The sequence below is a fragment of the Mycobacterium sp. IS-1496 genome (assembly GCF_001499995.1).
Lineage (GTDB): Bacteria > Actinomycetota > Actinomycetes > Mycobacteriales > Mycobacteriaceae > Mycobacterium.
The window spans coordinates 114,016-170,562 of the sequence record NZ_LQIU01000034.1 but is presented as its reverse complement, the minus strand read 5'-3'; the positions used below and the strand labels follow the sequence as shown (position 1 = coordinate 170,562).

General features: G+C 69.7%; 56 protein-coding genes (2 of these 56 cut by a window edge). 21 read left to right on the top strand and 35 right to left on the bottom strand.

Annotated features, from left to right (window positions below; translation table 11 throughout):
• From AU195_RS17880 to AU195_RS17855, 6 genes are all read right to left on the bottom strand, one after another.
• A protein-coding gene (locus AU195_RS17880) for a flavin-containing monooxygenase (RefSeq protein ID WP_059160384.1) crosses the window boundary here: on the bottom strand, positions 1-1,447 show its 5' portion. It extends 68 nt beyond the left edge of the window; only the first 1,447 of its 1,515 coding nucleotides appear in the window; it begins with the start codon at positions 1,445-1,447; the stop codon falls past the left edge of the window.
• Positions 1,444-2,166, bottom strand: coding sequence for an SDR family NAD(P)-dependent oxidoreductase (locus tag AU195_RS17875; RefSeq protein WP_059160383.1), 723 nt, complete (start codon positions 2,164-2,166; stop codon positions 1,444-1,446). Before AU195_RS17875 ends, AU195_RS17880 begins: the two co-directional genes overlap by 4 nt.
• A complete protein-coding gene (locus tag AU195_RS17870) occupies positions 2,163-2,954 on the bottom strand; it encodes an HpcH/HpaI aldolase family protein (protein ID WP_059160382.1) in 792 nt (263 codons plus the stop codon). Before AU195_RS17870 ends, AU195_RS17875 begins: the two co-directional genes overlap by 4 nt.
• Positions 2,951-3,919 (bottom strand): zinc-binding dehydrogenase, encoded by a 969-nt coding sequence (locus tag AU195_RS17865; protein WP_059160381.1) that lies wholly within the window; start codon positions 3,917-3,919, stop codon positions 2,951-2,953. The genes AU195_RS17870 and AU195_RS17865 overlap by 4 nt, the downstream gene beginning before the upstream one ends.
• Before the next feature lies 1 nt (position 3,920).
• Positions 3,921-5,111 carry a cytochrome P450 gene (locus tag AU195_RS17860; protein ID WP_502687357.1) on the bottom strand — a complete coding sequence of 397 codons (1,191 nt, stop codon included), beginning with the start codon at positions 5,109-5,111 and terminating at the stop codon, positions 3,921-3,923.
• 62 nt (positions 5,112-5,173) lie between these two features.
• The gene (locus tag AU195_RS17855) at positions 5,174-5,878 is read right to left on the bottom strand and encodes an NIPSNAP family protein (RefSeq protein WP_157531172.1); all 705 of its coding nucleotides are present in this window, start codon (positions 5,876-5,878) and stop codon (positions 5,174-5,176) included.
• Positions 5,879-5,956: 78 nt separating this feature from the next.
• Here AU195_RS17855 and AU195_RS17850 point away from each other — a divergent pair, with 78 nt between their 5' ends.
• The 3 genes from AU195_RS17850 to AU195_RS17840 are packed head-to-tail and all read left to right on the top strand — an operon-like array spanning position 5,957 to position 8,011.
• Positions 5,957-6,808 (top strand): SMP-30/gluconolactonase/LRE family protein, encoded by an 852-nt coding sequence (locus AU195_RS17850; RefSeq protein ID WP_059160379.1) that lies wholly within the window; start codon positions 5,957-5,959, stop codon positions 6,806-6,808.
• Positions 6,808-7,620: a thioesterase family protein gene (locus AU195_RS17845; RefSeq protein WP_059160378.1), complete on the top strand. Its 813-nt coding sequence runs from the start codon at positions 6,808-6,810 to the stop codon at positions 7,618-7,620. The genes AU195_RS17850 and AU195_RS17845 overlap by 1 nt, the downstream gene beginning before the upstream one ends.
• 16 nt (positions 7,621-7,636) lie before the next feature.
• Complete coding sequence (locus AU195_RS17840) at positions 7,637-8,011, top strand: NYN domain-containing protein (RefSeq protein ID WP_082703105.1); 375 nt, start codon at positions 7,637-7,639, stop codon at positions 8,009-8,011.
• Positions 8,012-8,018: 7 nt separating this feature from the next.
• Here the strand turns inward: AU195_RS17840 and AU195_RS17835 are convergent, their stop codons facing one another.
• Together AU195_RS17835 and AU195_RS17830 are read right to left on the bottom strand one after the other, a co-directional pair.
• Positions 8,019-8,210 (bottom strand): ferredoxin, encoded by a 192-nt coding sequence (locus AU195_RS17835; RefSeq protein ID WP_059160376.1) that lies wholly within the window; start codon positions 8,208-8,210, stop codon positions 8,019-8,021.
• Positions 8,211-8,224: 14 nt separating this feature from the next.
• Entirely contained in the window at positions 8,225-9,478 is a 1,254-nt protein-coding gene (locus AU195_RS17830) for a cytochrome P450 (RefSeq protein ID WP_059160375.1), read from the bottom strand.
• 45 nt (positions 9,479-9,523) lie between these two features.
• Here AU195_RS17830 and AU195_RS17825 point away from each other — a divergent pair, with 45 nt between their 5' ends.
• Positions 9,524-10,045, top strand: coding sequence for a TetR/AcrR family transcriptional regulator (locus AU195_RS17825; protein WP_059160374.1), 522 nt, complete (start codon positions 9,524-9,526; stop codon positions 10,043-10,045).
• 5 nt (positions 10,046-10,050) lie between these two features.
• Here the strand turns inward: AU195_RS17825 and AU195_RS17820 are convergent, their stop codons facing one another.
• A complete protein-coding gene (locus AU195_RS17820; RefSeq protein ID WP_059160373.1) occupies positions 10,051-11,220 on the bottom strand; it encodes a CaiB/BaiF CoA transferase family protein in 1,170 nt (389 codons plus the stop codon).
• A 99-nt stretch (positions 11,221-11,319) separates the two neighbouring features.
• Here AU195_RS17820 and AU195_RS17815 point away from each other — a divergent pair, with 99 nt between their 5' ends.
• A complete protein-coding gene (locus AU195_RS17815) occupies positions 11,320-12,450 on the top strand; it encodes a phosphotransferase (RefSeq protein WP_172800625.1) in 1,131 nt (376 codons plus the stop codon).
• Between the two features lie 86 nt (positions 12,451-12,536).
• A complete protein-coding gene (locus AU195_RS17810) occupies positions 12,537-13,091 on the top strand; it encodes a TetR/AcrR family transcriptional regulator (RefSeq protein ID WP_059160371.1) in 555 nt (184 codons plus the stop codon).
• 34 nt (positions 13,092-13,125) lie between these two features.
• On the opposite strand, the gene AU195_RS17805 is transcribed toward AU195_RS17810, so the two are convergent.
• On the bottom strand, positions 13,126-15,330 hold the full coding sequence (locus AU195_RS17805) for a molybdopterin-containing oxidoreductase family protein (RefSeq protein ID WP_059160370.1): 2,205 nt from the start codon (positions 15,328-15,330) through the stop codon (positions 13,126-13,128).
• A gap of 169 nt (positions 15,331-15,499) precedes the next feature.
• On the opposite strand from AU195_RS17805, the gene AU195_RS17800 reads away from it, so the two are divergent.
• Complete coding sequence (locus AU195_RS17800) at positions 15,500-16,984, top strand: aldehyde dehydrogenase family protein (protein WP_059160369.1); 1,485 nt, start codon at positions 15,500-15,502, stop codon at positions 16,982-16,984.
• Between the two features lie 87 nt (positions 16,985-17,071).
• Entirely contained in the window at positions 17,072-17,491 is a 420-nt protein-coding gene (locus AU195_RS17795) for a nuclear transport factor 2 family protein (protein ID WP_059160368.1), read from the top strand.
• Between the two features lie 84 nt (positions 17,492-17,575).
• Here AU195_RS17795 and rlmN read toward each other — a convergent pair whose 3' ends face one another.
• The 5 genes from rlmN to AU195_RS17770 all read right to left on the bottom strand — a co-directional run bounded on the left by rlmN (position 17,576) and on the right by AU195_RS17770 (position 21,804).
• Positions 17,576-18,727 carry a dual-specificity RNA methyltransferase RlmN gene (rlmN, locus tag AU195_RS17790; protein WP_059160367.1) on the bottom strand — a complete coding sequence of 384 codons (1,152 nt, stop codon included), beginning with the start codon at positions 18,725-18,727 and terminating at the stop codon, positions 17,576-17,578.
• Positions 18,728-18,762: 35 nt separating this feature from the next.
• Positions 18,763-19,617, bottom strand: coding sequence for a phosphatidate cytidylyltransferase (locus tag AU195_RS17785; RefSeq protein ID WP_059160446.1), 855 nt, complete (start codon positions 19,615-19,617; stop codon positions 18,763-18,765).
• 26 nt (positions 19,618-19,643) lie between these two features.
• Complete coding sequence (gene frr, locus AU195_RS17780) at positions 19,644-20,201, bottom strand: ribosome recycling factor (RefSeq protein WP_059093706.1); 558 nt, start codon at positions 20,199-20,201, stop codon at positions 19,644-19,646.
• A 45-nt stretch (positions 20,202-20,246) separates the two neighbouring features.
• Entirely contained in the window at positions 20,247-21,005 is a 759-nt protein-coding gene (gene pyrH, locus AU195_RS17775; protein ID WP_059160366.1) for a UMP kinase, read from the bottom strand.
• Positions 21,006-21,123: 118 nt separating this feature from the next.
• Positions 21,124-21,804 carry a class I SAM-dependent methyltransferase gene (locus tag AU195_RS17770; protein ID WP_059160365.1) on the bottom strand — a complete coding sequence of 227 codons (681 nt, stop codon included), beginning with the start codon at positions 21,802-21,804 and terminating at the stop codon, positions 21,124-21,126.
• A 45-nt stretch (positions 21,805-21,849) separates the two neighbouring features.
• Here AU195_RS17770 and AU195_RS17765 point away from each other — a divergent pair, with 45 nt between their 5' ends.
• The 3 genes from AU195_RS17765 to AU195_RS17755 are packed head-to-tail and all read left to right on the top strand — an operon-like array spanning position 21,850 to position 24,367.
• Complete coding sequence (locus AU195_RS17765; protein WP_059160364.1) at positions 21,850-22,275, top strand: MarR family winged helix-turn-helix transcriptional regulator; 426 nt, start codon at positions 21,850-21,852, stop codon at positions 22,273-22,275.
• Between the two features lie 11 nt (positions 22,276-22,286).
• Positions 22,287-23,249, top strand: coding sequence for a 2-hydroxyacid dehydrogenase (locus AU195_RS17760; protein ID WP_059160363.1), 963 nt, complete (start codon positions 22,287-22,289; stop codon positions 23,247-23,249).
• The gene (locus AU195_RS17755) at positions 23,249-24,367 is read left to right on the top strand and encodes a glycerate kinase (RefSeq protein ID WP_059160362.1); all 1,119 of its coding nucleotides are present in this window, start codon (positions 23,249-23,251) and stop codon (positions 24,365-24,367) included. Before AU195_RS17760 ends, AU195_RS17755 begins: the two co-directional genes overlap by 1 nt.
• Before the next feature lie 41 nt (positions 24,368-24,408).
• Here the strand turns inward: AU195_RS17755 and AU195_RS17750 are convergent, their stop codons facing one another.
• The 6 genes from AU195_RS17750 to AU195_RS25965 form a co-directional block, all read right to left on the bottom strand.
• Positions 24,409-26,424, bottom strand: a complete 2,016-nt coding sequence (locus AU195_RS17750) for a primary-amine oxidase (protein ID WP_059160361.1) — start codon at positions 26,422-26,424, stop codon at positions 24,409-24,411.
• A gap of 4 nt (positions 26,425-26,428) precedes the next feature.
• Positions 26,429-27,943 carry an APC family permease gene (locus AU195_RS17745; protein WP_059160360.1) on the bottom strand — a complete coding sequence of 505 codons (1,515 nt, stop codon included), beginning with the start codon at positions 27,941-27,943 and terminating at the stop codon, positions 26,429-26,431.
• A 34-nt stretch (positions 27,944-27,977) separates the two neighbouring features.
• On the bottom strand, positions 27,978-28,700 hold the full coding sequence (locus AU195_RS17740) for an ABC transporter ATP-binding protein (protein WP_059160359.1): 723 nt from the start codon (positions 28,698-28,700) through the stop codon (positions 27,978-27,980).
• Position 28,701: 1 nt separating this feature from the next.
• Positions 28,702-29,268 (bottom strand): FtsX-like permease family protein, encoded by a 567-nt coding sequence (locus AU195_RS17735; protein WP_059160358.1) that lies wholly within the window; start codon positions 29,266-29,268, stop codon positions 28,702-28,704.
• Positions 29,268-30,443, bottom strand: a complete 1,176-nt coding sequence (locus tag AU195_RS17730; protein WP_059160357.1) for an FtsX-like permease family protein — start codon at positions 30,441-30,443, stop codon at positions 29,268-29,270. The genes AU195_RS17735 and AU195_RS17730 overlap by 1 nt, the downstream gene beginning before the upstream one ends.
• A gap of 78 nt (positions 30,444-30,521) precedes the next feature.
• A complete protein-coding gene (locus AU195_RS25965) occupies positions 30,522-31,361 on the bottom strand; it encodes a YhjD/YihY/BrkB family envelope integrity protein (protein WP_172800620.1) in 840 nt (279 codons plus the stop codon).
• A 39-nt stretch (positions 31,362-31,400) separates the two neighbouring features.
• On the opposite strand from AU195_RS25965, the gene AU195_RS17720 reads away from it, so the two are divergent.
• Entirely contained in the window at positions 31,401-32,078 is a 678-nt protein-coding gene (locus AU195_RS17720) for a CDP-alcohol phosphatidyltransferase family protein (protein ID WP_216636393.1), read from the top strand.
• Here AU195_RS17720 and AU195_RS17715 read toward each other — a convergent pair.
• Together AU195_RS17715 and AU195_RS17710 are read right to left on the bottom strand one after the other, a co-directional pair.
• Positions 31,987-33,531 (bottom strand): phytoene desaturase family protein, encoded by a 1,545-nt coding sequence (locus tag AU195_RS17715; protein ID WP_082703103.1) that lies wholly within the window; start codon positions 33,529-33,531, stop codon positions 31,987-31,989. The two genes, AU195_RS17720 and AU195_RS17715, sit on opposite strands and share 92 nt — an antisense overlap.
• A complete protein-coding gene (locus AU195_RS17710; RefSeq protein ID WP_059160355.1) occupies positions 33,528-34,646 on the bottom strand; it encodes a glycosyltransferase family 2 protein in 1,119 nt (372 codons plus the stop codon). Before AU195_RS17710 ends, AU195_RS17715 begins: the two co-directional genes overlap by 4 nt.
• A 62-nt stretch (positions 34,647-34,708) precedes the next feature.
• Between AU195_RS17710 and AU195_RS17705 the strand changes: the two genes are divergently transcribed.
• Together AU195_RS17705 and AU195_RS17700 are read left to right on the top strand one after the other, a co-directional pair.
• Positions 34,709-35,518 carry a carotenoid biosynthesis protein gene (locus tag AU195_RS17705; protein WP_286149319.1) on the top strand — a complete coding sequence of 270 codons (810 nt, stop codon included), beginning with the start codon at positions 34,709-34,711 and terminating at the stop codon, positions 35,516-35,518.
• Entirely contained in the window at positions 35,515-37,065 is a 1,551-nt protein-coding gene (locus AU195_RS17700) for an FAD-dependent oxidoreductase (RefSeq protein ID WP_286149317.1), read from the top strand. Before AU195_RS17705 ends, AU195_RS17700 begins: the two co-directional genes overlap by 4 nt.
• Positions 37,066-37,073: 8 nt before the next feature.
• On the opposite strand, the gene AU195_RS17695 is transcribed toward AU195_RS17700, so the two are convergent.
• The 3 genes from AU195_RS17695 to rpsB all read right to left on the bottom strand — a co-directional run bounded on the left by AU195_RS17695 (position 37,074) and on the right by rpsB (position 40,273).
• On the bottom strand, positions 37,074-38,480 hold the full coding sequence (locus tag AU195_RS17695; RefSeq protein WP_059160353.1) for an amidase: 1,407 nt from the start codon (positions 38,478-38,480) through the stop codon (positions 37,074-37,076).
• A 99-nt stretch (positions 38,481-38,579) separates the two neighbouring features.
• On the bottom strand, positions 38,580-39,395 hold the full coding sequence (gene tsf / locus AU195_RS17690; RefSeq protein WP_059160352.1) for a translation elongation factor Ts: 816 nt from the start codon (positions 39,393-39,395) through the stop codon (positions 38,580-38,582).
• Positions 39,396-39,406: 11 nt separating this feature from the next.
• Positions 39,407-40,273, bottom strand: a complete 867-nt coding sequence (rpsB, locus tag AU195_RS17685) for a 30S ribosomal protein S2 (RefSeq protein ID WP_059160443.1) — start codon at positions 40,271-40,273, stop codon at positions 39,407-39,409.
• 276 nt (positions 40,274-40,549) lie between these two features.
• Here rpsB and AU195_RS17680 point away from each other — a divergent pair, with 276 nt between their 5' ends.
• Together AU195_RS17680 and AU195_RS26240 are read left to right on the top strand one after the other, a co-directional pair.
• Positions 40,550-41,056, top strand: a complete 507-nt coding sequence (locus AU195_RS17680; RefSeq protein ID WP_059160351.1) for a M23 family metallopeptidase — start codon at positions 40,550-40,552, stop codon at positions 41,054-41,056.
• 67 nt (positions 41,057-41,123) lie between these two features.
• Positions 41,124-41,444 carry a hypothetical protein gene (locus AU195_RS26240; RefSeq protein ID WP_059160350.1) on the top strand — a complete coding sequence of 107 codons (321 nt, stop codon included), beginning with the start codon at positions 41,124-41,126 and terminating at the stop codon, positions 41,442-41,444.
• Between the two features lie 106 nt (positions 41,445-41,550).
• Here the strand turns inward: AU195_RS26240 and AU195_RS17670 are convergent, their stop codons facing one another.
• From AU195_RS17670 to AU195_RS17640, 7 genes are all read right to left on the bottom strand, one after another.
• Positions 41,551-41,898, bottom strand: a complete 348-nt coding sequence (locus AU195_RS17670) for a hypothetical protein (RefSeq protein ID WP_157531171.1) — start codon at positions 41,896-41,898, stop codon at positions 41,551-41,553.
• Between the two features lie 200 nt (positions 41,899-42,098).
• A complete protein-coding gene (locus AU195_RS17665) occupies positions 42,099-43,001 on the bottom strand; it encodes a tyrosine recombinase XerC (protein ID WP_059160348.1) in 903 nt (300 codons plus the stop codon).
• 31 nt (positions 43,002-43,032) lie between these two features.
• On the bottom strand, positions 43,033-44,193 hold the full coding sequence (locus AU195_RS17660; protein ID WP_059160347.1) for a lactate 2-monooxygenase: 1,161 nt from the start codon (positions 44,191-44,193) through the stop codon (positions 43,033-43,035).
• A 51-nt stretch (positions 44,194-44,244) separates the two neighbouring features.
• Positions 44,245-45,105 carry a siderophore-interacting protein gene (locus AU195_RS17655; RefSeq protein WP_059160346.1) on the bottom strand — a complete coding sequence of 287 codons (861 nt, stop codon included), beginning with the start codon at positions 45,103-45,105 and terminating at the stop codon, positions 44,245-44,247.
• Positions 45,106-45,166: 61 nt separating this feature from the next.
• Positions 45,167-46,297 carry a DNA-processing protein DprA gene (dprA, locus tag AU195_RS17650; protein WP_059160345.1) on the bottom strand — a complete coding sequence of 377 codons (1,131 nt, stop codon included), beginning with the start codon at positions 46,295-46,297 and terminating at the stop codon, positions 45,167-45,169.
• Positions 46,294-47,805: a YifB family Mg chelatase-like AAA ATPase gene (locus AU195_RS17645; protein WP_059160344.1), complete on the bottom strand. Its 1,512-nt coding sequence runs from the start codon at positions 47,803-47,805 to the stop codon at positions 46,294-46,296. Before AU195_RS17645 ends, dprA begins: the two co-directional genes overlap by 4 nt.
• On the bottom strand, positions 47,805-48,173 hold the full coding sequence (locus AU195_RS17640; protein WP_059160343.1) for a YraN family protein: 369 nt from the start codon (positions 48,171-48,173) through the stop codon (positions 47,805-47,807). The genes AU195_RS17645 and AU195_RS17640 overlap by 1 nt, the downstream gene beginning before the upstream one ends.
• Positions 48,174-48,441: 268 nt before the next feature.
• Between AU195_RS17640 and AU195_RS17635 the strand changes: the two genes are divergently transcribed.
• The gene (locus tag AU195_RS17635) at positions 48,442-49,284 is read left to right on the top strand and encodes a DUF1206 domain-containing protein (RefSeq protein ID WP_059160342.1); all 843 of its coding nucleotides are present in this window, start codon (positions 48,442-48,444) and stop codon (positions 49,282-49,284) included.
• A 62-nt stretch (positions 49,285-49,346) separates the two neighbouring features.
• Here the strand turns inward: AU195_RS17635 and AU195_RS17630 are convergent, their stop codons facing one another.
• A complete protein-coding gene (locus AU195_RS17630) occupies positions 49,347-49,745 on the bottom strand; it encodes a hemophore-related protein (RefSeq protein WP_059160341.1) in 399 nt (132 codons plus the stop codon).
• 383 nt (positions 49,746-50,128) lie between these two features.
• Between AU195_RS17630 and AU195_RS17625 the strand changes: the two genes are divergently transcribed.
• The 4 genes from AU195_RS17625 to AU195_RS17610 are packed head-to-tail and all read left to right on the top strand — an operon-like array spanning position 50,129 to position 56,270.
• Positions 50,129-51,157 (top strand): iron ABC transporter substrate-binding protein, encoded by a 1,029-nt coding sequence (locus AU195_RS17625; RefSeq protein ID WP_059160442.1) that lies wholly within the window; start codon positions 50,129-50,131, stop codon positions 51,155-51,157.
• Positions 51,158-52,738 (top strand): ABC transporter permease, encoded by a 1,581-nt coding sequence (locus AU195_RS17620; RefSeq protein ID WP_059160340.1) that lies wholly within the window; start codon positions 51,158-51,160, stop codon positions 52,736-52,738.
• Positions 52,735-53,784 carry an ABC transporter ATP-binding protein gene (locus tag AU195_RS17615; protein ID WP_059160339.1) on the top strand — a complete coding sequence of 350 codons (1,050 nt, stop codon included), beginning with the start codon at positions 52,735-52,737 and terminating at the stop codon, positions 53,782-53,784. Before AU195_RS17620 ends, AU195_RS17615 begins: the two co-directional genes overlap by 4 nt.
• Complete coding sequence (locus tag AU195_RS17610; RefSeq protein ID WP_059160338.1) at positions 53,781-56,270, top strand: non-ribosomal peptide synthetase; 2,490 nt, start codon at positions 53,781-53,783, stop codon at positions 56,268-56,270. Before AU195_RS17615 ends, AU195_RS17610 begins: the two co-directional genes overlap by 4 nt.
• On the opposite strand, the gene AU195_RS17605 is transcribed toward AU195_RS17610, so the two are convergent.
• Positions 56,239-56,547, bottom strand: the 3' portion of a protein-coding gene (locus AU195_RS17605; RefSeq protein ID WP_059160337.1) for an acyl-CoA thioesterase. It continues 507 nt past the right edge of the window; 309 of the gene's 816 nt are visible here — the last part of the coding sequence; the start codon falls outside the window, past its right edge; the stop codon is at positions 56,239-56,241. The genes AU195_RS17610 and AU195_RS17605 overlap by 32 nt on opposite strands.

Sequence of the window (56,547 nt, the reverse complement as noted above, 5' to 3'; positions counted from 1 at the left end):
AGTCGCCGGGGCGGAACCGCCGTGTCATCGTCCAGAACGCGCGGGCGCTGCGTGGCCACTGGGTGACCACACGTCCGTTGGCGGCACGGAAGTAGTTGCTGCACCGCGTCGTCCACACGGTGCCCACCATCCAAGAGTCGATCTTGTCGATGAACTCGACCATCGTCCGGGGCCGCACGGCGAGATACGACCGCCGGCGGCGGCGCATGTGTTCGAGCGCGCGCACGATGTAGCGGGCCTGGGCCTCGAGGATGAAGATGACGCTGTTGGACCCGACGTTCGTGTTGGGCCCGTAGAGCATGAAGAAGTTCGGGAAGCCCGGCACCGCCATCCCCAGATACGCGTAGGCGCCGTCCCGCCACGTGTCGCGCAGTGTCCCGTCCTCGCCGGTGATCTCGATCTGGCCCAGGTAGTCGGCCGCGGCGTAGCCGGTGGCGCATAGCACCACGTCGACGTCGAGTTCGGTGCCGTCCTCGGTCACCAGAGACCGTTGTCGCAGCGCCCGGGCCGCGCTGGACACCACCTCGACGTTCGGTCGGGTCAGCGCCTCGAGGTAATCGGTGGCGAACACCAACCGCTTGCAGCCCAACGGGTGTGTGGGGGTCAGCTTGCGCCGCAACTCCTCGTCCGGCACGGTCGCCTCGAGGACGCGGGTGGCGATGCCCGTGAACTCCTGCGTCTTGTCGCTGCCGTTCTCGATCACGGAGATGTTGCGCTCGCTGCGCAACCACAGCCTCGTCCGGTACACCCGCTTGGCGAACGGGACATGGGCGAAGAGCCATTTCTCGCGGTCGGTGTACGGGCGGTCGGGTTTGGGCAGGATCCAGGTCGGCGACCGCTGCACCGAGTACACCTTGGCGGCGACCTTGGCGACTTCGGGAATCAGCTGCGCGGCGGTGGAACCGGTGCCGAGCACGGCCACCCGAACCCCAGCCAGATCCACCGAATGGTCCCACCGGGCGGTGTGCATCACCACGCCGGTGAACGGTTCCTCCTCCACCAGGTCCGGCATCACCGGCCGGGTGAACATGCCCACCGCGGAGACCATCACATCGAAGCGGTACTGCCGCCCGTCGGCGGTGTGCAGTTCCCACGTCCTCGACGCGGGATCCCACCCGGCGGAGACGATCTCGGTCCGCAGTTCCAGGTGCGGCCCCAGTTCGTGGCGGCGGGCGCAGGTCTCGAAGTACTCGAGGATCTCCGGTTGCGCCGACCACAGCCGCGACCAGTTGGCGTTGAGGTCGAAGGAGTACGAGTACAGGTGAGACTTGACGTCGCACGCCAGGCCCGGATAGGTGTTGATGCGCCAGGTGCCGCCGACGCCGTCCTCGCGGTCGAAGATCGTGAAGTCGTCGAAACCCGCCTTCTTGAGGAAGATCCCGAGTGCGAGCCCGCCCGGGCCTGCCCCGATGATGCCCACGGACAACGATTTCGCCAATGCACTCATCCGATCTGCAGGGTCTGGCCGCCGTCGACGACGAGTTCGGATCCGGTGATGAACGAGGCCTGGTCCGAGACCAGGAACGCGACGGCATCGGCGATCTCGACCGGTCTGCCGATTCGGCCGAGTACCGCCCTGGCCGCCAGGCGGGTCTGGGTGACCTGGTCGAGCATCGGCGTCTCGACCGGTCCGGGGAACACGGCGTTGACCCGGATGCCGGAGGGCGCGAGTTCGGCGGCGACGATCTGGGTGAGCCCGCGCAGCGCCCATTTCGAGGAGCCGTACGCGGCGTGGTGCGGGAACGGCCGCATCGCCCCCGTGCTGCACGTGTTGACGATCGCGGCGCCGTCGGCGGCCTTCAGATGCTCCACCGCCGCCTGGATGCCGAGGAACGGGCCGAGGCAGTTGACCCGCCAACTGTTCTCGAAGCCGGCCGGGGTCTCGTCGGCGATCGCCGCGCGGTGCAGGACGCCGGCGTTGTTCACCAGCGCGGTGAGTGCGCCGAACCGATCGACGGTGGCGGCCACGGCGGCCGACCACTGCTGCGGCGAGGTGACGTCGAGTTCGAGCGCGAGCACGTCGTCGCCGAGATCCGCGACAGCCGAACGCAGTTCGTCGACGCGGACGTCGCAGGCGGCCACGCGGAAGCCGTCGGCGTGGAGGCGGGCCACGATCGCCGCGCCCTGCCCGCGCGCGGCGCCCGTCACCAGGGCCACCCGGGTCACTGGTAGCCCCCGCTCGTCGGGGAAGCCTGCGGTGCGGTGGACCTCGCCTCCGCGAGGTGCGCCGCGGCGCCGCGCCGCAGCGCCTGCGATTCCGAGGCGAGCGTGATCATCCGAAATCCCATATCGACCGCGTCCTTTCCGACCGCGCCGCTGCCCGCGTGCACACCGGGGACGACGCCTGCGGCGGCCGCGGCGGCGGCGATGTGCGTCATCGCATTCCGCACCTCCGGCTCGCGCCACGCCGATGTCGGCCCGTAGCCCATCGAGATGGCCAGATCGGCCGGCCCGACGTACAGGCCGCCCAAGCCGGGCACCGCACAGATGTCGCCCACGGCCGAGAGCCCCTGCGTGGTCTCGATCATCGCGAACACGTCCGCCCTGTTCTGGAGGTCGGCCGTGTTGTGGCCGAGGCTGGGGCGCAGTGGCCCGTAACTGCGGACCCCCGACGGCGGGTAGCGGGTGGCGGCGACCGCGGCCGCCGCCTCGTCCGCCGACTCCACCATGGCGATGACGACCGCGTCGGCACCGGCGTCCAGTACCCGTCCGATCGGTGCGGCGTCGGCGGTGGGCAGCCGCACGACGGTGGCGATCGGCAGGTGCTCGAGCCCGCGCAGCATCGCCGCGGCGCCGGCGTCGCCGAGATAGCCGTGCTGGCAGTCGATCCCGAGGTAGTCATAGCCGGCGGCGGCGAACGCTTCGGGTCCGGTCGCGGTCGGGCCGACGACCCAGCCGCCGAACACGGGCGCCTTCTCGTCGAGGGCGTCCCGCAGTCTGCCGCGGGGGTTCATCCGGTGATCGCGATCTTGACCCGGTCGGGGGTCGGTCGGCAGGCCAGTTCGAAGGCGGCCTGGACGTCGTCGACCCCGAAGGTGTGGGTGACGTAGGTGGGCAGCAGGTCGGGATGCTCGCGGACGAAGTCGCCTGCCGCGGTGAGCATCCGGCGCCGTTCCAGCGTCACACCGGATTTCAGCGTGAGGTTGTTGCGCAGCATCATTCGCATACTGATCGGGTAGGCGTCGTCGTCGGCGACACCGAAATAGAACACGGTCCCGCCGAAGGCGACCGCCTCGATCGCGTGGTTGAGGGTGGCCACCTGATGGCCGACGGCTTCGATCACCACATCGGGCCTGTCCGCGGCGTCGAGGTGGCCGACCCAGCGGTCACTGGTCGCGCGGACGACGGTGTCGACACCGAACGCGGGCCCCACCGCGGCGCGATCGACCGGGTCGACACCCGTGACGCGTTCGGCACCTCGAGCTTTCGCCAGATAGGAGAACAGCAGCCCGATCGACCCCTGGCCGATCACCGCGACGTGCCTGCCGCGCAGGTCGGGAAGTTGTTCGACCGCGTAGAGCACGCAGGCCAGCGGTTGCAGCGCGACGGCGTGATGCGGCGGCAGCGCGGGGTCGTACGCGGCGAGTCCGTCGCCGTCGGCCACGACGAACTCCATCAGGCCGTCGAACCCCGACGCCCACCCGACCACAAGGTCACCCCGGTGGTGTGCGGGGTGCCTGCTCCCCGTCACCTCTCCGACGACCTCGTGGATCGGGAAGCCGTTCATCTCCGCGGCGCTCATTCCGGTGTCGCCCGGCAGCCGTCCCTTGGCGCCGCGGAAGCCGGGCAGGTCGCTACCGCAGATGCCGGCGCACAGGAACCGCAGGAGCACCTGTCCGTCGCCGAGGCCTTCCGCGGCCGGTGCGGGCAGATCCAGCCTCTCGAAGGTGTACGGCGCAACCAGTCGATACGCCCACATGTCAGACGCCCCCCGCCTGAACCTCGACGGGGAGACTGTTCCAACCCCACTGAAAGCTCGACGGGGGCCGCGCGGCGTTTTCGGTGTCGACCGCGAAATCGGCGACCCGCCTGAGCCATTCGGTCACCATGATGCCGATCTCCAGACGCGCCAGGTGCACCCCGAGGCAGAAATGCTGCCCGCGTCCGAAAGCCAGCAGACGGTCGATCCGCCGGTTCCACACGAATTCGTCGGGGTCCGGGTACTCCCGCTCGTCGCGGTTGGCCGACGCCAGCAGGGTGATGATGCGCTGGCCGGGTTCGATCGTGGTGTCGTGGATCGTGAACGGCTTACGCAGCGTGCGCGCGAACCACTGCGCGGGTGCGCAGTACCGGATCATCTCCTCGCGCGCCACCGGCACGTGGGCCGCCGGATCGGCGCGCACCTGTGCCAGTTGGTCGGGGCGCCGCCCGAGTTCCCACAGCCCGTGCGCGACGATCTTCGGTACGGTCTCGGTTCCGCCGATGAAGACCCCGAGCATCTGCACCGCGGCCTCCATGTCGGTCAGCGGGGTGCCGTCGGGTTTGTGGTAGTCGAGCAGCGAGTCGACGATCGGCATGTCGTCACCGGAGCGGTCGGCACGCCTGCGCTCGACGAGCGGGGTCAGGTACTCGAGATAGCCGGGCCTGGCGTTGGCGACCTCGACGCCGCTGCCGGGCTGGGCCAGGCTGCCTGCGTTGACGGTGGCCAGCACGTCGGCGGCGAGTTCGGTTGGCAGTCCGATCAATTCGCAGACCATGGATGCGGCGACGATCCCGCCGTAGTCCTGGGTGAGGTCGAACCGCCCCCGCGGTAGCAGTTCGTCGAGCCGCTCGTTGGCCAACTCGCGGATCCGGTCGGCCAGCCGGCTCACCGACCTGGGACGGAACTGGCCCGAGGTGCACCGCCGCACGTCGGTGTAGACCGGGGCGTCGAAGTTGGCGTGGAACGGCATGGGCGACAGGGGCGGATCCGGCACCGGCCCCGTGTTGTGGGTGGCCAGCACCGCGGTCGACGGCAGGGTGCCCTCCGACGCGACGAACGTCCCGTCGTTGACCTCGAGAACCCGCCAGATGTCCTCGAACCGCGAGAGCGCGTAGGTGTCCCACTTCTCGACGTAGTAGAGCGGGTGCTCGTCGCGCAGTGTGCGATAGAACGGCAGAGGGTCGGCCATCACGGCAGCATCGAACGGATCGTACGAGAACTGGTGCATCACTGGTGTCCTCCAGCCGGCGTTCACTGCAGCGGGGACGGCGGTAGCGCTTGCAGGATCGAGTCCTCCCAGCCGTCGCGCAGCGCCGGGGCGACGCTCATCCAGGTGACGATCTCGGCGGGCGGGCTGTCCTTCCACGACGGATAGTGGTTCTCGAAGCAGTCCCAGTCCCCGTCGAGCGCCCAGTAGTGGATGACCTCGTTGAACCGGAACGTGGTGATGAACGATCCGAGCCAGCGCTTACCGGTGCGCTCCGACCACGGCACGTAGAGGCGTTCCAGCTCACGGATGTAATCGTCCTGGCGGCCGGGTTTGGTCTGCATGATCTCCTGGATCACCAGTCCCGCACCGACATTCGCCTCGCGGAGTTCGGCGAGCGTGCGGTTGCTGCGGCCGGCGTACATGATCCGACCCTCCCCCGAGGCACCGGTCCCGGACAGGTATCGCGACCATGTGGCGGCGGCGTCGGCATGGCTCCCGCCCGCCCGTTGCGCCTTGCCGATGCGGGCATAGTCGGCGAATGCGTCGATCTCCCAGATGACCGTAACCTGCGGCCAGTGCCCGTTGTAGGGCGTGGCCTCCCAGATCGCGAACAACCGCGCCCCGAGGTCGGCCATCATCGGGTGGTAGACAGCGTCGAACACCTCGAGAAACTGTTCACGTCGCCCCGAACCCAGTGCGATCGTCTCGTGGAGATACAGCAGCGTATGGCTGTAGTACTTCTTCATGGCGCGCCAACGCCGCAGGTGGTTGACAGTGGCACCTAGGGAGCGTGACACTTGTCGCGTGTTTTGTAAAGGCGCGATGTGACGGCCCGGGAAATCGCCGAGAGCGGGCGCTCGGCGCCCACCCTCCTCACGGGCGAGTTCTGCTTCGGGGAGGGTCCGCGCTGGTTCGAAGGGCTGCTGTGGTTCTCCGACATGTTCGGCGAGGCGGTGCACACCGTGGACCTCAGCGGCTCCGTGACCACCCTTGCGCTACCGGGCCATGCACCGTCGGGCCTCGGCTTCCGCCCGGACGGTTCGCTGCTCATCACCTCGGTCGAACGCAGGCAGGTGCTGCGCTATGACGGCGACGCCGTCACCGTCCTCGCCGATCTGAGCGACATGGTGCCCGCCGATCTCGGCGACATGGTCGTCGACGATGCGGGCCGCGCCTACATCGGGTCTCAGCAACGCGAGCACGGGGTGATCGTGCGCCTCGACCCCGACGGTGCCGCAACGGTGGTCGCCGACGGACTCGACTTCCCGAACGGGATGGCGATCACCGAGGACCGCGCGACGCTGATCGTCGCCGAGTCGACCGGGCGGCGCCTGACGGCCTTCGCCATCGAGGCAGACGGCGGTCTGCGTGACCGCCGGACCTTCGCCGAGGGACTCGACGGGCCGCCGGACGGGATCGCCGTCGACGCCGAAGGTGCCGTCTGGACCGCGATGACGCTGGCGCAGCAGTTCCAGCGGGTGACCGACGGCGGCGTGGTCACCGATCGCATCGACATCGGCGACCGCATGGCGATCGCGTGCGCGCTGGGCGGACCCGAACGGCGCATGCTGTTCCTGGTCTCGGCCACCGACGCCTATCCGGAGCGGCTCATCGGCACGAGGAACTCGCGCGTCGACATGACGATCGTCGACGTCCCCGGCGCGGGGCTGCCCTGATGTCGGATTCGTATTACGAACTGTTGGGCGAGGATTCGCACGGCGAGAGGTTCCTGGCCACCGATCTGGTGCGCAGCACGTGGTCGGCGGCCATCCAGCACGCCGCGCCGGTGTCCGCGCTGTTGGTCCGGGCGCTGGAACGCTGCGAGCAGCGCGACGACACCCGACTGAGTCGGGTGATGGTCGATCTGCTGGGCCCGGTGCCTGCCGAAGGCGACCTGTGGGTGAGCGCACGGCGCGAACGCGCGGGTAAGCAGATCGAACTGGTCAGCGCGCAGATGTCGGCGCCGGGACCCGACGGCGCACCGCGACCGGTGGCCCGTGCGAGCGGGTGGCGGCTGCAGATGCTGGACACCACCGCCGTGGCGCACGCGGGTGCTGCGCCGCTGCGCCCGTTGTCGGAGGCGCGCGGCCGGGACATGGCCAAGGACTGGGACCGCAACTACGTGCACAGCCTCGACTGGCGCTGGCTGACCACGCCCCTCGGGGACGGCCCGGGGGAATCGTGGATCACCCCCACCGTCGACCTCGTCAAGGGTGAGACGATGACACCGCTGGAGCGGTTGTTCGCCGTCGCCGACGACGCCAACGGCATCGGCGCGAAACTCGACATCCGCAGATGGACGTTCCTCAACACCGACCTGGTGGTGCACATCCACCGGATCCCGAACGGCCGGTGGATCGGGATCCGCGCCGACACCAGTTACGGCCCGGACGGTATCGGCACCAGCAGCGGCACACTGTTCGACGAGGCCGGGCCCGTCGGGGTGATCCAGCAGTCGGTGCTGGTGCGGCCGCGCCCGCCGCGCTAGCGCCTACCCTGGTCGGGTGCGGTGGATCGTCGACGGGATGAACGTCATCGGCTGCCGTCCGGACGGGTGGTGGCGGGACCGCCGCGGTGCGATGGCCGGTCTGGTGCAGGCGCTGGAACGCTGGGCGGTCGCCGAGGGTGTCGAGGTGACGGTGGTCTTCGAGAAGCCGCCGGCCCCACCGCTTCTCTCCGATGCGGTGACCGTCGCCCATGCGCCGGCCGCGGCGGCGAATTCGGCCGACGACGAGATCGTCCGCCTGGTGCGCGCCTCCGACGACCCTGGCGGAATCGTCGTGGCGACGTCGGACCGGGCGCTCGGCGAACGGGTCCGCTCCGCCGGGGCGGCCACCTACCCCGCCGAACGCCTGCGCAACGACATCGACCCCCGCTGAGCGGTGGTCAGTCCGTCAATCGCAGTGCCGCGGCGGGACACTGGGTGACGGCCTCGCGCATCCTATCGTGGTCGGACGCCGGCCGCTGCTCCCCGTGAATCGTCACGGTGCCGTCGTCGCGCACTTCGAACACGTCCTCGGCGATCGACTCACAGATCCCGTGACCGGTGCACCTGGTGAGGTCGACTTCGACGCGCATACCCGCTCCGTGCCTCAGCGGACGATCGCCGGAAGGCGTTTGACGCCGTGCACGAACGTGCTGAACAGCAGGTCGGGTTCACCGAACTCGATGTGGCTCAGCCGGGTCAGCAGCTCACGGAACAGATGCCGCAGTTCGGTTTTGGCGAGCTGGTTGCCGAGGCAGAAGTGCGGGCCGCCGCCACCGAAGCCGAGGTGCGGATTCGGTGACCGGCTCAGGTCGAACAGGTGCGGATCGTCGAAGACCGCCTCGTCGCGGTTGGCCGAACAGTAGAACAGCCCGACCTTGTCGCCGGCGCGCACGGGCGCTCCGTTGATCTCCGTGTCAGTGGTGGCGAACCGGGCGAACTGCAGCACCGGTGTCGACCACCGGACGAATTCCTCGACGGCGGTGCCTATCCTGCCGTCGAAGTCGGCCATCAGCCAGTCCCGCTGGGCGGGGTTCGCCGACAGCGCCAACATCGCGTGCGTCGTGGTCTGCTTCGTGGTGTCGTTGCCGGCCGACGCGAGCAGGATGAGGAAGGCGCCGATCTCCTCGTCGGTCAACCGCTTTCCGTCCACCTCGGCGTTGACGATGCTCGTCATGAGGTCGTCACCGGGATGGCTGCGCCGGAACTTGGCCAGTTCGACGCCGGTGGCCGACAACAGCATGATCTCGTTGACCGTATCGGCCGCCCGCTCCTCGAGCGTGCTGTACTCGTCGTCGCTCATCGCGAACAGTTTCTCGGCGGCCGCGGCCACCGCGGGCTGGTCAGCGGTGGGCACGCCGAGCATCTCCATGATGGTCAACATCGGCAGCCGCGCCGAACACGCTGCGACGAAGTCGATCTCACCCGCGCCGACGAGATCGTCCACGACCGCGACGGCGTTGTCGTGGATCTGCTGTTCGATCCGCCGGACGTTGCGGGGGGTGAACGCCGAACTGATCAGCCGTCGGTACACCGTGTGTTCCGGCGGGTCCATCGTCAGGAAGAACGATGCGAAACGCTGCACCTCGGCGGGCATCGGATCGAGCGCCACGCCGCGCTCGGAAGTGAACAACTCCGGGTGCTGGCTCACGAAGACGATGTCGGAGCGCCGGGTGACGGCCCAGAATCCGTCTTCTTCCATCGGGAACAGCGACGACAGCGGATGATGCCAGGTCAGCCCGTCGTGCGCGCGCAGCTGCGCGAACACCGCGTCGCGGTCGGCGAAGGTCCGCTGCCAGAACGACGCCGAGGTGATGTCGACCGAACTGTGTTCGCGGGCCGCCGCAGATGTGGACGTCACGAGGTTCAGCGTGACAGTAGCCGCGAAATTTGTAAAGCTATTGGGGTGACGCCGGTGTCGAGCGATCAGAACCGGACCCGTGAGCGGATCCTCGCCGCCACGGCAGAGGTGCTCGGCCGCAACGGGATGACGAAGCTGAGCCTGTCGCAGGTCGCCGCGCAGGCCCGCGTGTCACGCCCCACCCTCTACCGCTGGTTCCCGTCGAAGCAGGATCTGCTGTCGGCGTTCGTGGTGTGGGAGCGCTCGCTCTACGAGCGCGCCGTCGCCGAGGCCGGCGAGAACCTGCCCGCGGACCAGCGACTCGAGGCCGCGCTGCGCATCATCGTCGAATACCAGCACTCGTATCCGGGGCTGCGGATGGTCGACATCGAACCCGCACAGGTGATCGCCCGCCTCGCCCGCATCCTGCCGCGGATGCGCGACCGGCTCGAGCGCGGGCTGTCCGGCCCCGACGCGGCGGTGGCCGCGTCAACGGCTGTGCGCGTGGCGATCTCGCACTATCTGGTGCGCAGTGACGACGACGACGACTTCCTCGCGCAGTTGCGGCACGCGGCGGGGCTCACCTGAGACGGTCACGACCGCCACCCCGCGCTCGGATCGGCCAGCACCTCGTCGGTGTGCTCACCGAGGCGCGGCGCGACAGAGCGCGGCGCGCACGGGGTGCCGTGGAAGTCCGCGGGCGTGGCGACCATCGGGATGCTGCCGTCGCCGTCGGGGACGTACACCGCGCCGCCCGCGGCGTGGAACTGTTCGTCGCCGATGACGTCCTCCAGCGAATTGATCGGCGACCAGAACAGCTCCGGTTCCGCCGCGAAGGCCTCCGCCCACTCGCCCAGCGTCCTGGTGGCGAAGATCGCGTCGAGTTCGGCGATGAGTTCGCGGGCGTTGACCGCGCGCGACCTGCCGGTGGCGAACCGGTCGTCGGTCAGCCACTCGGGGCGCCCGACGCTTCGGCACAGCGGCGGCCAGTGCCGCTCCCCCTCCAGTCCGACGATCCAGAACCGGCGCCCGTCGGCCGCGGCGTAGTTGTTCATGCAGGGGTTGCCCATGGATTCCCGCCGGCCGATGGCGATCTGGCGTCCGGTGAGCAGGAACGTGTTGAGGTCGAAGCTGATCGTATAGGCGCCCTGCCGGTACAGCGAGGTGGTGACCAGCTGACCGACTCCGGTGCGCGTGCGCGACACCAGGGCCGCGCACACCGCCGCCGCCAACGTCATGCCCGCCGAGTGATCGCCCATCCCGCCACGCTGGAACGGCGGATCCTCCCCCGGCCGGGTCAGCAGATGCGCCAGGCCGGCCCTGGCCCAGAACGCGGCGACGTCATAGGCCGCCCGGTCGGCATCCGGTCCGGTGGTCCCGTACCCGGTGATGAGGCCGTAGACCAGCCGTGGGTTGTCGGCAGCGAGTGTCTCGAAGTCCAGGCCGAGGCGGCGCAGCGCGGACGGCCGCACGTTCGTCACGAAAACGTCTGCGGCACCGAGCAGTCCAACGATCGCGTCCCGGCCCGCATCCGACGTCAGATCCACCACGACGCTGCGTTTGGACCGGTTGTCCATCTCGAAGGGCGGGTTCACGTCCCCGTCGATGCCGAGCATGCGCCCGAACATCCGGGCGGGATCCCCGGACGGCGGTTCGACCTTGACCACATCCGCGCCCCAGTCGGCGAGGATGCCGCCGGTGGCCGGTGCGGCGACCCAGACGCCCAGTTCCACGACCTTCACGCCGTCCAACGGTCCGGACATCGACCCTCCTCTTGGTGTGAGCAGGTGAGCTGGTTTACAGTCTCAACCCTATTTGTAAACGTCCGCAGATGACGCCCGAGGAGGCTCGCACCGGTGACGATGAAGTCGAGTATGTCGCCCGCCGTCGGCCTGGCCGCGCACCTCGGCCGTGGGGTGCAACGCGTGGCGACCGACGCCGTTCTCCGGGGGCGGTGGCCGTTCCCGCGTTCGGTGGCAGACCTCGACGCGCAGGCGTTGTCACGGTTGATGAACCGCACGGTCACCTCCGTCTCCGTCATCGGTGGTGACGCGGGCACGTCGTCGCGGGCCCGGCTCGCGCTGATCGGCCGGGATGTCCCAGAGACGGTGTTCGTCAAGCTGCCCGCCGCGACGGCGGCGACCAGGCTGATGGGTGAACTCGGGCGACTCGGCGACACCGAGGTGCGCTTCTACCGGCAGTTGCGGCCGGAAGTGACCGGGGCGCCGGCGGCCCACGGGTCGGCCTTCGACCGGCTCACCGGCCGCTACGTGCTCATCCTCGAGGACCTGCCTGCCGCCGAATGCCTGTTTCCCGACACCCTCCACCCGCTGGACCGCGATCAGGCCGCCCTCGTGGTGGAACTGCTGGCCCGTCTGCACGCGACGTTCTGGGGCCGGCTGCCTGCAGTCGGGCAGAAGGGGGCGTTGGACTGGGTGTACTCGCCGTCGGGTGACGACACGTCCTTGCTCACCGGCAGACTGTTGAAGACGTCCGCCCGCCGGATCGCCCAGAACAGCGACATCCCGGTGCAGGCCGGCCGATTCATCGACGAGAACTACCGGGCCGTCGCCCGGCTGATCGACGAACCGCCCCACACGATCATGCACGGCGACGCCCACCCCGGGAATGTGTACTTCCGCAGCGGTGCGGCCGGCCTGTTCGACTGGCAGGCGCTGCGGCGCGGACATCCCAGCCGCGAACTCGCGTACACGTTGGTCACCAGCATGACCCCGGCCGACCGGCAGGAGTCCCAGCGCGATCTGCTCGACACCTACCGTGAGGCGCTCGCGGCCGCGGGTGGCCCCGAGCTCGACCGCGACGATCTGTGGCACCGGTACCGCCAGGCCGCGCTCTACGCCTATGTCGCCGCGCTCATCACCGCGGGGATGGGCGGTATGCAGAACGAGGACATCGCGGACGAAGGGTTGCGCCGCGGGGTGGCCGCACTCCAGGATCTCGACACCGTGGCGCTGCTGAAGAAGTCACTGTGATGTGGACGCCGAACGGCGCGAATCCCCCGGCGAGGCGTTACAGCCTCTACCATCTGTGAAACACCCCGTCACTCGAGGCCTTGGACGTGAACGAACCACTGACCGCCCGGCGCGACCCCGCCGACTTCGACGATTCGTCGACGCAGCACCGCATCCTGGCGGCCACCGCCGAGGTGCTCGGGCGCAGCGGCCAGACGAAGCTGAGCCTGTCGGAGGTCGCGCTGCAGGCGGGTGTGTCACGGCCGACGCTGTACCGCTGGTTCGCCTCCAAGCAGGAGCTGCTCGACGCCTTCGGCCGCTACGAGCGGTCGATGTTCGACCGGGGCATCAGCAAGGCGACCCAGGGACTGCGGGGCAACGAAAAGCTCGACGCCGCATTGCGTTTCATCGTGTCGTACCAGCAGTCGTACTCGGGTGTCCGGCTCGTCGACATCGAACCCGAAGTGGTGATCGCACAGCTGGCGCGCATCCTCCCGCTGATGCGGGCCCGGCTCGAGAAGCTGCTCTCGGGCCCCAACGCCTCGGTCAAGGCCGCCACCGCCATCCGCGTCGCGGTGTCTCACTACATCGTGCGCAGCGACGACGGCGACGAGTTCCTCGCCCAGTTGCGCCACGCGGTGGGCCTCAAGAACCACGACTAGAGGCGATGGGTCAGGGACGTCGTCCTGACGGGTGCTAACTCCGCGGTGTCACCCGGACCGGGATGTTGCCTTGCCGCGGCATCCCGGTGATCGGGTCGTGGTCCACGTCGGTCGGGACGAGGCGGCCGACGTTGCTGCCTCGTTCACGGACTTCCTCGTCTTCGGTCGGCAGGCCACCGAACGCGTGGTGCATGGCGACCACGTCGGGCCGCAAGCTGTCGTCGGCCTCGACGACGCTGGGGATGCTGTCGTGCGGCGAGGTGACCGTGACCATCGAGCCGTCCGCCAGGCCGAGCGACGCCATCGCGTCGGGATGCATGTACAACGGGTTGTAGGGCCTGCCGCGGTTCAGCGTCGCCATATTGGTGCCCGAGGAGTTCATGAAGTTGTTGTGCCTGCGCGGGATCAGCCGGAACGGGTAGCCGGATCCGGTTCTCGCCGAGACGAAGTCCTCGGCCAGGATTCGGGTCAATTCGCTCAGCAGGTGAGTGTTACCGACGTCGAGCCTGGCTGTGCAGTCGGGATCGCGCGGGGCGACCACCGCGTCGACGTCGAAGATCTTTCCGTGCGGATGGCTGGCCACCTCGTCGAACGGGATGCGCGAGGTCGAACACATCTGCGCGAACAGTTCCTCCGTGGTGAGGTCGGTGTCGCCGTTCATGTTCAGCACGACCGGCGCGGACTCCATGAATCTCCCGCCGCCGCCGCCGAAGAAGTTCACGAACCACAGGTCCAGGTTCATACGCCCGGCCAGCCCCAGGAAGAACTGCCACTCCTCGGTCAGGTCCGAACCCGGGGGCGGGCCGAGGAGGCGGGGCGCGTATTGCCCGTAGGCGGCGGGAATTCCGGTGCCGCTCGTGTAGTACTTGATCAGTTCACTGCCCATCGTCATCGCCGGCGTCTCCATCTGCATCATCGGCGCGATGACGTAGTCGGCCAGCCGCGACGTCAGCGACATCTCGGTGTCCAGGGTGACCAGCAGGTCGAGGCTCTGCAGTGCACGCAGTGTCTTGCGCTGGTCGGGCCAGGCCGCCATCGGATTGCCGCCGATGCAGATCAATGCCTTCACCTGCCCCTCGCCCGGGAGCAGGATCTCGTCGGCCAGCGCCGCCGTCGGCATCCCGCTGACCGTGTCCGTCAGCCCCCGCACCCGTAGCCGCTCGCCGTACCCCCAACCCTGGTACGGCGGGTGAGGCTGCGCCTTCGCGGTGAACGCCGGCATCAGGGTGTTGGGCCGCACCACCCGTTGCCCGGCACGTTGCCACCGGCCGCAGATCGTGGTCAGACACAGGCACAGGTACTCGAGCAGGTTGCCGTGCATCGCGAAGTTGGCGCCGGTGCCCGCGTTCACCATGCCCGGGCGCGTCCCGTGCGTCGCGAACAGTCGCGCCGCGTCGACCAACTGCTCCACCGGGATGTCGGCCCGCTGCGCCACGTACTCAGGGGTGAAACCCGAAACCGCCTCGGCCAGGGCGTCGAAACCGTCGACATTCTCCTCGAGAAATGCCCAGTCACAGTGCTTTTCGCGGATGATCAGGTTGATGATGCCGGCGACGATCGCGACGTCCTCGCCGGGCCGCGGCTGGATGTGGACCGCCGCACGTGCCGCCGTCTGCGAGCGGCGCGGGTCGATCACGATGAGTTGCATGCCCCGGCTGATCGCCGCGCGCAGGCCCTGCCCGGGATTCTGGCCCGGGATGCCGATCGCCTTGGACACCAACGGATTGGTGCCGATCAGCATCCAGCTGTCGGCTTCGTGGAAGTCGATGTCACCGCCGAGCCAGTGCCCGTGTGCGGCCAGCGCGATCTGTTTGCCGGGCTGGTCGATCGTGTTGGCGGTGAAGAACATCGGCGATTCGATCGCCCTGATGAACGCGTTCGCCATCAACGCCGACGCGGGATAGGGCAACCCGTTCGTGCCGAGGTACAGGGCCACCGACCGCGGCCCGTGGGTGTCGATCAGAGACTGCAGCTTCGACGCGATCTCGTCCATCGCTCGACCGGCCTCGATCGCCGCATACGAGCCGTCGGGTCCACGCTTCTGGCTGTGCAGCAGGCGGCGGGGATTGTTGTGGATGTCGGGGAGCGCCCGTCCCTTGGCGCAGGTGTATCCCCGGAACATGGGGTTGTCGGGGTCGCCGGTGACCTTCGTGAGCCTGCCGTCGGTCACCGTCGCCAGCACACCGCAGTGCGCCGAGCAGATCCGGCAGATGCCGGGACGGGTCGTCGTTTGTGACACGTAGGGATGCTAAGCGATCGCCCAGCACTGGGGGCCGGATCTCCCACGACGTCAGAGATGACGATGCCGTCCCCCGAACGGGGTCATGAGAACCGTCTCCTTGAAAACGGAGAACGGTATTTCCGCCGTTCGCCTGACGATTGCGGCCCGATTTGTAACGCTAGGACCCATGACGACTGTGCAGACCGAGTCCGGCGTGCTGGCCGGCGACGAACGGATGTTGATCGACGGCGAGTTGCAGGGCGCGAGCAGCGGCGCCACCTTCGACGTCATCCATCCCGCCAGTGAGGAAGTGGCCGGACAGGCCGCCGACGGCACCGTCGACGACATGGCCCGCGCGGTCGCCGCGGCGCGGCGGGCGTTCGACGAAACGGACTGGGCGCGCGATCTCGACTTCCGCTACCACTGCCTCACCCAGCTGCACGAGGCACTCGAGCGCAACAAGGAACGCCTGCGCCGCATCCTGATCACCGAGGTCGGCTGCCCGGTCACGGTGAGCGGCAGCCAGATCGAGAGCCCGATCGAAGAGGTCAAGCACTGGGCTGAGCACGGGAAGAACTTCGACTACCTCGTCGACACCGGTGTGCACCCCACGCAGCTGGGGCCGGCGCGGCGCAAGATCCACTACGAACCGGTCGGCGTCGTCGGCGCCATCACCCCGTGGAACGTGCCGTTCTATCTGAACATCGCCGAGACGGTGCCCGCCCTGATGGCCGGCAACACCGTCGTCCTCAAACCGGCGCAGCTGACCCCGTGGTCGGGCAGCGAGTACGGCCGTATCGTCGCCGAGGAGACGGACATCCCGGCGGGCGTGTTCAACGTCGTCGTGTCGAACGCCAACGAGGTCGGCGCGGCGCTGTCGGCGGATCCGCGGGTCGACATGATCACCTTCACCGGGTCGACGGCGACCGGGCGGGCGATCCTGGCCGCCGGCGCGCCGACGGTGAAGAAGACACTGCTCGAACTGGGCGGCAAATCCGCCCACATCGTCCTTGACGACGCGGACTTCAACTCCGCGCTGCCGATGGCGGCGATGATGGCGTGCGTGATGAGCGGCCAGTCGTGCATCCTGCCGAGCCGGATCCTGTTGCCGCGCAGCCGGTATGACGAGGGTCTGGCGATCCTGAAGACCATGATGGAGGGTTTCCCGGTCGGAGATCCGTGGACGCCGGGCAATATGCAGGGCCCGCAGATCAGCGAGACCCAGCGGCAGAAGGTGCTCGGCCTGATCAAGAGCGGCATCGACTCCGGCGCCCGGTTGGTGACCGGGGGCGGCGTCCCCGAGAACCTGCCGGTGGGCTACTACACCCAGCCGACGCTGCTCGCCGACGTCGACCCCGACTCCCAGATTGCCCAGGAGGAGATCTTCGGACCGGTGCTGACCGTCACGCCGTACGACACCGACGACGAGGCCGTCGCGATCGCCAACAACAGCATCTACGGCTTGTCCGGCGAGGTGTCCGGCGGCGACGTCGACCGGGCGTTCGCGATCGCGTGCCGGATGCGCACCGGCAATGTGACGATCAACGGCAAGAGCCACTTCGGCATCAGCAGCCCGTTCGGCGGCACGAAGCAGTCGGGGCTGGGCTACCGCAACGGCGAAGAGGGCTATAAGGAGTACCTGGAAGCGAAGACCATCGGCATGCCGGAGTGACGTACCCCTGTTGCGCCCAAACGAACAAACGGGCGCAGAAGCGCGAGTAGTTGACACCATTTCGTCGATCTCGGCGAACGGGAGGCCATGGACATCCAACGCATCAGCGACGAGCTCGAGATCGCCCGGCTGCTGAACACCTACGCCCGGGCCGTCGACAGCAAGGACTGGGAGCTCTACCGCTCGGTGTTCACCGACGACGCGCACATCGACTATTCGTCGGCGGGCGCGGTCGTGGGGCGCCGTGACGAGGTCGTCGATTGGTTCGCCGCCAATTTCGGGGTGATCCCGTGGAGCATGCACTACATCACCAACCTCGAGATCGTCGACCATGACGGTGACACCGCGAGCGTGCGGGCGATGTTCTACAACCCGATGCAACTGCCCGGCATGCCGGACATGAGCTCATGCGGCGGCTACTACCACCACGAACTGGTGCGCACCCCGGACGGCTGGCGCAGCAGGCACCTGCGCGAAGAGAACGTCTGGTTCACCAATAAGCCGTGACGTCTCGCCTGGCCGCTGCCGAAATCGACGAAATGGCGCCAACGTCTCGGACTTCCGCGCCAGTTTGTTCGTTTGGGCGAAACGTCAGCCCTCGGCCGCCAATTGCCCGCAGGCGGCGGCGATCTCACGGCCGCGGGTGTCGCGCACCGTGCACGACACCCCGCGCTCGCGCACCCGGCGGACGAACTCGCGCTCCACCGGCTTCGGGCTGGCGTCCCACTCGCTGCCCGGTGTCGGGTTGAGCGGGATGACGTTGACGTGCACCAGCGGCCCGAGCGCGCCGTGCAGCCGCTTGCCGAGCAGGTCGGCCCGCCACGGCTGATCGTTGACGTCGCGGATCAGCGCGTACTCGATCGACACCCGGCGTCCGGTGACGTCGGCGTAGTAGCGCGCCGCGTCGAGCACCTCGTCAACCTTCCAACGGTTGTTCACCGGCACCAGCGTGTCGCGCAGCTCGTCGTCGGGTGTGTGCAGGGACACCGCCAGCGTCACGTTGAGCTTCTCGTCGGCGAGCTTGCGGATCGCCGGCGCCAGACCCACCGTCGACACCGTCACCGACCGGGCGGAGATCCCGAACCCGTCGGGCGGTGGTGCGACGATCCGGCGCACCGCGGCGATCACCCGGTTGTAGTTGGCCAGCGGTTCACCCATGCCCATGAACACGATGTTGGACAGCCGCCCGCCCCGAGCGGCCGGCGCGGGACCGTCGCCACGCGCGGAGCGTGCGATCAGGTCACCGTCGCGGTCACGCAGTTCGACGGCGGCCGCACGGACCTGCTCGAGGATCTCGGCCGTCGACAGGTTGCGCTTGAGGCCGCCCTGGCCGGTCGCGCAGAACGGACACGCCATCCCGCAGCCGGCCTGCGACGAGATGCACACGGTGTTGCGGTCGGCGTAGCGCATGAGCACCGACTCGAACGTCGTGCCGTCCACCGCCCGCCACAGCATCTTGCGGGTCTCCCCCGCGTCCGTCTCGATCTCGCGGACCGCGGTGAGCAGATCCGGGAACAGCGCCCCGCCCACCTGATCGCGCACCGCGGCCGGCAGATCGGTCATCTGCCGCGGGTCGGCGGTCAACCGGCCGTAGTACTGGTTGGCCAACTGTTTGGCCCGGAACGCCGGCAACCCCAGCTCGGCGACCGCGGCCGCACGCCCGCTGTCATCGAGGTCGGCGAAATGCCGCGGCGGCAGCGCGCGGCGCGGGGCATCGAAAACCAGGGGCAGGGGGTTGGGCATTGACCCCAGTATCCCACCCGAAACGGGGTGGTCGCTCAGGCCAGCAGCGTCAGCACGATCCAGGTGGCCACCGCCGACGGCAACATGCCGTCCATGCGGTCCATCATCCCGCCGTGACCGGGCAGCAGATTGCTCATGTCCTTGATGCCCAGATCACGCTTGAACTGCGACTCGACCAGGTCGCCGAGCGTGCCGGTGATCACCAGCATCACCCCGAGGGCGACACCGGCGTACCAGGGCTTGTCCAGCAGGTAGACCACCGCGAGCACCGCGGCCGTTCCGCCGAACAGCAACGAACCCGCCAGACCCTCCCAGGACTTCTTCGGGCTGATCGCCGGGACCATCGTGTGCTTGCCGAACAGGACACCCGCCACGTAGCCGCCGATGTCGGAGAACACCACGCCCAGCATCAGGCAGAACACCCGGTTGGCGCCGTCGTCGGGATAGATCAGCAGCGCGCCGAAACTCGCGAACAGCGGCACCCACGTCGCCAGGTACACCGCGGCGCCGATGTCGCGCGAGTAGTTCTGCGGTGCCTGGTTGAGGCCTTGGCCGATCAACCGCCAGATCATGCAGACGACGACGGTGGCCGCGAACCCGCCGAGTGCGCCCGCGGGGCCGAATGGCCAGGTCAACCACAGCGTGGCCTGACCGCCGACCAGCAGCGGGATCAGCGGCATCCGGTAGCCGGCCTCGGTCAGACGGCTGCTCACCTCGTAGGTGCTGACGGCGACGGCGGCCGCGACCAACGCCAGCCACAGATACGGCGCGAACAACAGGATGGCGATGAGCCCGCCGCCGAGCGCGACACCGACCGCGATGGCGGCGGGAAGGTTGCGCCCGGCTCGCGACGACTTCTTCGGCGGCTCGTCGACCGGTGTTTCTGACACGGAACCCGCTTGCTGCTGAGAGGCCACTAGACCTCCAGCAACTCTCCCTCTTTGTGCTTCACCAGTTCGTCGATCTGGCTGGTGTAGGTGTGGGTGGTCTTGTCGAGGTCCTTCTCGGCACGGCTGACCTCGTCCTCGCCGGCTTCGCCGTCCTTCTTGATGCGCGCCAGCTCCTCCATCGCCTTGCGGCGGATGTTGCGCACCGACACCTTGGCGTCCTCGCCCTTGGCCTTGGCCTGCTTGACGAGGTCGCGGCGGCGCTCCTCGGTGAGCTGCGGTATGGACACCCGGATGATGTTGCCGTCATTGGTGGGGTTGACGCCGAGGTCGGAGTTGCGGATCGCGTCCTCGATGTTGCGCAGCTGGTTGGCCTCGTAGGGTTTGATGACCACCATCCGCGCCTCGGGCACGTTGATGCTCGACAGCTGGGTGATCGGGGTGGGGGCGCCGTAGTAGTCGACGTTGATCCGGTTGAACATGCCCGGGTTGGCGCGGCCCGTGCGGATCGACGACAGGTCGTCGCGCGCCACCGACACCGCCTTCTCCATCTTCTCCTCGGCGTCGAAGAGGGTTTCGTCGATCACAGTCTTTCTCCCGTCGCTACGTTCGCCCGGCGTCGCCGCACCCGTTCAGGTGGTGACCAGTGTTCCGATCTTCTCACCCGCGACCGCGCGGGCGATATTGCCGTCGACGAGCAGGTTGAACACCAGGATCGGCATGCCGTTGTCCATGCACAGCGAGAACGCGGTGGCATCGGCGACCGCCAGCCCGCGGTCGATGACCTCGCGGTGGGTGATGGCGGTCAGCAGCTTGGCGTCCGGATCCTTGCGGGGGTCCGCGGTGTAGACGCCGTCGACGGCCTTGGCCATCAGCACCACCTCGGCGCCGATCTCCAGCGCCCGCTGCGCCGCGGTGGTGTCGGTGGAGAAGTACGGCAGCCCCATGCCGGCACCGAAGATGACCACGCGGCCCTTCTCGAGGTGGCGCACCGCGCGGAGCGGGATGTAGGGCTCGGCGACCTGCCCCATCGTGATGGCCGTCTGCACGCGGGTGTCGATGCCTTCCTTCTCCAGGAAATCCTGCAGCGCGAGGCTGTTCATCACGGTGCCGAGCATGCCCATGTAGTCGCTGCGGGTGCGTTCCATCCCGCGCTGCTGCAACTGCGCGCCGCGGAAGAAGTTGCCGCCACCGATGACGACGGCGACCTGGACACCGCTGCGGACCACTTCGGCGATCTGGCGTGCCACGAGGTGGACGACGTCGGGGTCGAGACCCACGGCGCCGCCGCCGAACATCTCACCGCCCAGTTTGAGCAGGACCCGCGTGTAGAACGGCCTGGGCTCACCGACTACGGCGCCGGCGCCGTTGGTGTTGTTCGGCTCCGACATCCGTCCCTCGGCCTCCTCGCTACGACGTACCGGGCGCTCCCCCAGGTGGCACACCCATCCTGCCTCATATGCGGTCCGCGGTGTGGCAGGGGCGGTCGAATTCGACCCCGGCGTCAGATCAAGCGAGGTGTGCGGAGAGCAACCAGGCCGGCACCGACTTGCGGCCGCCCGGCTCGTCCCGGATGTCGGTGAAGCCCATCTCGCCGCCGTCGGCGACCTGCGGCGGGAAGTTGGCATGGATGCGGGCGGGTCGGATCTCGTCGATCTGCCAGTGCTCGCCGACGACGTCGCGCAGTTCCTCCTCGGTGACCGGGTTCGCCGGGCCCATCGACGGAACCCCGGCCGCGTCGAAGACCAGGACGAAATAGTTCGCACCGGGGGCCGCGGCGCGCACGATGGAGCGCTGATAGCCCTCGCGCAGTTCGACCGGCATGGAATGGAACAGCGTGCTGTCGACGATCGTGCCGAACCGGCCGTCGTACCCGGTGAAGTCGCTGATGTCGGCGACCTCGAAGGTGGCGTTGGCCAGGCCGCGCCGGGCGGCCTCGGCCCGGGCCAGCTCGATCCCGGTCGGCGCCAGGTCCAGCCCGACGGTGGTGAACCCGCGCTCGGCGAGGTACAGCGCGATCGCGGCTTCACCGCAACCGGCGTCGAGGACGTCGCCGTGGAATCTTCCGGCCTCGATCAACGCCTTGATCTCGGGTTGCGGCTCGCCGATGCTCCACGGCGGACGAATCCCCTCGAATTCCGGGGCGTCGCCGCGATAGGCCGATTCGAACATCTCTGCGGGATTCGTCATATCCCGTTGATATCAATCTTGTTGATACATGTCAATATTGTTGATATGTCGGAATTACTCGAGGACCAGCCACTCGGCTTTCTGCTGCACCGGGTGGCGAATGCCTTGCGTGGCGACGTGAACTCAGAAGTGCTGGAACCGCTGGGACTGACCTTCCCGCAGTACATCTGCCTGCGAATGCTGTCGCGGCGGCCCGGGCGATCCAACGCCGAACTGGCTCGCGACACCGGCGTCTCACCGCAGGCCATGAACATCGTTCTGCGCGCCTTGCAGGAGCGCGGACTGGTCGACCGCCCGGACTCCGTCGCCTCCGGCCGGTCGCTGCCCGCGGCACTGACCGATCGAGGCCGGCAGCTGTTGGCACGCACCGACTCCGGCGTTCGGGCCGCCGAGCGCCGCTTGATGTCCGATCTCACCGACGCACAACGACGCGATTTCAAGCGGATCCTCGTCGCGCTGGGCGCGGACTAGAGTCGGACGCCATGACGACCCCGGCCGGACACGTGTACGTGTCACGGCTGCTCACCGACGGCGCCATGGAGCGGTTGCGCACGCTCGGCCGCCCGCTGCGGGTCGGTGGCGAGAACCCGCCCACACGAGGCGACCTCGAAGCCGGGTTCGCCGGTGCGTGCGCGGCGGTGGTGACGCTGACCGAACGGGTCGACGCCGGCCTGCTCGCCGCCGCGGGCGACGGACTGCGCGTGGTCGCGAACGTGGCCGTCGGCTACGACAACGTCGACGTCGCGGCCGCCCGAGCCGCCGGGGTGACCGTTACGAACACCCCTGGCGTTCTCGACAACGCCACCGCCGACCACACGTTCGCCCTGATCCTCGCGGTCACCCGTCGCGTCGTCGACGGCGACCGGTTCCTGCGCTCGCGGCAGCCGTGGGTCTGGGGCCCCCGGATGCTCACCGGTCTCGACGTCAGCGCGGGCGCGACGCTGGGCATCCTCGGCTACGGCCGCATCGGGAGAGCGGTCGCGCGGCGGGCCCGCGCGTTCGACATGACGGTGCTGGCCACCTCGCGCAGCCGCACCTGCGGCGCCGACGACGGTGTGCGGTTCGTCGACACCGGCACACTGCTGGCCGACAGCGACGTCGTCTGCGTGCTGACGCCGCTCACCCCCGAGACGCGTCACCTCATCGACGCCGCGGCGCTCGACCGCATGAAACCGACCGCCTACCTGGTCAACACCGCCCGCGGCGGGGTCGTCGACGAGACCGCGTTGATCGACGCGCTCGCCGCCGGCCGGATAAGTGGCGCCGCGCTGGATGTGTTCGAGAATGAACCCCATGTCAATCCCGCGCTGCTCGACGCCCCCAACCTTGTTGTCACCCCGCACATCGCCAGCGCCGGCGCCGCGACCCGCGACGCCATGGGCGTCCTCGACGTCGACAACGTCGCGGCCGTGCTGGCCGGCCGGCCCGCGCTGACCCCGGTCTGATGAAAATCGTTCTCGCGCCGGACTCCTTCAAGGAATCCATGAGCGCCGCACAGGCCATCGACGCCATGCGGGACGGGGTGCGCGCGGCCCTGCCGGACGCCGAATGCGTCGGGGTCCCGATGGCCGACGGCGGGGAGGGCACCGTCGACGCCGTGGTCGACGCCCTCGACGGCGAACGGGTCACCGTCGAGGTGGCCGACGCGCTGGGCCGGCCCGTTCCGGCCACCTACGGCTACGTTGCGGGACGGCGGTTGGCGGTGATCGAGATGGCCGCCGCCGCGGGTTTGGAGCTGATCGCGACTGCGCAACGGGATGTGTTGCGCGCCAGCACTTTTGGGGTGGGACAGCTGATCGCCCACGCACTGGACCGCGGCGCCGGCGAGTTCCTGATCGGGCTCGGTGGCTCGGCCACCAACGACGGCGGCGCCGGCATGCTCACCGCGCTCGGGGTCCGGTTGTACGACGCCGCGGGCGCACCGCTGCCGCCGGGCGGTGCGGCGCTGACCGACCTGGACCGCATCGACCTCGACGGCCTCGATCCACGGTTGTCGGACGTGCGGATCCAATTGGCCTGTGACGTCACCGCACCGCTGCTCGGGCCCACGGGCGCCAGCGCGGTGTTCGGCCCGCAGAAGGGTGCGAGCGCCGCCGACGTCACCCGACTGGAGGCCGCGCTGACCCGGTTCGCCGCCGTGGCCCACGCCGCCCAGGCCGAGACGCCCGGCGCCGGAGCGGCCGGGGGCCTGGGCTTCGCACTGCTCGAATTCCTCGGCGCCACAAGCCGCCCCGGTGTCGAGGTGGTCGCCGAGACGGTCGGGTTGGAACAGGCGTTACGCGGTGCGGCGTGGGTGTTCACCGGTGAGGGCGGCGTCGACGCGCAGACGCTGATGGGGAAGACGCCGTTCGGGGTGGCGCAGATCGCCGCCCGCACCGGGGCCAGGGTGGCCATCTTCGCCGGACGCGTCGGCGACGACGCGTCGGTCCTGCTGGACCACGGCGTCGACGAGATCGTCGGGATCACCGCGGACGGCACGCCACTCGAGGAGGCGCTGCGGACCGGTCCGCAGTCGCTGACGCGGGCGGTCACCGACTTCGTGCGCCGACACGACGGTTGTTGACGGAAATCCCGGGATTTTCGTCAACAACCGTCGTCTCGTGCCTACGACTCCCGGGCCACGTCGGCGACCGGCAGGCTCGCATGATGCGAGTGGCAGGCCTTCGGCGGTGACGGCGGCAGGTCGAGTGCCGGATTGCCGTCGAAGAAGCCGACCGGCTTGAGGTGGAAACCGGTGTACGCGCACGGCATCACCGGCCAGTCCTCGGGCCGCACCACGTGATGCGCACCCACGGTGTACCAGAGCACGATGTCGGTGTCCTCCAGCGCCGCATCGTCGGCGATGTACTGCGGCAGCCCCTGCATGTCGGCCGACTGGTACATGTAGTCGCCCGCGGCGTACAACTCCGCCGGGTCGTAGCGCGTGACCCACAGGTTGTGCTGGACGAACCGCGCCCGGTCGTAGATGTAGGACCCCTCCTGCACCATCACCGGCACCACGTCCTTCGGCGTCAGCTTGTAGGCCACCGGGGCGCCCAGTTCGTTGCGCTTCGACGGGTTGGCGATCTTCCAGTACCGCCCGGTCGACCAGTCCCAGTCCCGGGCGCCGTCGGCCTCCGAGGCCACCAGGGTGTCACGGGTGATCCACGCGTTGCGGTGCGGGTTGAGCTCCGGATCGGGTTCGGGGATCGAATCCACCTCGTACACACTGTTTCCGGCGCCGTCGATGCTCATGTCCAACCGGAAGTTGAAGAAGTGCTGGTGGTTCGGCCCGTAGATGCCGGGGGCCACCATCTTGCCGTGGCGTGGGTCGTCCCCGTCGGCCACCGCGCCGGTGGTCAGCACCCCGGACAGCTTGACCTCGACTTCCATCGACGCGTCGTTGTAGAAGTACCAGAAGAACCCGTACTCATAGTTGCCGACGGTGCAGATCATCGAGATCACCAGCCGACGCGACCGCCGCACCTCCACCTCACCGGTGCGGAAATCGGTGTGTTTCCAAGAGATCCCGTAGTCCTCCTCGTGCATGCAGATGGCGTTCGGGATCGTCACAGCATTGCCGGCCGAGTCGTTGACCGTCCCGTCGAAGTAGAAGATCTCACCCAGGCAGTCGCATCCGAGTGTCAGCGGGTTCGCCGAGAACCCCATCCCGACCTCACCCATGTCGAAGACGTTCTTGTTCCAGTGCGTCGGCGCGGTGTCGCCGTAGGGCACCACCATCTCCGACAGCGACGCCCGGTACACGATCGGCCGTGTCCGGCCGCGGTCGGTGTAGGTGACCTCGTGCAGCACGACGCCTTCGCGGGGGTTGAAACCGACGCGCATCGACCACTTCTGCCACTGCACCCGCCAGCCGTCGACGGTGAAACTCGGACCCTCCGGCTGAGTGATCTCGATCGGTTTGACGTCGTCGCGGAACTGCGTGAACGCGGGCCGGTTGTTCGGGTCGAACATGAACTGCTCGCTGTAGTTGCCCGCGGTCGGCGGCAACGGCACGACACCGTGGTCCTCGATGTCGATGACCCGCGTCGCGTCGAGGTCGAACGTGACGATCAACCCCTCGACGGGACGCGCGTATCCGTGTTCGGACGGTGCGGCCCGCATGAACGTCAGCGGCCGGCAGATGAGCGGCGAGTTGTCGTAGTGGTCCTGGCTGCCGTAGTAACCCGCGGGCCACGGGTCGATCATCGCGAGGCCGAAGTCGGTGACGCCGCGCTTGCGCATGGCTTCCTGCCACCGTGGGTCCTGCCGGACGACCTCCTCGACGCCGGTCATGTGCTCGACGAGATAGGACGGGAACCGGCCAGGCACCGCGCGCCACGAGTCGATGACCCGTGCGCCGAGGTCGACGACGGCCTCGCTGACGAGTTTAGCCGCCCCGTCGTACATGGTCGCGAAGGCCCGGCGGGGCACACCGTCGAGCCCTTCGAAGGTCAGCGCGGAGTTCTTGGCCGGCTCGGCGAGTGAGATCATCACGAATTTCAGTGTCGGCGTAGCGTATTCGGAGTCCATGATGATCGCCGCCGCCGCCTCGATCTCGGCGCCGCTGAGCGGGTCGAGGGGGTAGGCGACCGCGCCGTCTGTGGTCTCTGTGCCGGCCACGGTGCTGTCCATGGTCATTCGTTCACACCCCTTCAGGGCTGGTGTCGGATTTGTCGAGGTCGAGGACCGCCAGGTGCGCCAGCGCGTCGTCCTGGGTCATCTTGTGCGCCGAGCGGCGACCGAAGACGTAGACGACCAGGCCCAGCGCGAACATGCCCAGGCTGATGCCGCCGACCCACGTCATCCAGGTGGCGGCGGGCACGTCGATCCACGGTGTGACGAACGAGTAGTAGATGCCGCCGATGGTGCCCAGCGTGCCGACCACGACGGTGATCCACACGCCGGCCATCCCACCGGGGATGCGCCAGAACTGTTCGTTGACATAGCGATCGGCGTACTTCTTGCGGGCGATGATCACCGGGATCAGGAAGAAGAAGCCGGACAGCAGCCACACCGTCGACAGCCCGCCCTGCAGGTAGATGGTGACGTTGGCCATGCTGCTCTGCGAGTACAGGCCGACCAGGATCAGCGATGAGATGACGCCCTGGATCAGGATGGCGGTCACCGGGTTACGCGTGCGCGGATTGAGGTGGGTGAAGATGCGCGGCAGGTGACGCTCGAGACCGGAGACGAAGATGAGCCGCGAGTAGGCGACCTGGTAGGTCATCAACGCCACGATGATGATGAACGCCAGCACGACCGCGCAGACCTCCATCAGACCGGGGAAGCCGGCGACGTCGAGCATGCCGATGATGCCGGTGACCGGGTCGATCTCGTCACCGGGCAGCGCCATCATGGTGCCGAGCGTGGTGAGCAGGTAGATCGCGACGAGCGCGGTCGACCCCCACAGGATCATCCGTGGGCCGCTGCGGCGCACCGAGAGGAATTCCGCGCCCATGTTGTACGGGGTCTCGACGCCGAGCAGGTAGAGCAGCACCGTGCCGTAGAGGAAGCCGGCGACCGCGAAGTTCGGGATCGTCGCCTCTTCCCACGAGAACGGGGTGGCCGAACCGTTCTTCCCGGCGTAGAGCAGTCCACAGACGAAGATCGTCAGCGTCAGCACGCCGTAGACGACGAAGACGACGTTCATGATCCGTTGGTTGGCGGCGAGTTTGGCCAGCGCCAGGCCGATGACCGTCCAGAGGATCACCAGCTGCAGGATGATGCTCATGGTCAGCCCCAGTTCGGCGTGGAACGCCAGGAGCAGGAACTGCAGTACCACCGCCGGTGAGGATGCGGCGTTGAGGATCACCGGCACCCACGACAGGTAGCCGCCGATGAATCCCCAGGTCTCCCCCATGGTCCGGTAGGCCCAGATGTACACACCGCCCTGGCCCGGCCACAGGTTGCCGAGTTCCACCACGGCCATTCCCGCGGGGATCAGGAAGGTGAGGATGCCGAGCACCCACATCGGGATGGCCGTCCACCCCCCGGCGGCCATCACCGACGATCCGGTGACCCAGCAGATGATGAAGACGTATGCGGCCGTGAGCCCGAACGTGCTCATCACCTTGGGCAGGATCTGTTCGGGGACGAGTTCGGTGGTCATCAGGGCGTCGCGCCCCGGCGGCGGGGACGCCTCGAGTTCGGCGGTCATGGGTTCTCCCGAAAGGTGTTGTGGTTGAGGGACGTCAGTTGACGATCTGTCCGTCTTTCATCCGGACGACACGGCTCGCTTCGTCGGCCACCGTGGGGTCGTGGGTGCTGGCGACGACCGTGACGCCGAGCGTCGAACACAGGTCGCGCAGCATGCGCACCACCGTCTCCCCCGTGCGGTGGTCGAGATTGGCTGTCGGCTCGTCGGCGAGGACGAGCGCCGGGTTGCTGATCAAGGAGCGCGCGATCGCCGTGCGCTGCTGCTCGCCGCCGGACATCTTGGTCGGCTGGTGATGGATGCGGTGACCGAGGCCGACGAGCTCGAGCAGTTCGATCGCCCTGGTGCGCAACGCTTTGCGATCGTACGGTTCGAACATCAACGGAAGCTCGACATTCTCGACCGCCGACAGGAACGGGATCAGGTTGTAGCTCTGGAAGATGAACCCGATCGTGTCGTGGCGCAGCGCGGCGAACTGGCTCTCGGTCAGGGTGCGGGTGTCGCGGCCGGCGACGGTCACCGAACCCTTCGTCGGGCGGTCCAGCCCGCCGATGATGTTGAGCAGCGTGGACTTCCCGCTGCCGCTGGGCCCCATCAAGCAGACGAACTCGCCCGGCATCACCGTGAGGTCCGCGGCGACCAGCGCACGCACCACGTCGTCGCCGAGTTTGTGCAGTTTCCACACATCGGCGATCTCGATGACCGGCGGTGAGTGCGGGGTGGCCGTGTCGTGGTTCCGGCGTTCTTCGATGGCGGTCATGTCAGCCTCCTGCGGTCAGGGAGCGGATGGGCGGCCGCGACGCGGCCGCCCAGGTGGGCGGAATGCTGGTGGCCAGTGCCGCGACGGCGCTGACCGCGACGGCCGTCGCGACACCGGTGAGTAGGCCACTCGGCGCGACTCCCCCGGCGGCGAGGCCGGTGGCTCCGAGGACGATTCCCGCGACCACGGCCAGCCCCGCGCCGGCCAGCGCACCGAGCATCGCGGCGACGAGAGGTTCCACGAGCAGCGCGGCGACCACCGGCAGGCGGGGAATCCCGTTGGCGCCCAACACCCCGAGCTCGCGGGTGCGGTGCGCGACGGTGCGCGTGGTCGCCACGGCCACCTCCACGACACCGACCAGCAACACGCTGACGGCGATGAGGACGACGGCGCGGTTGATCTCGTCGGCGTGACCGAGTGACGCGGATTGCGCCCGGATCCCGCCGGACATCCCGAACACGATGACGACCAGGAACGCACCGGTCGCCGTCGTGACGGCGGGCAGCACCAGTTCACGGATGCGGCGGCGGGTGGACAACCAGCCGTAGGACAGTCCTCGACGGATCACTAGCGGGCCCCCAGCAGGTCGACCGGACGTTGCTGCAACAACCGGTGCACGGGTACGAGCGCCCCGACGATCGCCATCGCGGGGATGAACGCGGCGACCATGCCTGCGGCCTGCAGCCATGCGATCGGCGTCGCGATACCGGGAATGACCAGCGCGACAGCGCCTCCCGCGGCCAGCACTCCGACGACGTAGGCGGTGACGAAGACGAGTGCCGATTCGACGAGGAAGAAGTAGAGCACCTCGTCGGCGAGGCCGATGCTCGACATGATGCCGAACTCACGCTTGCGTTCGGCGACGGCGGCCAGGAACGACGACACCGCGATCACGAACCCGAGGGCCAGACCGATCGTCGAGATCAGGCCGAGCGTCGAACTCGTCACCTTGCCCGAGAACAGGGCGGAGAACTTCTGCTCGAACGACAGCGGTCCGTTGCCCCCGACCGTGTCGTAAATCAGACCTCCGCCGCCAGGATCCGGGGTCTGCGACGGGTCGGCGGTCGCGGCCAGACCGGTGGCCGCACCGAACGTCTGCGCGAGGTCGCGCCGGTTCTCCTGTCCCGCCGGTGCGCTGACGGTCCACCAGCCGTCGTCGCCGACCAGGTCATGGGCGACCGGGGTGGCGACCGTGACCGACTGACCCGCGCCGGAGACGGCGGCGACGAGGTCGTGGCCCCCGATGTCGACGTGGTCACCCGGGGAGACGCCGAGGCGGTCGGCCACCGCGTCACCGAAAACGGCTTGGCCCGAGAGGGCTTCGTCGGCGCCCTGCACCGACACCGGAGTTCCGTCGATCTCCGCGCGGCCCGACAGTGTCCGGGTGGCGCTCCACCCGGCGGGAACGTCGATGTCCGGGGCGGCGCCCCCGGCGATCAGCGCCCGGGTGTCCGGGTCGTACTGCACACCGGCAGCCGGCACCACCCACAGCTGCGCGTCACCGAGCACGTCGGTGACCGAATCCGCCCCCGTGATCGCGAAACTCGACGAGATCGTGCGCACCACCGTCACGCAGGCGATCGCCAGGGCGATGCCGAGAACGGCCAGCACGAAACGTGCGGGGCGGCGGCGGATGTTGGCCAGCGCGAAGCGGACGAGGCACCCGAAGGTGTTCCCGGAAGAGGAGACGATCAGCGGTGATCGTGCGGAAGTCGTTGCGTTGTTGACCTGACTGGTCTGCACGAGAAGAAATCGTCAGACCGTCGCGTTTCCCCTGCAGCAGCGCGCAGTGTCCGCGGCGTTAACTCCCGGCCGGTTCCGTTACGGCGCTGTGTCCCGTTCCTGAACCGCTCGATCGGCGGGCCCCATCACCTCGTCCAGCGCGACGGTGACGCGAAAGCCGCAGAGCACCAGGATGTGCAGCAGATACAGCCACAGCGCCAGAGCCGACACCGCGCCGACGATCGGCAGGCCGCCGAACGGCGCCGACCAGGGAATGGGGATCGCCAGGAACAGCACGAAGCCCTGCAGGAACCCGGCCAGGATGGCGCCGGTGCCGAACGCGCCGATCAGCAGCGGCCGCCAGGCCAGCCGGCCGGGACCGATCAACCCGAACACCCCCACCAAAGCGGTCGACACGGTGAGCCAGACGATGTGGAACGCCACCACGATGCCCCACATCAGCGACCATCCGCCGCGGTCGTAGAGCGGGCCGACGTAGGACGCCGATGCGAGCACGGCGAGCAACAGCAGCGGCGCCACCGCCGCCACGCCGAGCAGGCCGACGCGACCCCGCCATCCGGTGAGAGTGTCGGGCGCAGAGGACATCTGGACGAACGCACGGCGCAGCCCCTCGCCGTAGAGACTGGCCGGGAAGAGCACGACGAGGGCCTGCACCCAGGACATAGACAGAGCCACCGACGTGAGTGTGCGCAGTGCTTCGGGCGTGCCGTGCCCGCCGGGTAGACCGCCGATCGCGGCGTCGACCGCCGACCTGACGGTCGCGTGGCCGACCAGACCGCCGACCGCCCACAACGACGCCAACGCCAGCGGAGCGATCCCGATGATGCCGAAGAACGTCGCACCCGCCGCCCACAGCGACAGGTCGCTGCCCGGGAAGGTCCGGCGGACTTCGGTGGCGAGCACGCGTACCCGGCTCACCGCGCGCCCCGCCCTTGCGGATGCTGGCAGGCTGATGCCGTGAGCCCACGACCCCCGGCCGACGACGACGGCTGGTCCGCACTGCACGACGGCCTCCAGCCGTCGGGCGTGGCGCGCGGCTGGCTGCGGGTGGTGGGGGCGCTGGCCGCCGGGCCGGTGCTGCGGGTGCCTCCCGACCTGCTGTCGGCCGCGGGGGTGCTGGTGCTGGCCGGGGCGCTGGCCGCGGTCGCCGGGGCCGGGTGGCCGTGGCTCGCGGTGCCGCTGATCGTGGGCGCGGGAGTGCTCGACACCCTCGACGGTGCGGTCGCGCTGCGCACGGGACGGGCCCGGCCGCTGGGCGCGATCGTCGACGCGGTTGCCGACCGGATCGGCGATGTGCTGCTCGGCGCGGTGTTGGTGGCGCTCGGCGCGCCGCCGGACGAGGCGGCCGCGGCGGTCGTGCTGGTCCTGCTCCACGAGTACATCCGCTCGCGCGCCCAGGCGGTCGGCATGCCGGGGGTCGGCGCGGTGACCGTCGCGGAGCGACCGACCCGGCTGATCGTCGTCGCGTTGGCGGCGGGCGGGGCAGCGGCCTTCCCGGCCGGCCTGCCGCTGCTCGGATGGGGCTGGGGCACCACGTTCGCGGTCACGTGGACGGCGATCGGCGTCGTCGGGATGGTTCATCTGGCGGTCGGGGTGCGGCGCTCGACACCGCCGCGCTTCCCGCGGGCTCCATGAGACCGGCGACGATCTCGGCCGACATCAGCACCAGCGGGATGCCGCCGCCCGGATGCGCCGAGCCGCCGACCAGGTAGAGCCCGGGCAGACGGCTGCGGTTGGCCGGGCGGCGCAGCGCGGCGCGCGGTCCGTGCGACGCGGTGCCGTAGATCGTTCCGCCGGGCGCGCCGGTGCGGCGTTCCAGGTCGGCGGGGGTGATGACGTCGACGACCCGGATCCGGTCGCGAACGTCGGCGCCGCGTTCGGCCAGCAGGTCGAGCACACGGTGGGTGTAGTGCTCGCGAAGGCCGGGAGCGTCCCAGTCGACGCCGCCTGCCGGGTTGTGTGCGGGTGCGTTGACGAGCACGAACCAGTTCTCCGAATCGTCGTCGGGGCGCAGCGCCGGGTCGTCCGGTGCGTGCACGTAGATGGTCGGGTCGGGCACGGGGCGCGGTGCGCGCCCGAAGATCGCGTCGAACTCGGCGGCGTAGTCGCGCGGGAAGTAGATCCGGTGCGCCGGACCCGGCCGCCGCCCGGACAGGCCGAGCAGCACCACGAAGCCCGCCATCGACGGTGACCGCCCGCGCAGTCGCCGCCGCAACGCCCCGCCGGCACGTGGCGGCAGCAGACGGTCGTAGAGCACCCCGGCGTCGGCATTGCTGACCACCGCGTCGGCGCGGACCTCGACCCCGTCCACCCGCACCCCCGTCGCGCGCCCGTCCGACACCGTCACCGCGTCGACCGCGGCGCCGGTGTGGATCTCGACCCCGAGTGCGGTGCAGCGCTGTTCGATCGCCTCGACGATGCGGCGAAGCCCACCCGGCACGTACCAGGCGCCGAACTCCTGCTCGACGAACGCCGTCACCGACAGCACCGCCGGGGTGCGGCGTGGGTCGGAGCCGGAGTAGGTCGCATACCGGTTGAGCCACATCCGCATTCGCGGATCGGTCAGCATCCGGCGGCCCAGCCCGTCGATGCTCTGCCACGGCGCGACAGTCAGGAGGTCAGCCGGATTCACAGCCATCCGGGCCAGCGCGGGCAGCGACACCGGTCGCCGCAGCACCGGCTCACCGACCAGGTGCCACAGCCGCCGGGAGCGGGTGTGCAGGCGTCGCCATGATTCGCCGGCGCCGGCGCCGAAGGCCGCGTCGAACGCCGCGGGAACCCGCGTGCGGTCGAAGGGCAGGTCGAGTCGGGTGCCGTCGGCGAAGACGTAGGCGCACGCCGGGTCGACGGGGGCGAGCGGGAGATCGGCCGGGCCGCCGGTGTCGAGGAACAGCTGCTCGAGCAAGCCGGGCATGGTCAGCAGCGACGGTCCGGTGTCGAACGTGAAGCCGTCACGTTCGAGGACACCGAGTTTCCCGCCGACGGCGCTCGCGCTCTCGTAGACCGTGACGCGGTGGCCGGCCGCGCCGAGGCGCGCCGCGGCGGCGAGCCCGCCCAGACCCGCGCCGATGACCGCCACCGTGCTCATACCTTGCGGCCTTTCCACTGCAGGGTGCCGCGAATCTGACCGATCCATGACGACACCAGCAGCGCCAGCAGCGTCAGCACCGACACCGGGTGCGCGACCGCATCCCAGCGCCGACCGCACCACGGCGTCGCAAGGGCGCGGCCCACCACGGCGGCGGCGTAGCCGAGCGCACCGACGCGTGAGCCGGCCACAGCGGCGGCCGCGGGCACGACGTAGACCACCGTCAGCATGGCGCCGACCGCGAGCGCACCCAGCGGGGAGCCGAACGCCGTCCACAGCGACTTGCGGTACCCGTCGCGTAGTTCACGGCCGGTCGCGTACATCCGGCACGTCGCCAGTCGCGAGCCGTCGGCGAGCCCCGTCCGGCCACCGGAGACGCGCACCGCCCTCGCGAGCGAGATGTCGTCGAGCACCGCACCCGCCACCGACCCCCACCCGTCGGCGCCGGCCAGCGCGCCGGCCTCGACCACCAGGAACTGGCCGTTGGCCGCGGCCATGGACGGACGCCGCGAACGCTCGGCCAGACGCAGGGGAAGCGTGGTGAGCCAGGACCACGCCAGCAGCGGTTGCACCAGTCGGCCGGCGACACCGGCGGTGATCTGGTGCGGCCACGGCGAGAGCAGATCCAGCGGCCGCGGTCCGCGCAGCACGGCGATCGCGGCGGCCACCGCATGCGGGGCGAGCACGACGTCGGCGTCGACGAACACGAGGATCTCCCCTCGTGCCGCGGCGGCCAGCTGCGCGCAGGCGTGCGGTTTGCCGAGCCATCCCGGCGGGGGCTCGGCGCCGGCCAGTACGGTCACGCCCGACCCGGGCCCGGCGGTCCGGCGCACGACGTCGGCGGTGCCGTCGGTCGAGCGGTCGTCGAGTACGAGGATCTCCGCGTCGGACAGGCCCCGCTGCGCGAGCAGGGAGCGGATCGTCGGCGCGATGCGGTGCGCTTCGTCGCGCGCCGGAACCAGGATCGACACCCTCGCCGGCACCGGTGGTGGATCGTCGGGCGGGCGCCGCAGCAGGCGGAGGTTGACCAGCTGGTGCAGCGTGCCCACGCAGGCGAGTGACGAACCGATGACGACGAGTGCGCGCGACGTTTCGGCGAAGCGATCATCGGGCACCTTGGAAACTCTACGAAGTCACGTTCCGCCCGCGCAGGCGGCGTTCTGGCAGCGTTGCAGAAGTGGAGGTACACACCGTGGCGTTGGCCGTGCCCGTCGCGCCGGTGCGCCGAACGGCGGTGGTGTGGACGCTGGTGGCGGCCGCCATCCTGGTGCAGATCGCCTACCCGCTGATGCCTGACGCATGGCGCACCGAGGTGACGGTGGCGAGCGTGGTGGTCTTCTTCGTCGCGGCGGTCGCCGACGCCGCGCGGCTGCACGGTGTGGCCGGTGCGGCCGCCCTGGTGGCGGTGGCAGGCGGCGGCGGCCTGGCCGCCGAGGCGGTCGGGGTGGCCACCGGATGGCCGTTCGGGCCGTACGCCTACACCGGCACACTCGGCCCGGAACTGTTCGGCGTGCCGGTCGTCGTCCCGCTGGCCTGGGTGATGATGGCCTGGCCCGCGCTGGTGGTGGCCAGGACGCTGGCCGTACGGCCGGCCGCGGTCGTCGCGCTGGGCGCGGTGGCGCTCACCGTGTGGGACGTCTTCCTCGACCCGCAGATGGTCGCCGCCGGCCACTGGACATGGTTCGCCACCGTCCCGGGCCTGCCCCTCATCCCGGACATCCCCTGGACGAACTACCTGGGGTGGCTGATGGTGTCGACGGCGATCATGGCGTTGTTGAATCGGGCGCTGCCGAGGGAGCCTGCGCCGTCGGCGCCGGCCGCCGCGTTGTACCTCTGGGTGTACTTCTCCTCGGTGCTCGGGCACGCGGTGTTCTTCGGGCTGCCCGGCTCGGCACTGGTCGGCGGTCTGCTGATGGGCACGGTGGCGGTGCCGTTCGCGGTGGCGCTGGGCCGGCGGCGCCGCGACGGCGGGCTGGTGCCCGGGTGACCACATCGGCCGGCCGGGCCGCGCCGGGGCGGATGCGGCCGCGCCGCCTGGTCGTGCCCGATCCGCTGGCGCCGCGCCGGGTCCCCCCTGGCGCCGAGGCGATCGTCGTCGGCGGCGGTATCGCGGGGATCTCGGCTGCGGTGGTGCTCGCCGAGCGCGGCGTGGCCGTGACGGTGCTGGAGGCGGCCGATCACCTCGGCGGGCGTCTGGGCGCCTGGCCCGAACGTCTGCCCGACGGTAGCGAACAGAACGTCGAGCACGGGTTTCACGCCTTCTTTCGGCACTACTACACCTGGCGATCGGTGCTGCGGCGCATCGACGCCGACCTGTCCTTCCTCGCGCCGGTGCCGAGCTACCCGGTCATCTCCGCGACGTGGCCGGCCGAGAACCTGGCCGGTCTGCCTGCAGCGCCGCCGCTGAACCTCCTGGCGTTGGCGCTGCGGTCCAAGAGCCTGTCGCGGCGCGACCTGATGCGCGCCGACCCCGACGCCGGCCGGGCGCTGCTGGCCTACGACCGCGAGACCACGGTCGCCGAACTCGACACCACCGACGCCGCAACGTTTCTCGACCGGTTGGGGATGTCCGAGCGCACCAGGAGCATGCTGTTCGAGGCGTTCGCCCGGTCCTTTTTCTGCAACCAGGGCGAACTGTCGGCGGCCGAGTTGGTCGCGATGTTCCACTACTACTTCCTCGGCAACCCGGAGGGCATCGGCTTCGACGTGCCCACCACCGACCACGCGACCGCGATCTGGCATCCGTTGCGCGAGTATCTGACCCGGCTCGGCGCCGTCGTCCGGACGGGCACACCGGTCACCGAAGTCGAACCGGACGGGCACGGTTGGCGTGTCGGCAGCCGGGAGGGTGACCTGGTCAGCCGGCACGTGGTACTCGCCGTCGATCCGGGTGCCTTGCGCAGGCTGATCGGCAACTCCCCGGCGACCACCGCAGCGGCACCGTTGCTGTCGCAGCGTTGCGCGTCGCTCACCGTGGCACCGCCGTTCGCGGTGAGCAGGCTGTGGCTCGACCGCGACGTGGCGCCCGACCGCGCACCGTTCAGCGCGGTCACCGGACAGCCGACGCTCGATTCGGTGGCGGTGTACTCACGCCTCGAGGAACCGAGTGCGCGGTGGGCCCGCTCCACCGGCGGCTCGGTGATCGAATTGCACTCCTACGCATGCCCATTGACGGATGCCGACGCGGCGGCGCGGGCGCTGCGCGAGGAGCTGGCGGCGCTGTGGCCGGAGACCGCCGATGCGGTGGTGGTCCACCAGCACCACCTTCTGGAGGCGACGGCGCCGGCGTTCCCGCCCGGGTCGACGGGCACCCGGCCCACCGTGCGCAGCGACGCCCGCGGTCTGCGGGTGGCCGGCGACTTCGTCGAACTACCGTTCGTGGCCGGACTGATGGAGCGGTCGGCGGTGTCCGGAGTGCTCGCCGCCAACGACATCCTCGCCGAATTCGGCGCGGCGGCCGAGCCCGTCATCGGGGTCCCGCAGCGCGGACTGCTCGCCGGGGTGCCACGCCTGGGCGGCAGAACGCGAGGCTGAGAGGCCCTTCAGTCCTGGATGCGCCGCCAGGGCCGCGCCTGCTCGAGTTCGTAGGCCAGTTCCAGCAGTCGCCTCTCCTGGCCCACGGTGGACGCGAACATCATGCCGATCGGCAGCCCCTGGTCGGATTCACCGAGCGGCAACGAGATCGCCGGATCGCCGGTGGCGTTCTGCAGCGGTGTGAACGCCACCCAGTCGACCAACCGATCGATGATCTGCCGGTAGTCCGCCGTCGGGTCGAGGTGGCCGATCCGCGGCGGAGCCTCGGCCAGAGTCGGGGTCAGCACGACGTCGTGCTCACGCGCCAGACGCGCGGTGATGCGACGGGTGCGGGCCAACCGGGCGGTGGCGGCCGGCAGCCTGTGCAGGTTGCGCGCGGCGTGGGCTTCGAGGCCGAGCGTGAGGTTGTCGAGGCGGGTGCGGTCGAAGCCGGCACCGAACGTGCGGCGCCCACCCCTCACGAGCGCGAACGACAGAAACGACCAGTAGAGCAGGAAGTCGTCCATGAAGTGTCCGGGGATCGGGTTGTCGATCGGGGTGACGTGATGGCCCAGCTCCTCCAGCAGCGCAGCGGTTTTCATCGTCTCCTCGCGCACCTCGAGGCCGGCCTCACGGGCGATCGAGTGGGTGCAGACCGCGATGCGCAGCCGCTTCCCGCCGGGCGCGGTCACGTCGCCGATGGGCGGCAGTTTGGGGTTGCGGTACACCCGTTCCATCTCGCGGTAGAACGCGGCGGTGTCGCGGACCGAGCGGGTGACGACACCGTTGGCGACGATCCGCAGCGGCATCCGGCGCACATCGCGGTCGAGCGGTAGCCGGCCGCGGGACGGTTTGAGGCCGACCAATCCGTTGCAGGAAGCCGGAATTCGGATCGACCCGCCGCCGTCGTTCGCGTGCGCGATCGGGACCACACCGGCGGCGACGAACGCCCCGGAACCCGACGAGGAGGCGCCCGCGGTGTGGTCGGTGTTCCACGGATTACGCACCGCACCGAGTCGCGGGTGTTCGGCGGAAGCGGAGAACCCGAACTCCGACAACCGCGTCTTGCCCAGCGTCAGCAGACCGGTCGCCAGGTACGCGCGGGCGAAGTCCCCGTGCGCCACCGCGGGCCGTGGCTCCCAGGCATCGGTGCCCTGCATGGTCGGCATGTCGCCGACGGCGACGTTGTCCTTGATGAACGTCGGCACACCGTCGAAGTAGCCGCCGTAGGACCGGGGTGCGTCCGCCCGCGCCCTGGCCCGGTCGAACGCCTCGTAGGCCAGCCCGTTGAGCGCCGGGTCGACCGCTTCGGTACGCGCGATCGCCGCCTCGACGAGGTCGGCGCGTGACACCTGCCCCAGGCGGAGGGCCTCGACGATGCCGACGGCGTCCAGGTCTGCGAGCGCGTCGTCGGTGAAGGCGCTGATCCGTGTCATGACCCGACGGTACCAACACGTACCGCACCCTCTGCCGAGCCGCTGCAAAAGTGCCCCGGAACTCGGCGGTTCCGGGGCACTCTTACGACTGGTCGCGCGTCAGGCCTGGCCGACCTCGAACCGGACGAACCGGGTGACGGTGACGCCGGCCTCGTCGAGCAGGGCCTTGACCGTCTTCTTGCTGTCGGACACCGACGGCTGATCGAGCAGCACGACGTCCTTGTAGTAACCGGTGACCCGGCCCTCGACGATCTTCGGCAGCGCCTGCTCGGGCTTGCCCTCGTTGCGGGCCGTCTCCTCGGCGATGCGCCGCTCGTTTTCGACGACGTCCTCGGGCACGTCCTCACGGGTGAGGTACTTGGCCTTGAGCGCGGCGATCTGCAGGGCGACCGCGTGCGCGGCCTCCGACGAATCGCCCTCGTACTCCACGAGCACGCCCACGGCCGGCGGCAGATCCGCGGCGCGCTTGTGCAGGTAGGTCTCCACGGTGCCGTCGAAGTAGGCCACGCGGCGCAGTTCGAGCTTCTCGCCGATCTTGGCGCTCAGATCGGCGATGACCTGCTCGACCGTGGTGTCGCCGACCTTGGCGGCCTTGAGGGCGTCGATGTCGGCGGCCTTGGCGGCGGCCGCCGCGGCGACGATCTGATCGGCCACCGACTGGAACTCCGCGTTCTTGGCGACGAAGTCGGTCTCGGAGTTCAGCTCTATCAGTGCGCCGTCCTTGGCGGCGACCAGGCCCTCGGCGGTCGCGCGCTCGGCGCGCTTGCCGACGTCCTTGGCGCCCTTGATGCGCAGCAGCTCAACTGCCTTGTCGAAGTCGCCGCCGGCCTCGACCAGCGCGTTCTTGCTGTCGAGCATGCCGGCGCCGGTCAGCTCCCGGAGCCGCTTGACGTCGGCAGCGGTGTAGTTCGCCATGTAAGCCTTCCCTAGGGGTTCTGAGGGGCGGTGGGTTCGGTCTGGATGTCCGCCTCGGGCGTGCCGGGTGCGGCACCCGCCGCGGTCGGCGACGCCGTCGCGCCGGCGAGCAGTTCCTGCTCCCACTCGGCAAGCGGCTCGGCGGCCGGCCCATCCTGACCGGCCTCCGGCTTGTTGCCGTTACCGCCGCCGGCCCGGGCCTGCAGGCCCTCGGCGACCGCGGAGGCCACGACCTTGGTGAGCAGCGCAGCGGAACGGATCGCGTCGTCGTTGCCCGGGATCGGGTAGTCGACGACATCGGGATCGCAGTTGGTGTCGAGGATCGCGATGATCGGGATGTTCAGCTTGCGGGCCTCGGCGACCGCGAGGTGCTCCTTGTTGGTGTCGACGACCCAGACGGCCGAGGGCACCTTCTGCATGTCCCGGATACCACCGAGGCTGCGCTCGAGCTTGTTCTTCTCGCGGGTCAGCATCAGGATTTCCTTCTTGGTGCGACCCTCGAAGCCACCGGTCTGCTCCATCGCCTCGAGTTCCTTGAGGCGCTGCAGACGCTTGTGCACGGTCGAGAAGTTCGTGAGCATGCCGCCCAGCCAGCGCTGGTTCACATAGGGCATGCCGACGCGGGTCGCCTCTTCGGCGATGGACTCCTGCGCCTGCTTCTTGGTGCCGACGAACATGATCGAGCCGCCGTGCGCGACGGTCTCCTTGACGAACTCGTACGCCTTGTCGATGTAGGTCAGCGTCTGCTGCAGATCGATGATGTAGATGCCGTTGCGGTCGGTGAAGATGAACCGCTTCATCTTGGGATTCCAGCGACGGGTCTGGTGCCCGAAGTGGGTGCCGCTGTCGAGCAGCTGCTTCATGGTTACTACAGCCATGATGGCCATGTCCTCTTGTTGTCGGTTGCCGCCCGGCGTCGGGTGACGCTGGGCCCTGGTGACTGCTGGAGTGCCGGACCCGTCTGGGACGGGACCGCCGGCATCCGGTACGACTCTTCGGTCGAGGTGCAGACACGCGAAGTCAGCCCGCACGAAGCGAACTGCAGGTAGGAGTTTACACCGTCGGAACAGGTGCTTTGTCCACAGCGGAGGCCCGCTCCACAGGGCGGCGGCGAACCCGTGGCGATTCTTGCAGAAACCGTCTGAACTGGTCCGATGCGGTTGGCGGCGGTGCTGATGACGGTCGCGGCGGTGCTGGCGGCCCCGGTGCGCGCCGACCCGGCAGCGGCCGACGCCGGCAGGTTGGACTGGCCGCTGCGGCCGCGCCCTGCGGTGGTGCGGACGTTCGACGCGCCCACACCGAACTGGCAGCGCGGCCACCGCGGGGTCGACCTGGCCGTCGCGCGCGGGCAGTCCGTGTACGCGGCGCAGGCCGGCACGGTGGTCTTCGCCGGCGAACTGGCCGGGCGGCCCCTGGTGTCGGTCGCCCACCCCGGCGGCCTGCGCACCAGCTACGAACCGGTGCGGCCGTCGGTGCGGGCGGGACAGGCCGTTCGGGCCGGCACGGTGCTCGGCGAGGCGCTGGGCGGCCACCCCGGGTGCGCCGCCGACGCCTGCCTGCACTGGGGGGCGATGTGGGGTCCCGCGTCGCGCTCGGCGTACGTCGACCCGCTGGGACTGTTGGAGACGACGCCGGTCCGGTTGCTGCCGCTTCGCCCGTAGCGATTTCGGTGTCGTTCGGCGCGCTCAGCGCAACCGATCACGCCGAAATCGCGAGACACTCGAGTTCATGATCGCCAGCGCCACCCACCGGTCGCGTCCGCTGCGGTTCGGGCTCACCACCGCACTGCCCCGCGACGGGTCGGACACCCGGCGGTTCGCCCGCGCGGTGGAGTCGGCGGGTTTCGACGTGCTCACCGTCGCCGACCACCTGGTCGAACCGGTCGCGTGCGGGATCGCGCATGACCGCGATGCGGTTGCTCAGGCCGTTGGGCCCGAACTGTCGGCGAACCGCTCAAGTCGCCATTCGTGCTGCTGGGCATTCCTGCGACTCAGAGTCGTCATCGACGATCACGGTCACGACCAGCGAACACCAGTACTTCTCACGTGACAGCGTATTGTTCCGGGCCATAGGGCCACTTGGTTACCTCGTTGTCCGGACCGCATATTGACTGCCTGGCATCACCGCGCCACGGTGGTAATGCCACTACTAGCCATCAGCACAAGTGGGCGTCCGCTGCATCGATAAGCGCGATCACATCCGGGATCGACATTTCCAACCCCATTACCGACTGAACACGGGAGATCGTCGCATAAGTCTGCCCTTGGCCTGAGTACCACTCACGGTTGTACTCTCCGTGGGCGGCGATGGTGTCGCAAGCCAAGTCGCCGAGAGTTGCTGACTGCCCATAGGTCATGTATTCGTGCACCGTGCTGCGGACCTGCGCCGCATAGGTCAGTTCATCGGCGCTGGCTAGTGGTGCCGACAAAAGCATGACAGTGCAACTGAGCGCTGCTGCCGCAGCAGCACAACCGAGCTTGTCGGCGCTCTTTGTATTCGGCATAGCTACCCCCGGGGCAGAACTGGCAACAGTGACTCTAGACGAGCTACGGCTCCTTCGACTGGAACAATGCTTAGCCATTGCAACACTCCTCGATCAAGAGGGGTGTTGCATCGATCCCTTGAAACCGCCGCCGTCTTGGCAGCGGGGATGCTGTTTCGCGCAACACCCGCAGCGCGACACCCGCAGCGCAGCATGCGACGTCACGCGCGAGGGTGGGCCTGGTCGTGCACGGCGCGCAGCCGCTCGACGGTGACGTGCGTGTAGAGCTGGGTCGTCGCGAGCGTCGAATGGCCGAGCAGTTCCTGCACGATCCGCAGGTCGGCGCCGCCTTCGAGCAGGTGCGTGGCGGCGCTGTGCCGCAGACCGTGCGGGCCGATGTCGGGTGCACCGTCGACCGCACCGACGGTCTGGTGCACGACGGTGCGGGCCTGACGCGGGTCGAGGCGCCGCCCGCGCGCGCCGAGCAGCAGCGCGGGCCCCGACTCGGGTGTGGCCAGCGACGGACGCCCGCCGGTCAGCCAGGCTCGCAGTGCCTTCTCGGCCGGTTCGCCGAACGGGACGGTGCGCTGCTTGTCCCCCTTGCCGAGTACGCGCAGCAGCCGCCGCGAGGTGTCGACGTCGTCGATGTCCAGTCCGCACAGTTCGCTGACGCGGATCCCGGTGGCGTAGAGCATCTCGACGATCAGCCGGTCGCGCAGGGCGAGCGGATCACCCTGCTGCGCACCGAGATTCGCGGCATCGAGCGCGTCACGCGCCTGGTCGCGGCGCAGCACGGCCGGCAACGTCCGACGCGCCTTCGGCACCTGCAGCCGGGTGGCCGGGTCACCCGTCATAAGCCCGCGCCGCACGGCCCACGCGGTGAACGTCTTCACCGCCGACGTCCGCCGGGCCAGCGTGGTGCGCGCGGTTCCGTCGGCGGCCTGCGCGGCGAGCCAGGCGCGCAGCACCGGCAGGGTCAGCGACGTGAGGTCGGCGCCGGGCGTCCGCGCGTCGAGGAACGCCAACAGGGAGCGCAGGTCGCCGAGGTACGCGCGCCGGGTGTGCTCGGAGCGGCCCCGCTCCAGCGCGAGGTACTGGTCGAACTCGTCGAGGACGGACTGCACGCCCCTACCGTGGCAGAGCCGCCACGGGTGTCTAGCCGACGCGCCGCAGCGTGTCCGGGGTGAGATCGGCCAGCGTCGGATAGCCGTCGACGGCCATGGTGAGGTCGGCTTCGGCGAGCAGCGAGCGCAGGACGTGGACGACACCCTCGACGCCGCCGAGCGCCAACCCGTAGGCGTACGGCCGGCCGATGCCCACCGCGGTGGCGCCCAGGGCCAGCGCCTTGACGATGTCGGAGCCGCTGCGGATGCCGGAGTCGAACAGCACCGGCAGCCCGTCGGCGGCCTCGACGACGCCGGGCAGGCAGTCGATCGCGGGCAGGCCGCCGTTGGCCTGGCGGCCGCCGTGGTTGGAGCAGTAGATGCCGTCGACGCCTTCGTCTTTGGCGCGCCGGGCGTCGTCGGCGTGGCAGATGCCCTTGACGATCAGGGGCAGCTTGGTCAGCGAACGCAGCCAGGGCAGGTCATCCCAGGTCAGCGGATTGCCGAACAGCGACACCCACTTGAACACCGCACCCTGCGGGTCCTCCTCCGGTGGCTTGGCGAGGCCCGCGCGGAACACCGGGTCGCTGGTGTAGTTGGCCAGGCAGCGCCCGCGGAGCTGGGGGAAGTTCGACGTCGACAGGTCGCGGGGCCGCCACCCGGGCACCCAGGTGTCGAGGGTGACGATGATCCCCCTGTAACCGGCGGCCTCGGCGCGCTGCACCAGGCTGGCGGCGAGGTCCCGGTCGGTCGGGGTGTAGAGCTGGAAGAAGCCCGGCGTCTCCCCGAACTCGGCGGCGACGTCTTCGAGTGGGTCCTCGGTGAGCGTGGACACCACCATCGGCACCCCGGTGCGCGCGGCGGCGCGGGCGGTCGCGAGGTCACCGTGCCCGTCCTGCGCGCAGATACCGATGACCCCGATGGGGGCCATGAAAACCGGTGAGGGCAAGGACAATCCGAAGAGGTTGACCGACAGGTCGCGTTCGCGGGTGGCACGGAACATCCGGGGCACGAGACCCCAGTTGTCGAAGGCCGTGCGGTTGACCCGCTGCGTGCGTTCGTCGCCCGCCCCGCCCGCGACGTAGGAGTACACCGACGGCGGCATCGCGGATTGGGCCTTGGCCTCCCAGTCCGCGAACGTCATCGGCAGGTTCGGCACGATGCCGGACAGCCCCTGCAGGTAGACCTCGAGTTGGTAGTCGCCGAATGCCATGCCCGTCAGCGTGCCAGCCTCGGCACCGGCGGGGGCGCAGACTCGCGTGGCTCAGTCCGCCGCTTCGGCCTTGGCCAGTTCGGCCTTCCACTGCCGGAACGTCTCCTCGGTACGGCCGCGCCGCCAGTAACCGGAGATCGACGACGCCCACTTGGCCTCCACACCGCGCTCCTTGCGGATGTAGGGCCGCAGATTGTGCATGACGGCCTGGGCCTCACCGTGGATGAACACCTGCACCTGCCCGGGCAGCCAGGTCGCCTCCTTGACCGCCGTGATCAGCGGGGCGTTGTCGCCGGCGGCCTCCTCGGGGACCAGATCCGCGCGTCCGCCCCGGTAGACCCAGCTGACCGTGACGCCTTCCGGCGCGGCCAGCGGAATCTCGTCACCGGGACCCGCGACCTCGACGAACACGTGGCCGACGGCATCGGAGGGCAGCGCTTCGAGCACGGCGCCGATGGCGGGCAGGGCGGCCTCGTCGCCGGCGAGCAGATGCCAGTCGGCCGCTGGATCGGGGCTGTAGGCGCCGCTCGGGCCAGCGAGGTAGGCCGGTTGGCCCGGCTGCGCCGACGCGGCCCACGGACCGGCGACCCCGTGCTCCCCGTGGACGACGAAGTCGATGGTGACCTCGCCGCGCTCCGGGTCGGCCTTGCGCACGGTGTAGGTCCGCACCACCGGCTGCTTCTCCGGTGGCAGTTCCTTGAAGCTGTCCAGGGTCAGCGGCATCTGGAGCCCGGCCACGTCGACGCTGTCCGGGACGATCACGAGCTTGACGTAGGCATCGGCGAACTCGTTGGGCGTGAAGGTGTCGAAGCCGGACTTCGTTCCGTTGCCACCGAGCACCACCCGGATCATGTGTGGTCCCAGCTGCTCCGTGCGCACCACTTCGAACCTGTGCACCGGTCGTCCCGCCACAACTGCCTCCCAACTCTCGACTGTCCCCCGACGATACGAGCGGGCCCGCCCGCGCGGTGACCTACCGCCTCCTGGCGATCTTCCAGCGCCCGCCCTCATGGACCACCAAGCCTGCCACCTCCAGCATGGCGAGTGGCCCCACCACCTGGTGGGCGGGGATGCCCGCGGCGACCGCCACCTCGTCCGCGCTGCGCGCACCCCGCCCGGGCAAGGCGTCGTAGACCCGTCGCTCGGTGTCGGTGCACGCGTCGAGCGGCGACTCCGGACCCACCTCGACCGGCGGAAGCTCCCCCATCCGCCCCACCAGCTCGATGACCTCCTCGGGCCTGGTGACCAGATTGGCCTCGCCGTCGCGGAGCAACCGGTGACACCCCACCGACGCACCCGAGGTGACCGGTCCCGGCACGGCGCACACGTGGCGACCGAGCGCCCGGGCCCACGCCGCGGTGTTGGCCGCACCGCTTCTCGCACCGGCCTCCACCACCACGGTGGCACCTGACAACGCCGCGACGAGTCGGTTGCGGGTCAGGAACCGGCTGCGGGTCGGCCTGCTGCCCGGTGGGTATTCGCTGAGCACCAGCCCGTGGGTGCGGATCCTGCTCAACAGCGCGGCGTGGCCCGCCGGGTACGGCACGTCCACGCCGCCCGCGACCACGGCGACGGTCACCCCGTCGGCGGCCAGCGTCGCCCGGTGTGCGGCGCCGTCGATGCCGAACGCGCCGCCCGACACCACCGCCACACCGCGCATCGCCAGCCCCGCAGCCAGGTCCGCCGCCACGTGTTCGCCGTAGGCGGTGGCCGCACGCGTCCCGACGATCGCCGCTGCCCGGTCGGCAACCTCGTCCATACCGGCGGGGCCGACCGCCCACAGCACCAGCGGCGCATGCCCCTGCGAGCGGTTGCTGCGGTCGATGCCGTCGAATTTCATGAAGTTCAGCAGCGGCCACTCGTCATCGAACGCGGTGACCAGCCGCCCACCCATGCGCGCCAACACGTCGAGATCGTCCTGCGCACAGTCGAGTTCGCGACGGGCGTCGGTCTTCCGTTTCAGCGGCTCCGCGACATCTGCGCGGCGCACCTTCGCGGCCGCCTCGACCGGCCCGTATTTCGTCACCAGGTTCGTGAGCTCCGGACACGGCGGTTCGGCGACCCGCGACAGATATGCCCACGCCCGCTCGACATCGGTGCTCATCGCAGACCCTCCACGTGACGGAAGCTCAGCGCGACGCCGACGTCGTCCTTGGTCGGTGAAGACCTTCCGGCCAGATCCGCCAGCGTCCAGGCGACCCGCATCGAGCGGTCGACCCCACGGATGCTGAGCACGCCACGTTCGAGCGCGGTCTTCAGCGGCTGCATCGCCTCGGCCGACAGGCGGAACCGCCTGCGCAGCAAAGGCCCGCTCACTTCGGCGTTGGTGCGGATACCGTACGGCCGCCACCTCAGCTCCGCCGCCGCCCGGGCCGCCGCGACGCGTTCACGCACGACAGCCGTCGACTCCCCCGCCTCGGGGGCGAACGCGCCCGCCTTCACGGGATGCATGTCCACCCGAAGATCGACCCGGTCGAGCAGCGGACCCGACAGCTTGCCGAGGTAGCGACGTTTCACTCCGCCCGAACAGATGCAGTCCTTCGGGTCGGTGCGTGCGCAGGGGCAGGGATTGGCCGCCAGCACCAGCTGGAAACGCGCCGGATACCGGGCGACGCCGTCGCGGCGCGCGATGCGGATCTCCCCGTCCTCCAACGGAGTTCGCAGCGCTTCCAGCGCGCTCACGCGCAGTTCGGCGCACTCGTCGAGGAACAGCACGCCCCGGTGGGCACGGCTGACCGCGCCGGGACGGGCGATTCCGGTCCCGCCGCCGACCAGCGCGGCCACGGTCGACGTCTGGTGCGGCGCCACGAACGGCGGCCGGGAGATCAGCGGTGCTGCGCCGGTCAGCAGACCCGCCACCGAGTGGATCGCCGTCACCTCGAGCGACTCCTGCTCGGACAGCGGCGGCAACAGGCCCGGAAGGCGTTGCGCGAGCATCGTCTTGCCCACGCCGGGCGGTCCGGTGAGCATGAGGTGGTGCGCCCCCGCAGCGGCCACCTCGACCGCGAAGCGCGCATGTGTCTGTCCGATGACGTCGGCGAGGTCGGCCGTCTCGTCGGGCGCCGCCGGCGGTGCGAGAATCCGCGGTTCGAGGTCGGCCTTACCGGCCAGCCACTGGTGAAGCTGTCCGAGCGTGCGCACACCGAAGACGTCGACACCGTCGACCAGGCTCGCCTCGGCGAGGTTCTCGCACGGCACGACGACGGTCGGCCAGCCTTCCCGCTTGGCGGCCAGCACCGCCGGCAGCACCCCTTTGACCGGCCGCACCCGACCGTCGAGCGCCAATTCGCCCAGCAGCAGGGTCTTTTCGAGCCGCTCCCACTCCTTCTTGCCGTGCGCGCACATCACCGCGGCGGCCAATGCCAAGTCGTAGACCGAGCCCATCTTCGGCAGCGTGGCGGGCGAGAGCGCCAGCGTCAGCCGCGACATCGGCCATTCGGCACCGCAGTTGGTGATCGCCGCCCGCACCCGATCCCGCGACTCCTGCAGCGCCGCATCGGGCAACCCCACCAGATGCACCCCCGGCAGTCCCGAGGTGATGTGGGCCTCGATCTCGACGATCACCCCGTCCAGACCGAGCACCGCCACCGAGAACGCCCGCCCCAGCGCCATCACGCCACCCCCGCCAGATGGGTGATCTCCGGGGTGGCCTGCCTGCCCAGGCGCACCCCGAGGACGTCGATGCGCACCGCCTCCCAGTGTTCGTCCTGAGCGGCCAGCCACAACCCGGCCAGCCGGCGCAGGCGCCGCACCTTCTGCGGCGTCACCGCCTGCGCCAGCCCGCCGAAGCCGTCGCCCGTGCGGGTCTTGACCTCCACGAAAACCACCGCCCGCGCGGCCGTGTCCACCGCGATCACGTCGAGCTCTCCGTAACGGCAGCGCCAATTGCGTTCCAGCACACGCATACCGAGCGAGCACAGGTGCTCGACCGCCAAATCTTCCCCGAGCGCGCCGATCGCCGCGCGTGTCCACGAAGTCATGCCCCGACCCTGCGCAGCACCACCGACACCGACCCGACCACCACACCGGGTTATCCCCAGGCGCCGAATCATCCACAGGAACAAGACCGAGAGCGGGCCGCTATCACCGGCGATATCACATTTCGTACGACACACACCGGCTCCAATCAGGTGCAGATGTGACGCCTGGGATCAGGACGTCGGCGCCCCCCGAGTTTCACGTCCGTCAAAAAGGGGGACCCGTAGCCGTCCGTCCACGCGACTGCACCGACGCAGGAGGTTCGAGAGCATGAGTGCCAGACCCGGTTACGGCAGCGCCCAAGGCAGCGCCCACGGCGCCGTGAGCAGGGCCACCGACAGCAACGCCTTCGAATACGCCGCCCGGGCCGGGTTCGCGGCCAGCGGCGTGCTCCACCTGCTCGTCGGTTACATCATCCTGCAGATCGCGCTCGGCAGCGGCGGCAGCGCCGACCAGTCCGGGGCGCTGGCGACGCTGGCCGGCCAGACCGGCGGCAAGGTCGTGCTGTGGATCGCCACGATCGGGCTCCTGGCGCTGGGCCTGTGGCGCCTGGCGGAGGCGGTGGTCGGATCCAAGCCCGGCGAGCAGTACGGACAAGCTCAGGGCGACAGCCCCGCGTGGAAGCGCGCCAAGTCGGTGGGTCTGGCGATCGCCAACTTCGCGATCGCCTTCCCCGCCATGCAGTTCGCCACCGGTGGCGGTCAGTCCAGCGGCCAGCAGAATTCCGGGATGTCCGCGCAGCTCATGCAGCACGGATGGGGCAAGGCCCTGCTGATCCTCGTCGGCCTGGGCGTCATCGCCGTCGGCGGCTACCACGTCTACAAGGGCGCGACGAAGAAGTTCCTCGAGGATCTGCGGGCCGCCGGCGGACGGGGTATCACCGCGGTCGGCGTCGCCGGTTACGTGGCCAAGGGCCTCGTCCTCGCCGGTGCGGGCATCCTCGTCATCGTCGCGACCCTGCAGGCCGACCCCGCCAAGGCCTCCGGACTCGACGCCGCGGTCAAGACGCTCGGGCAGGCGCCGTTCGGCAAGTTCCTGCTCATCGTCGCCGCGATCGGCATCGCCGCGTTCGGCGCCTACAGCTTCGTGCGCAGCCGCCACGGCCGCCTCTGACCGCTGAGACGAAGAAACCGCCGCCACAGCGTCGCTGCGGCGGCGGTTCGTCGTCGCCGGGATTACTCGGCGAGCGCGTCGAACAGCGTGGCGAGCTGGCCCGGCTGCACCGTCACCCCGCACTGATTGCGCTGATCGATCAGCGGCCGCGCGATGTTGCGCAGGTCCACGAACTCGTTCGGGTGGGCGGTGAAGTACGCCCGGACCGAAGCCTCACCCTCGCCGGCCGGCTGTGATGCCGCCCGGGTGAGGACGTCGTTGGCGCCCTGATGGGTGGCCAGGTAGCCACCGGCGGCGCTGAGCACACCGCCGGCCGTGGTGGCGAAGCCGTTGGCATCGCACGCGGCCGGCTGAGCCGCCGCCGTCGGCAGCGCGATGGTCGCCGCGGCCACACCGCCCAGAGCGCAGGCGGCAAACGCGCCGGCGATCCCGCGGCGCGCGGTTTTCGATGACATGGTCATGTCTTGTCTTCCTCGTCTGTGTGATGAACGGTCGCATTCCCCCGCGACCAGAGGCCAACGTACCCGCGCAAAAAGGGATCATTTCGGGCCCGAAAAACGCCTGGTCAGAATGCGAAACGCGTTACAGGTACAGCAGTGATGTCGGCCTCAATCCGGGGCGAGTTCCTGAGTGTGGGTTAAGGCATCGGCGCGCGACATAAGAACCCAGAGAGTGTCATCACGACATCGTGACCGCATCGTGACAGCTACCGGTCACCGGATTGCGGGCATCGCGATCAGCGCGTGCAGTCAGCGACAAGGTCCCGGCCGGCAGGTAGGGAAGGGTATCTTCACTTAGGTCTGCCTCAGGTCACAGCGCCCGTGGCGCGGAAAGGATGCACTGGATGCGACCACGTTTGAGCCGGATCGCCCGCCCGATCGTCACCGTCGTGTCGGTCCTCGCCGTGGTGACGGGTCTGGCCGCCTGCTCGAGTTCGGACGACTCGGACGACCTGCTGATCTACAACGCGCAGCATGAGTCGCTGACCAAGGAGTGGATCGACGCCTTCACCGAGGAGACCGGGATCAAGGTCTCCTACCGTCAGGGCGGCGACACCGAACTGGGCAACCAACTGGTCGCCGAGGGTGATGCCTCACCCGCCGACGTCTTCCTGACCGAGAACTCGCCCGCCATGGCCGCCGTCGAGCGCGCCGGGCTGTTCGCCGACCTCGACGCCGCCACGACACAACAGGTTCCCGCGCAGTACCGCCCCGCCACCGGCAAGTGGACCGGGGTCGCGGCGCGCAGCACGGTGTTCGTCTACAACCCGTCCCGGCTCAAGGCCGATCAGTTGCCGAAGTCGCTGCTCGACCTGCAGCGGCCCGAGTGGAAGGGCCGCTGGGGCGCCCCGCCGGCGAAGGCCGACTTCCAGGCCATCGTCGCCGCCCTGCTGCAGCTGGAGGGTGAACCCGCGACGGTGCAGTGGCTGGCCGGGATGAAGGCCAACGCGGTCATCTACAACGACAACATCGCCACGCTCAAGGCGGTCGACGCCGGTGAGGTCGACGGCGGCGTGATCTACCACTACTACTGGTTCCGCGATCAGTCCAAGACCAAGGAGATCAGCGGCAACACCGCGCTGCACTACTTCAAGAACCAGGATCCGGGCGCGTTCGTCAGCCTCTCCGGCGGCGGTGTGCTCGAGTCGAGCGACAAGAAGGACCAGGCGCAGCAGTTCATCACGTTCATCACCGGCCGGGCCGGCCAGGAGGTGCTCGAGAAGGGCACGTCGTTCGAGTATCCGGTCGCCAGCGGGGTGCCGGCCAATCCCGCTCTGCCGCCGCTGGACACGTTGCAGGCGCCTGCGGTCGATCCCTCGACGCTGGACGCACAGAAAGTGACCGATCTGATGACGAAGGCTGGCTTGCTGTAGGTGGTCGCCGCCGCCCCGCCCGTTCCGCCCCCCGTGACACCGGTCACGCGGTCCGACAAGACCGCCCGGCCCGGCCCACTGGTCTCCGGCACGGTCGCGATCCTGGTCGCCGCCACGCTGATCCCTCTGGGTTACGTGGTGTGGGGCGCGATCTCGATCGGGTGGAGCCGGGCCTACGAACTGGTGGTCCGGCCACGCGTCGGCGAGTTGCTGGTCAACACCGTCGCGCTGGTCGCGGTCACCGTTCCGCTGTGCGTGGTGATCGGCGTGGGGGTGGCGTGGCTGGTGGAACGCACCGACCTGCCCGGCCGTGCGTTCTGGCGTCCGGTGTTCGTCGCGCCGCTCGCGGTGCCGGCGTTCGTCAACAGCTACGCCTGGGTCGGCGTCATCCCGTCGCTGCACGGACTGTGGGCCGGTGTCCTGGTCACCACGCTGTCCTACTTCCCGTTCATGTATCTGCCCGCGGCGGCGACGCTGCGCCGGCTCGATCCGGCCGTCGAGGAGTCGGCGCGCGCGCTGGGGTCCCATTCGGCCGGGGTGTTCTTCCGGGTGGTGCTGCCCCAACTGCGACTGGCCATCCTCGGCGGCGGGCTGCTGATCGCGGTGCACCTGCTCGCGGAGTTCGGCGCGTTCGCGATGGTGCGCTTCGACACCTTCACCGTCGCGATCTTCCAGCAGTTCCAGGTGACGTTCGACGGGGCGGCGGGCAGCATGCTGGCCGGGGTGCTGGTGGTGTTGTGCCTGACGCTGCTCCTCGCCGAGGGCGCCGCTCGAGGAAAGGCGCGTTACGCGCGGATCGGCTCCGGGGCACAACGCGCCGCCACGCCGGTTCACCTGGGCCGCAGCATGATCGGCGCCCAGGTGACGCTGGCCGTGCTGGCCGTGTTGGCCCTCGGCGTTCCGGTGTGGACGATCCTGCGCTGGCTCTACATCGGCGGCGCCGAGGTGTGGGCGTTCGACGACATCGGCGAGGCACTCGGCCAGACCATCGCGCTGGCCGGGATCGCCGCCGCGTTGACGACGGCGCTGGCGTTCCCCGTCGCCTGGGTCGCGGTGCGGTCCAGCGGTTTCCTCGCCCGCGCGGTCGAAGGCGCCAACTACGTGACGAGTTCGCTGCCCGGCATCGTCACCGCGCTGGCGCTCGTCACCGTCACCATCCACGTCGTGCGCCCGCTCTACCAGAGCGTGGCGCTGATCGTGTTCGCCTACGTCCTGCTGTTCATGCCACGCGCCCTGGTCAACGTGCGCGCCGGGCTCGCCCAGGTACCGACCGGCCTGGAGGAGGCGTCCCGCTCGCTGGGCCGCTCCCCTACCGTGACGTTCCTGCACATCACGTTGCGTCTCACCGCACCCGCCGCCGCGGCCGGCGCGTCGATGGTGTTCGTCGCTGTCGCAACGGAATTGACCGCGACGCTGCTGCTGGCCCCCACCGGCACCCGTACGCTGTCGATGCGGTTCTGGTCCTACGCCAGCGAACTGGACTACGCGGCCGCCGCCCCGTTCGCACTGGTGCTGGTCCTGTTGGCGGTCCCGGTGACGATGATCCTGCTCAAACAGTCGACGAAGGGGGCCGCCCAGTGACCGGCCCCGCCCTTCTCGAGGTCCGCGCGCTCGCGAAGACGTTCCACGGCAGCACCGTGCTCGATCACATCGACCTGGACGTGGCACCGGGCAGCCTGACCGCCATCGTCGGGGCCTCCGGCTGCGGTAAGACCACGCTGCTGCGCCTCATCGCCGGGTTCGAGACCTCCGACGACGGAACCATCACCATCGCCGGCCGCCAGGTCGCGAGCGCGACGAGCGCGGTGCCCCCACACCGCCGCAGTGTCGGATATGTCGCCCAGGACGGTGCCCTCTTCCCCCACCTGACGGTCGGCCAGAACATCGCCTACGGCCTGCCCGGTAGTGCCCGGAGCGCCGCCGTGCGCGCCCGGGTGGCCGAACTGCTCGAAACCGTCTCGCTCGACGCCACATTCGCCCCGCGCCGGCCGCACCAACTGTCGGGTGGTCAGCAGCAGCGCGTCGCGCTGGCCCGTGCGCTGGCCCGCGAACCCGACCTGATGCTGCTCGACGAACCGTTCAGCGCCTTGGACACCGGACTGCGCGCGTCCACCCGAAAAGCCGTGGCGGGGCTCCTCACCCGCGCCGGCGTGACCACGCTGCTGGTCACCCACGACCAGGAGGAGGCGCTGTCGGTGGCCGATCAGGTGGCCGTCATGCGCGACGGCCGCTTCACCCAGGTGGGCACGCCGGAACAGGTCTACCGCCAGCCGGTGGACCGGTTCACCGCCGAGTTCCTCGGCGACTGCATCACCCTGCCGTGCACCGTTTCGGGCAACGTGGCCGACAGTGCCCTCGGACGCATCCCGGTGGCGGCCGACGACGGTCCGGCCACCCTGGTGCTGCGCCCCGAACAGCTCGTGGCGACGGTCGTCGACGACAGCGGGCGGCTCGACGGTGTCGGGACGGTCATCGGCATCGAATTCCTGGGCCACGACGTGTTGTTGACGATCGACCCGGCCGGTGACGCCGCGCCGATCGTCGTCCGCCAGCACAGCCTCTCCCCACCCCCCGTCGACGCCAAGGTGCGCATCGAGGTGGTAGGCCACGGAGCGGTGCTGGCATGAGCGGCCTCGTCGAACACCTTCGCGCGCAAGGCGATCGGACAGCGGTGCTCACCGACTCCCGGCGGCTGTCCTACGCTGACCTCGCCGACCGGGTGTCCGAGGTCGCCGCCCGACTCGGGGACACCCGCCGCCTGGTGCTGCTCGAGACCCGCAACGACCTCCCGACCCTGGTGCACTACCTGGGGGCCCTGGCCGGTGGCCATGTGGTGTTGCCGGTTCCGGCGGGCCGCGACCACGGCGAGTTGACGGCCTCCTACGATCCCGACGTCGTCGTCGACGCGGACGGCCTGCATCCACGTCGCGCGGGCAGCGTGCACCGCCTGCACGACGACCTCGCGCTGCTGCTGTCCACGTCGGGCAGCACCGGGTCGCCGAAGCTGGTCAGGCTGTCGCGGCGCAACCTGCTCAGCAACGCCCGCGCCATCGCCGACTACCTCGACATCCGCGAAAGCGACCGCGCCGCAACGACACTGCCGATGTCGTACTGCTACGGCCTGTCGGTGATCCACAGCCACCTGCTGCGCGGCGCCGCGCTCATCCTCACCGAGCACTCCGTGGTCGACGACGAGTTCTGGGCGTTGTTCCGCCGCCACCGCGGCACCACCTTCGCCGGTGTCCCCTACACGTTCGACCTGCTCGACAGCATCGGGTTCGACACCATGGACCTGCCGGACCTGCGTTACATCACCCAGGCGGGCGGGCGGCTGGCCCCCGAACGGGTGCTGCGCTACGCAGAACTCGGCACGGCGCTCGGCTGGCGGCTGGTCGTGATGTACGGCGCCACCGAGGCCACCGCCCGGATGGCCTATCTCCCGCCCGACCTCGCCGCCACGCATCCCGGCTGCATCGGTGTGCCGATCCCGGGCGGCTCGTTCACGATCGAACCACTCGACGGCTGGCCGGCCGCCGACGCCGCGGGCGAACTCGTCTACCGCGGCGACAACGTCATGATGGGCTACGCGCACGGGTCGGCCGACCTCTCGCGCGGCGACGAGGTCGAGGCGCTGCACACCGGCGACATCGCCCGCCGCCGCCCGGACGGCCTCTACGAGGTGATCGGCCGCAGCAGCCGGTTCGTCAAGATGTACGGCCTCCGCATCGATCTCCAGCGGCTCGAGACGGCGTTGCGCGACCGCGGCGTGGCGGCCCTGTGCACCGACCTCGACGACCGCCTCGTCGTCGCCGCGGCCGCACCCCACCGCCCGGCGGAGGTGGCGCGACTGGCCGCCGAGGCCGCCGGGGTTCCGTCGAGCGCGGTCAGCGTCGTCGCCGTCGCCGAGCTGCCCGTGCTGCCGACCGGCAAACCGGACTACCCCGCGGTCCGGGCGCTGGCGGCCCCGATCGACGACACGCCGCCGACCGCGGATCTGACGGCCGTGTTCGCCGAGGTGCTGCACCTCGACAGGGACGACATCGACCCGGATGCCAGCTTCGTCGACCTGGGCGGCAATTCGCTGACCTACGTGGCCATGTCCGTGCGGCTGGAACGGGCGCTGGGCCGGCTGCCCGGCGACTGGCAGCGGACCCCCCTGCGCGAACTGCAGTCTCAGGCCACGCCGAGACGCCGACGCTGGACCGCGACGCTGGAGACCAGCGTCGCGTTGCGCGCCGTCGCGATCGTGCTGATCGTCGGGTCGCACGCCACCCTGTTCGAACTGTGGGGCGGGGCGCATGTGCTGCTCGGGATCGCGGGGTACAACTTCGGCCGCTTCTGCCTGACGCCCGCCCCGCGTGCGCAACGGGTGCGGCACCTGCGCACCACGATCGCCTGGATCGCGGTCCCGTCGGTGGTTTGGGTGGTGATCGCGCTGCTGGTCACCGACGATTACCACCTGTCGAACCTGTTGCTGGCCAACAAATTCCTCGGCCCGCACGACAGCATGACCGCCGGGCGGCTGTGGTTCGTCGAGGTCATGGTGTGGACCCTTGTCGCGCTGGCGGCGTTGATCGCGCTGCCCGCCGCGGACCGGGCCGAGCGGCGCCGGCCGTTCGCGTTCTCCGTGGGCTTCCTGGCCGTCGGGCTGGCGCTGCGCTACGACGTCCTCGGGCTGGATCTCGGGCGCGAGGCCTGGTTCACGATGCTGACGTTCTGGTTCTTCGCCGCCGGTTGGGCCGCCGCGAAGGCCCGCACACCGTGGCAGCGGATCGCGGTCACGGCGGCCCTGGTGGTCGGGTTGTACGGGTACTTCGAGAACACCGACCGCGAGATGCTGGTGCTCGCGGGCTTCGTACTGCTGATCTGGTTGCCGGCTCTGCGCTGCCCGCCGGGGCTGACCGTGGTCGCGGGCGTCGTCGGCGAGGCGTCGCTGTACACCTATCTCACGCACTTCCAGGTGTACGCCCTGTTCGAGGGCCGCCCCGCACTGGGCGTCGCCGCGTCGATCGCGGTGGGGGTGCTGCTCACCCGGGCGCTGACGCTGCTCCGCCGGCGGTTGCGCGACCGCAGGCCGAGCGTCAGTGCGGCCGCGGTTCCCGCTCGGCGATGAGCCCCTCCTGCGCCAGTGTCGCGGCGATGACACCGTCGGCGCGGACCAGGCTCGCGGTGATCACCCCGCGGCCGCGGGCGGCGGCGGGCGAGCTGGACTCGAGCAGGTTCCATTCGTCGGCGCGCACCGGTTGGTGAAACCACACCGACGAATCGGTGGTGCCGCTGCGATGGGTCCGGGCCCGCATCGAGTGTCCGTGCACCTGCAGGGCCGGGTCGATCATGTACAGGTCGGTTACGTAGACGGCGATCAAGGTGTGCAGGAGCGGATCGTCGGG

Bases quoted from the DNA above. Each gene is read 5' to 3' on its own strand.
- AU195_RS17670 (WP_157531171.1), bottom strand. From the start codon at position 41,898: ATGCCGAATACAAAGAGCGCCGACAAGCTCGGTTGTGCTGCTGCGGCA.
- AU195_RS17845 (WP_059160378.1), top strand. From the start codon at position 6,808: ATGTCGGATTCGTATTACGAACTGTTGGGCGAGGATTCGCACGGCGAG.
- AU195_RS26240 (WP_059160350.1), top strand. From the start codon at position 41,124: ATGATCGCCAGCGCCACCCACCGGTCGCGTCCGCTGCGGTTCGGGCTC.
- AU195_RS17645 (WP_059160344.1), bottom strand. From the start codon at position 47,805: ATGGCGCTGGGGCGGGCGTTCTCGGTGGCGGTGCTCGGTCTGGACGGG.
- AU195_RS17865 (WP_059160381.1), bottom strand. From the start codon at position 3,919: ATGTGGGCGTATCGACTGGTTGCGCCGTACACCTTCGAGAGGCTGGAT.
- AU195_RS17795 (WP_059160368.1), top strand. From the start codon at position 17,072: ATGGACATCCAACGCATCAGCGACGAGCTCGAGATCGCCCGGCTGCTG.
- AU195_RS17800 (WP_059160369.1), top strand. From the start codon at position 15,500: ATGACGACTGTGCAGACCGAGTCCGGCGTGCTGGCCGGCGACGAACGG.
- AU195_RS17740 (WP_059160359.1), bottom strand. From the start codon at position 28,700: ATGACCGCCATCGAAGAACGCCGGAACCACGACACGGCCACCCCGCAC.
- AU195_RS17680 (WP_059160351.1), top strand. From the start codon at position 40,550: ATGCGGTTGGCGGCGGTGCTGATGACGGTCGCGGCGGTGCTGGCGGCC.
- dprA (WP_059160345.1), bottom strand. From the start codon at position 46,297: ATGAGCACCGATGTCGAGCGGGCGTGGGCATATCTGTCGCGGGTCGCC.
- AU195_RS17635 (WP_059160342.1), top strand. From the start codon at position 48,442: ATGAGTGCCAGACCCGGTTACGGCAGCGCCCAAGGCAGCGCCCACGGC.
- pyrH (WP_059160366.1), bottom strand. From the start codon at position 21,005: ATGTCGGAGCCGAACAACACCAACGGCGCCGGCGCCGTAGTCGGTGAG.
- AU195_RS17820 (WP_059160373.1), bottom strand. From the start codon at position 11,220: ATGTCCGGACCGTTGGACGGCGTGAAGGTCGTGGAACTGGGCGTCTGG.
- AU195_RS17695 (WP_059160353.1), bottom strand. From the start codon at position 38,480: ATGACACGGATCAGCGCCTTCACCGACGACGCGCTCGCAGACCTGGAC.
- rpsB (WP_059160443.1), bottom strand. From the start codon at position 40,273: ATGGCTGTAGTAACCATGAAGCAGCTGCTCGACAGCGGCACCCACTTC.
- AU195_RS17660 (WP_059160347.1), bottom strand. From the start codon at position 44,193: ATGGCATTCGGCGACTACCAACTCGAGGTCTACCTGCAGGGGCTGTCC.
- AU195_RS17835 (WP_059160376.1), bottom strand. From the start codon at position 8,210: ATGCGCGTCGAAGTCGACCTCACCAGGTGCACCGGTCACGGGATCTGT.
- AU195_RS17770 (WP_059160365.1), bottom strand. From the start codon at position 21,804: ATGACGAATCCCGCAGAGATGTTCGAATCGGCCTATCGCGGCGACGCC.
- tsf (WP_059160352.1), bottom strand. From the start codon at position 39,395: ATGGCGAACTACACCGCTGCCGACGTCAAGCGGCTCCGGGAGCTGACC.
- AU195_RS17815 (WP_172800625.1), top strand. From the start codon at position 11,320: ATGAAGTCGAGTATGTCGCCCGCCGTCGGCCTGGCCGCGCACCTCGGC.
- AU195_RS17765 (WP_059160364.1), top strand. From the start codon at position 21,850: ATGTCGGAATTACTCGAGGACCAGCCACTCGGCTTTCTGCTGCACCGG.
- AU195_RS17640 (WP_059160343.1), bottom strand. From the start codon at position 48,173: ATGACTTCGTGGACACGCGCGGCGATCGGCGCGCTCGGGGAAGATTTG.
- rlmN (WP_059160367.1), bottom strand. From the start codon at position 18,727: ATGCCCAACCCCCTGCCCCTGGTTTTCGATGCCCCGCGCCGCGCGCTG.
- AU195_RS17745 (WP_059160360.1), bottom strand. From the start codon at position 27,943: ATGACCGCCGAACTCGAGGCGTCCCCGCCGCCGGGGCGCGACGCCCTG.
- AU195_RS17860 (WP_502687357.1), bottom strand. From the start codon at position 5,111: ATGGCCGACCCTCTGCCGTTCTATCGCACACTGCGCGACGAGCACCCG.
- AU195_RS17755 (WP_059160362.1), top strand. From the start codon at position 23,249: ATGAAAATCGTTCTCGCGCCGGACTCCTTCAAGGAATCCATGAGCGCC.
- AU195_RS17630 (WP_059160341.1), bottom strand. From the start codon at position 49,745: ATGACCATGTCATCGAAAACCGCGCGCCGCGGGATCGCCGGCGCGTTT.
- AU195_RS17760 (WP_059160363.1), top strand. From the start codon at position 22,287: ATGACGACCCCGGCCGGACACGTGTACGTGTCACGGCTGCTCACCGAC.
- AU195_RS17610 (WP_059160338.1), top strand. From the start codon at position 53,781: ATGAGCGGCCTCGTCGAACACCTTCGCGCGCAAGGCGATCGGACAGCG.
- AU195_RS17750 (WP_059160361.1), bottom strand. From the start codon at position 26,424: ATGACCATGGACAGCACCGTGGCCGGCACAGAGACCACAGACGGCGCG.
- AU195_RS17625 (WP_059160442.1), top strand. From the start codon at position 50,129: ATGCGACCACGTTTGAGCCGGATCGCCCGCCCGATCGTCACCGTCGTG.
- AU195_RS17855 (WP_157531172.1), bottom strand. From the start codon at position 5,878: ATGAAGAAGTACTACAGCCATACGCTGCTGTATCTCCACGAGACGATC.
- AU195_RS17715 (WP_082703103.1), bottom strand. From the start codon at position 33,531: ATGAGCACGGTGGCGGTCATCGGCGCGGGTCTGGGCGGGCTCGCCGCC.
- AU195_RS17870 (WP_059160382.1), bottom strand. From the start codon at position 2,954: ATGAACCCCCGCGGCAGACTGCGGGACGCCCTCGACGAGAAGGCGCCC.